47 protein-coding genes and 3 pseudogenes (1 of these 50 cut by a window edge) are annotated in these 57,469 nt (G+C 73.3%); 16 read left to right on the top strand and 34 right to left on the bottom strand.

The window, feature by feature from the left end; translation table 11 throughout:
* The 14 genes and pseudogenes from B0E53_RS03280 to pcaF all read right to left on the bottom strand — a co-directional run.
* A protein-coding gene (locus tag B0E53_RS03280; RefSeq protein WP_107074593.1) for a SpoIIE family protein phosphatase crosses the window boundary here: on the bottom strand, window positions 1–3,617 show its 5' portion. 40 nt of this gene lie to the left of the window's left edge; the window shows 3,617 of its 3,657 coding nt (coding positions 1–3,617); it begins with the start codon at window positions 3,615–3,617; the stop codon falls past the left edge of the window.
* Window positions 3,618–3,740: 123 nt separating this feature from the next.
* On the bottom strand, window positions 3,741–4,490 hold the full coding sequence (locus tag B0E53_RS03275) for a gamma-glutamyl-gamma-aminobutyrate hydrolase family protein (protein ID WP_107074585.1): 750 nt from the start codon (window positions 4,488–4,490) through the stop codon (window positions 3,741–3,743).
* Window positions 4,487–5,254 carry a 3-oxoacyl-ACP reductase gene (locus B0E53_RS03270; protein ID WP_091268577.1) on the bottom strand — a complete coding sequence of 256 codons (768 nt, stop codon included), beginning with the start codon at window positions 5,252–5,254 and terminating at the stop codon, window positions 4,487–4,489. The genes B0E53_RS03275 and B0E53_RS03270 overlap by 4 nt, the downstream gene beginning before the upstream one ends.
* A gap of 1 nt (window position 5,255) precedes the next feature.
* Window positions 5,256–6,611: an aldehyde dehydrogenase family protein gene (locus B0E53_RS03265; protein ID WP_107074584.1), complete on the bottom strand. Its 1,356-nt coding sequence runs from the start codon at window positions 6,609–6,611 to the stop codon at window positions 5,256–5,258.
* Between the two features lie 38 nt (window positions 6,612–6,649).
* The gene (locus tag B0E53_RS03260; protein ID WP_107074583.1) at window positions 6,650–8,014 is read right to left on the bottom strand and encodes a glutamine synthetase family protein; all 1,365 of its coding nucleotides are present in this window, start codon (window positions 8,012–8,014) and stop codon (window positions 6,650–6,652) included.
* Between the two features lie 203 nt (window positions 8,015–8,217).
* Window positions 8,218–8,801: pseudogene (locus B0E53_RS03255) on the bottom strand (inositol monophosphatase family protein).
* A 70-nt stretch (window positions 8,802–8,871) separates the two neighbouring features.
* Window positions 8,872–9,321 (bottom strand): hypothetical protein, encoded by a 450-nt coding sequence (locus tag B0E53_RS03250; RefSeq protein ID WP_107074582.1) that lies wholly within the window; start codon window positions 9,319–9,321, stop codon window positions 8,872–8,874.
* Between the two features lie 58 nt (window positions 9,322–9,379).
* Complete coding sequence (locus B0E53_RS03245) at window positions 9,380–10,057, bottom strand: GNAT family protein (RefSeq protein ID WP_107074581.1); 678 nt, start codon at window positions 10,055–10,057, stop codon at window positions 9,380–9,382.
* Window positions 10,058–10,150: 93 nt separating this feature from the next.
* A complete protein-coding gene (locus tag B0E53_RS03240; RefSeq protein WP_107074580.1) occupies window positions 10,151–10,387 on the bottom strand; it encodes a hypothetical protein in 237 nt (78 codons plus the stop codon).
* A gap of 145 nt (window positions 10,388–10,532) precedes the next feature.
* Entirely contained in the window at window positions 10,533–12,122 is a 1,590-nt protein-coding gene (locus B0E53_RS03235; protein ID WP_107074579.1) for an amino acid permease, read from the bottom strand.
* A 304-nt stretch (window positions 12,123–12,426) separates the two neighbouring features.
* On the bottom strand, window positions 12,427–12,927 hold the full coding sequence (locus B0E53_RS03230) for a DUF456 domain-containing protein (RefSeq protein WP_107074578.1): 501 nt from the start codon (window positions 12,925–12,927) through the stop codon (window positions 12,427–12,429).
* A gap of 113 nt (window positions 12,928–13,040) precedes the next feature.
* Window positions 13,041–15,182 (bottom strand): annotated as a pseudogene (locus B0E53_RS03225) (EAL domain-containing protein); the annotation flags it as partial.
* A 6-nt stretch (window positions 15,183–15,188) separates the two neighbouring features.
* Window positions 15,189–16,007, bottom strand: a complete 819-nt coding sequence (locus B0E53_RS03220; RefSeq protein WP_107074577.1) for an SAM-dependent methyltransferase — start codon at window positions 16,005–16,007, stop codon at window positions 15,189–15,191.
* A 138-nt stretch (window positions 16,008–16,145) separates the two neighbouring features.
* On the bottom strand, window positions 16,146–17,351 hold the full coding sequence (pcaF, locus tag B0E53_RS03215) for a 3-oxoadipyl-CoA thiolase (protein ID WP_107074576.1): 1,206 nt from the start codon (window positions 17,349–17,351) through the stop codon (window positions 16,146–16,148).
* 109 nt (window positions 17,352–17,460) lie between these two features.
* Here pcaF and B0E53_RS03210 point away from each other — a divergent pair, with 109 nt between their 5' ends.
* On the top strand, window positions 17,461–18,426 hold the full coding sequence (locus tag B0E53_RS03210) for a glutathione S-transferase C-terminal domain-containing protein (protein WP_107074575.1): 966 nt from the start codon (window positions 17,461–17,463) through the stop codon (window positions 18,424–18,426).
* The gene (locus B0E53_RS03205; RefSeq protein WP_107074574.1) at window positions 18,419–19,078 is read left to right on the top strand and encodes a DUF998 domain-containing protein; all 660 of its coding nucleotides are present in this window, start codon (window positions 18,419–18,421) and stop codon (window positions 19,076–19,078) included. Before B0E53_RS03210 ends, B0E53_RS03205 begins: the two co-directional genes overlap by 8 nt.
* Here B0E53_RS03205 and B0E53_RS03200 read toward each other — a convergent pair.
* From B0E53_RS03200 to B0E53_RS03185, 4 genes are read right to left on the bottom strand one after another with little or no spacing between them, the layout of a single operon-like run.
* The gene (locus tag B0E53_RS03200; protein ID WP_107074573.1) at window positions 19,068–19,457 is read right to left on the bottom strand and encodes a universal stress protein; all 390 of its coding nucleotides are present in this window, start codon (window positions 19,455–19,457) and stop codon (window positions 19,068–19,070) included. The genes B0E53_RS03205 and B0E53_RS03200 overlap by 11 nt on opposite strands.
* Window positions 19,454–20,983, bottom strand: coding sequence for a tripartite tricarboxylate transporter permease (locus B0E53_RS03195; RefSeq protein WP_107074572.1), 1,530 nt, complete (start codon window positions 20,981–20,983; stop codon window positions 19,454–19,456). The genes B0E53_RS03200 and B0E53_RS03195 overlap by 4 nt, the downstream gene beginning before the upstream one ends.
* Before the next feature lie 8 nt (window positions 20,984–20,991).
* Window positions 20,992–21,594 carry a tripartite tricarboxylate transporter TctB family protein gene (locus B0E53_RS03190; RefSeq protein ID WP_107074571.1) on the bottom strand — a complete coding sequence of 201 codons (603 nt, stop codon included), beginning with the start codon at window positions 21,592–21,594 and terminating at the stop codon, window positions 20,992–20,994.
* Window positions 21,591–22,598 carry a tripartite tricarboxylate transporter substrate binding protein gene (locus B0E53_RS03185; RefSeq protein ID WP_107074570.1) on the bottom strand — a complete coding sequence of 336 codons (1,008 nt, stop codon included), beginning with the start codon at window positions 22,596–22,598 and terminating at the stop codon, window positions 21,591–21,593. Before B0E53_RS03185 ends, B0E53_RS03190 begins: the two co-directional genes overlap by 4 nt.
* Window positions 22,599–22,737: 139 nt before the next feature.
* Between B0E53_RS03185 and B0E53_RS03180 the strand changes: the two genes are divergently transcribed.
* The 9 genes from B0E53_RS03180 to B0E53_RS03140 all read left to right on the top strand — a co-directional run bounded on the left by B0E53_RS03180 (window position 22,738) and on the right by B0E53_RS03140 (window position 33,957).
* Complete coding sequence (locus tag B0E53_RS03180; RefSeq protein WP_107074569.1) at window positions 22,738–23,628, top strand: LysR family transcriptional regulator; 891 nt, start codon at window positions 22,738–22,740, stop codon at window positions 23,626–23,628.
* A gap of 139 nt (window positions 23,629–23,767) precedes the next feature.
* The gene (gene kdgD / locus B0E53_RS03175) at window positions 23,768–24,715 is read left to right on the top strand and encodes a 5-dehydro-4-deoxyglucarate dehydratase (RefSeq protein ID WP_107074568.1); all 948 of its coding nucleotides are present in this window, start codon (window positions 23,768–23,770) and stop codon (window positions 24,713–24,715) included.
* Complete coding sequence (locus tag B0E53_RS03170) at window positions 24,712–26,043, top strand: enolase C-terminal domain-like protein (RefSeq protein ID WP_107074567.1); 1,332 nt, start codon at window positions 24,712–24,714, stop codon at window positions 26,041–26,043. The genes kdgD and B0E53_RS03170 overlap by 4 nt, the downstream gene beginning before the upstream one ends.
* A 27-nt stretch (window positions 26,044–26,070) precedes the next feature.
* The gene (locus B0E53_RS03165; RefSeq protein ID WP_107074566.1) at window positions 26,071–27,216 is read left to right on the top strand and encodes a mandelate racemase/muconate lactonizing enzyme family protein; all 1,146 of its coding nucleotides are present in this window, start codon (window positions 26,071–26,073) and stop codon (window positions 27,214–27,216) included.
* 23 nt (window positions 27,217–27,239) lie between these two features.
* Window positions 27,240–28,754, top strand: a complete 1,515-nt coding sequence (locus B0E53_RS03160) for an aldehyde dehydrogenase (NADP(+)) (protein WP_107074565.1) — start codon at window positions 27,240–27,242, stop codon at window positions 28,752–28,754.
* Between the two features lie 84 nt (window positions 28,755–28,838).
* The gene (locus B0E53_RS03155) at window positions 28,839–29,765 is read left to right on the top strand and encodes an AEC family transporter (protein ID WP_107074564.1); all 927 of its coding nucleotides are present in this window, start codon (window positions 28,839–28,841) and stop codon (window positions 29,763–29,765) included.
* Window positions 29,766–29,881: 116 nt separating this feature from the next.
* A complete protein-coding gene (locus B0E53_RS03150; protein ID WP_210405895.1) occupies window positions 29,882–31,333 on the top strand; it encodes an FAD-binding oxidoreductase in 1,452 nt (483 codons plus the stop codon).
* A gap of 203 nt (window positions 31,334–31,536) precedes the next feature.
* Window positions 31,537–32,826, top strand: a complete 1,290-nt coding sequence (locus B0E53_RS03145; protein ID WP_210405896.1) for a dicarboxylate/amino acid:cation symporter — start codon at window positions 31,537–31,539, stop codon at window positions 32,824–32,826.
* 63 nt (window positions 32,827–32,889) lie between these two features.
* The gene (locus B0E53_RS03140) at window positions 32,890–33,957 is read left to right on the top strand and encodes an NADH:flavin oxidoreductase/NADH oxidase (protein ID WP_107074562.1); all 1,068 of its coding nucleotides are present in this window, start codon (window positions 32,890–32,892) and stop codon (window positions 33,955–33,957) included.
* Between the two features lie 18 nt (window positions 33,958–33,975).
* Here B0E53_RS03140 and B0E53_RS03135 read toward each other — a convergent pair whose 3' ends face one another.
* The 6 genes from B0E53_RS03135 to B0E53_RS03110 form a co-directional block, all read right to left on the bottom strand.
* On the bottom strand, window positions 33,976–37,473 hold the full coding sequence (locus B0E53_RS03135) for an ABC transporter ATP-binding protein (RefSeq protein ID WP_107074561.1): 3,498 nt from the start codon (window positions 37,471–37,473) through the stop codon (window positions 33,976–33,978).
* Between the two features lie 89 nt (window positions 37,474–37,562).
* Window positions 37,563–38,156, bottom strand: a complete 594-nt coding sequence (locus B0E53_RS03130) for a TetR family transcriptional regulator (RefSeq protein WP_107074560.1) — start codon at window positions 38,154–38,156, stop codon at window positions 37,563–37,565.
* Window positions 38,157–38,166: 10 nt separating this feature from the next.
* Window positions 38,167–40,317: a YhgE/Pip domain-containing protein gene (locus B0E53_RS03125; protein WP_107074559.1), complete on the bottom strand. Its 2,151-nt coding sequence runs from the start codon at window positions 40,315–40,317 to the stop codon at window positions 38,167–38,169.
* A complete protein-coding gene (locus tag B0E53_RS03120) occupies window positions 40,314–41,039 on the bottom strand; it encodes an ATP-binding cassette domain-containing protein (protein WP_107074558.1) in 726 nt (241 codons plus the stop codon). The genes B0E53_RS03125 and B0E53_RS03120 overlap by 4 nt, the downstream gene beginning before the upstream one ends.
* A 135-nt stretch (window positions 41,040–41,174) precedes the next feature.
* A complete protein-coding gene (locus B0E53_RS03115) occupies window positions 41,175–42,014 on the bottom strand; it encodes a DUF4081 domain-containing GNAT family N-acetyltransferase (RefSeq protein ID WP_107074557.1) in 840 nt (279 codons plus the stop codon).
* 78 nt (window positions 42,015–42,092) lie between these two features.
* Window positions 42,093–43,319, bottom strand: a complete 1,227-nt coding sequence (locus tag B0E53_RS03110) for an MFS transporter (RefSeq protein WP_107074556.1) — start codon at window positions 43,317–43,319, stop codon at window positions 42,093–42,095.
* Window positions 43,320–43,441: 122 nt separating this feature from the next.
* Between B0E53_RS03110 and B0E53_RS03105 the strand changes: the two genes are divergently transcribed.
* The gene (locus B0E53_RS03105; RefSeq protein ID WP_107074555.1) at window positions 43,442–44,032 is read left to right on the top strand and encodes a PadR family transcriptional regulator; all 591 of its coding nucleotides are present in this window, start codon (window positions 43,442–43,444) and stop codon (window positions 44,030–44,032) included.
* Between the two features lie 63 nt (window positions 44,033–44,095).
* On the opposite strand, the gene B0E53_RS03100 is transcribed toward B0E53_RS03105, so the two are convergent.
* Complete coding sequence (locus B0E53_RS03100; protein WP_107074591.1) at window positions 44,096–44,917, bottom strand: class I SAM-dependent methyltransferase; 822 nt, start codon at window positions 44,915–44,917, stop codon at window positions 44,096–44,098.
* Window positions 44,918–45,044: 127 nt separating this feature from the next.
* On the opposite strand from B0E53_RS03100, the gene B0E53_RS03095 reads away from it, so the two are divergent.
* The gene (locus tag B0E53_RS03095; RefSeq protein ID WP_107074554.1) at window positions 45,045–45,731 is read left to right on the top strand and encodes a helix-turn-helix domain-containing protein; all 687 of its coding nucleotides are present in this window, start codon (window positions 45,045–45,047) and stop codon (window positions 45,729–45,731) included.
* Window positions 45,732–45,789: 58 nt separating this feature from the next.
* Here B0E53_RS03095 and ispG read toward each other — a convergent pair whose 3' ends face one another.
* From ispG to B0E53_RS03065, 6 genes are all read right to left on the bottom strand, one after another.
* Complete coding sequence (gene ispG, locus B0E53_RS03090) at window positions 45,790–46,962, bottom strand: flavodoxin-dependent (E)-4-hydroxy-3-methylbut-2-enyl-diphosphate synthase (protein WP_107074553.1); 1,173 nt, start codon at window positions 46,960–46,962, stop codon at window positions 45,790–45,792.
* A 9-nt stretch (window positions 46,963–46,971) separates the two neighbouring features.
* Window positions 46,972–48,219: a site-2 protease family protein gene (locus tag B0E53_RS03085; protein WP_107074552.1), complete on the bottom strand. Its 1,248-nt coding sequence runs from the start codon at window positions 48,217–48,219 to the stop codon at window positions 46,972–46,974.
* Window positions 48,219–49,430 carry a 1-deoxy-D-xylulose-5-phosphate reductoisomerase gene (gene dxr / locus B0E53_RS03080; RefSeq protein ID WP_107074551.1) on the bottom strand — a complete coding sequence of 404 codons (1,212 nt, stop codon included), beginning with the start codon at window positions 49,428–49,430 and terminating at the stop codon, window positions 48,219–48,221. Before dxr ends, B0E53_RS03085 begins: the two co-directional genes overlap by 1 nt.
* Window positions 49,427–50,140: a Uma2 family endonuclease gene (locus tag B0E53_RS03075; RefSeq protein WP_107074550.1), complete on the bottom strand. Its 714-nt coding sequence runs from the start codon at window positions 50,138–50,140 to the stop codon at window positions 49,427–49,429. The genes dxr and B0E53_RS03075 overlap by 4 nt, the downstream gene beginning before the upstream one ends.
* 184 nt (window positions 50,141–50,324) lie before the next feature.
* A complete protein-coding gene (locus B0E53_RS03070; RefSeq protein ID WP_146167572.1) occupies window positions 50,325–50,795 on the bottom strand; it encodes a YcxB family protein in 471 nt (156 codons plus the stop codon).
* Window positions 50,796–50,847: 52 nt separating this feature from the next.
* Entirely contained in the window at window positions 50,848–51,390 is a 543-nt protein-coding gene (locus B0E53_RS03065) for a GNAT family N-acetyltransferase (protein WP_107074548.1), read from the bottom strand.
* 50 nt (window positions 51,391–51,440) lie between these two features.
* Between B0E53_RS03065 and B0E53_RS03060 the strand changes: the two genes are divergently transcribed.
* Both B0E53_RS03060 and B0E53_RS03055 read left to right on the top strand, forming a co-directional pair.
* Window positions 51,441–52,283 (top strand): YhjD/YihY/BrkB family envelope integrity protein, encoded by an 843-nt coding sequence (locus B0E53_RS03060; protein WP_107074547.1) that lies wholly within the window; start codon window positions 51,441–51,443, stop codon window positions 52,281–52,283.
* 103 nt (window positions 52,284–52,386) lie between these two features.
* The gene (locus B0E53_RS03055; protein WP_107074546.1) at window positions 52,387–53,988 is read left to right on the top strand and encodes an NAD(P)/FAD-dependent oxidoreductase; all 1,602 of its coding nucleotides are present in this window, start codon (window positions 52,387–52,389) and stop codon (window positions 53,986–53,988) included.
* On the opposite strand, the gene B0E53_RS03050 is transcribed toward B0E53_RS03055, so the two are convergent.
* Both B0E53_RS03050 and B0E53_RS03045 read right to left on the bottom strand, forming a co-directional pair.
* Complete coding sequence (locus B0E53_RS03050; RefSeq protein WP_107074545.1) at window positions 53,969–54,622, bottom strand: TMEM175 family protein; 654 nt, start codon at window positions 54,620–54,622, stop codon at window positions 53,969–53,971. The genes B0E53_RS03055 and B0E53_RS03050 overlap by 20 nt on opposite strands.
* A gap of 114 nt (window positions 54,623–54,736) precedes the next feature.
* Window positions 54,737–56,317 carry a Rieske 2Fe-2S domain-containing protein gene (locus tag B0E53_RS03045; protein ID WP_107074544.1) on the bottom strand — a complete coding sequence of 527 codons (1,581 nt, stop codon included), beginning with the start codon at window positions 56,315–56,317 and terminating at the stop codon, window positions 54,737–54,739.
* A gap of 219 nt (window positions 56,318–56,536) precedes the next feature.
* Between B0E53_RS03045 and B0E53_RS03040 the strand changes: the two genes are divergently transcribed.
* The gene (locus B0E53_RS03040) at window positions 56,537–56,761 is read left to right on the top strand and encodes a DUF2631 domain-containing protein (RefSeq protein WP_107074543.1); all 225 of its coding nucleotides are present in this window, start codon (window positions 56,537–56,539) and stop codon (window positions 56,759–56,761) included.
* 75 nt (window positions 56,762–56,836) lie between these two features.
* On the opposite strand, the pseudogene B0E53_RS03035 reads toward B0E53_RS03040, so the two are convergent.
* A pseudogene (locus B0E53_RS03035) lies at window positions 56,837–57,469 on the bottom strand (cell division protein DivIVA); the annotation flags it as partial.

Genomic DNA, 57,469 nt, shown 5'->3' with positions numbered 1-57,469 from the left:
TTCTCCGTGCGGGTCACGGTCATCTCGCCGAGCGCCTGGATCAGCGCCAACCCGCGACCCCGGAAGCTCGACCCGCTGGACTCCCGCCACCGGCCGCTGTCGCGGACCGTGGCGGTGACCGTCCGGTCCTCGATGGTCACCTCGACGCCGATCATCGGCTCGGCCGGGGCGACCGGGTGCTCGATGGCGTTGGCGGCGGCCTCGGAGACGGCCACCGTGAGGTCGAACAGGTCGGTCTCGCCGACGCGGTGGGCGACCAGGAAGTCCTCCAGCCGCTTGCGCAGCACGCTGAGCCGGGTCGGGTCGGCCGGCAGCCGCAGCGCGAAGCGGTTCAGCTCGGTCGCCTCCAGCGCGAGCACCGCCACGTCGTCGTGCCGGGTCCGCCCGGCGACCCGCTCGACCACCGCGTCGACCAGGTCGGCGACGTGCTCGCCCGGGGTCGTCGCGTCCGCCCGGAGCTGGCCGAGCCCGGCGTCGATACCGGCCTGCCGGTCCTCGATCAACCCGTCGGTGTAGAGCAGCAGCCGGCCGCCGGGGGCCAGCTCACCCTCGACGGTCCGGTACGCCGTGCCGGGGATCGCCCCGACCGGCGGCCCGAGCGCCCGGTCGTGCAGGAACACCGCGTCACCCTCCCGGATCAGCAGCGGCGAGGGGTGACCCGCGCTGGCGTACCGGAGCCGGCCGGTGCGCGGGGAGAAGCGGAGGCAGACCACGGTGGCGAACGAGCCACCCTCGGTGGAGCCGACCAGCCGGTTGAGCCGGGTCAGCGCCTCGCCCGGGTCGTAACCCTCCAGCACGTACGCCCGCAGCGCGTTGCGGAGCTGGCCCATCGCGGCGGCGGCCCGCACCCCCTTGCCGACCACGTCACCGATCACCAGCACCAGCTCGTCGTCGACGGTGCCGATCACGTCGTACCAGTCGCCGCCGACCTCGATGTCGGCGCTGCCCGGCAGGTAGCGACTGGCCACCACGGCGCCGGGGAGCTGCGGCAGGGTACGCGGCAGCAGGCTGTGCTGAAGGGTGGTGGCGATTTGGTGCTCGGCCTCGTAAAGCTGGGCGTTCTCCAGCCGCACGCCGATCAGCCGGGCCAGCTCGGTGAGCGCCGCCTGCTCGGTGCCGCCGCCCTCCCGGCGCCAGACCCGCAGCTCGCCGAGCTGCTCGTCGGTGGTGCCGGTCAGCGCCAGCACCACCGAGGGCTCGGCGGAGGCGTCCCCGCCGCCGTCCGCCTCGTAGCGGGCGCCGGTGGCGGTGACCACCACCCGGGCGGCCTCGGCCAGGCCGAGCGCGTGCCGCGCGGCGACCCGCACCACCTCGGCGGTGGACCGGGCGGTGTTGATCGCCACCGCGGCGTCGGCGAGCGCCCGCAGCCGGCGGATGATCTGGCCGCGGAGCTGGCCCAGCTCGACGTTGGCCCGGACCCGGGCGATCAGCTCCTGACTGGAGAAGGGCTTGGTGAGGTAGTCGTCCGCGCCGACCGAGAGCCCGGCCACCTCCTCGGCCGCGCCGGCCCGGGCGGAGAGCAGCACGATCGGCACTCCCCGGGTGGCCGGGTTGGCGCGCAGCGCGGTGACCAGCCCGAAGCCGTCCAGCCGGGGCATCATCACGTCGGTCAGCACCAGGTCGAACGGGGAGTCGACGGCCAGCCGCAGCGCCTCCACGCCGTCCGGCACGGTGACCACCTCGTACGACGGGGAGAGCAGCCGGCTCACGTGCTCCCGCAGGTCGGCGTTGTCGTCGGCGACCAGGATCCGGCCCGCTCCGCCCGCCACGCCGACCGGCTCCGGCAGCCCGCCCGGCCGCGCCACCTCGTCGGTCCAGAGCGCGGTCTCGGCGACGTAGAGCCGGGCCTGCTCGGGCTCGCTCAGCGGCACCGGGGCGAGGGCGGCCACCCGGTCGGCGGGCAGGTGCGCGTATCCGAACGGCATCCGCACCGTGAAGGTGCTCCCCCGGTCGACGACGCTGTGCACCTCGGCCGTGCCGCCGTGCATCTCGACCAGCTCGCGGACCAGGGCGAGGCCGATGCCGGTGCCCTCGTGGGTACGGGAGCGGGCACCGGGCACCCGGTGGAACCGCTGGAACACCTGCGGCAGCTCCGGCGGCGCGATGCCGACACCGGTGTCGGCCACCTCCAGCACGGCGACGCCGCCACGGGCACGGACCCGGACCCGGATCTCGCCGTCGAAGGTGAACTTGACCGCGTTCGACACCAGGTTGAGGACGATCTTCTCCCACATGTCCCGGTCGACGTAGACGGGCGCGGGCAGCGGCGGGCAGTCCACCACCAGGCGCAGCCCGGCCCGCTCGGTGACCGAGCGGAAGGTGCTGGCCAGCCGGGCGGTGTAGTCGGCCAGATCGGTGGGCTGGTAGCGGGCGCCCAGCCGGCCGGACTCCAGCCGGGAGAAGTCGAGCACGGTGTTGACCAGCTTGAGCAGCCGCAGCGCGTTGCGGTGCATCATGGCCAGCCGATCGAGGTACGTGTCGGGCAGGGCGCGGTCGGCGAGCAGGTCCTCCAGCGGCCCGAGCACCAGGGTGAGCGGGGTGCGGAACTCGTGGCTCACGTTGGCGAAGAAGTTGGTCTTGGCGCGGTCCAGCGCGGCGAGCTCGGACGCCCGCGCCCGCTCCTGCTCGTACGCCCGCTGCTTGCCGACGGCCCGGGAGACCTGAGCGGCGACCAGGTCGGCGAAGTGCCGGTAGTCGTCGGTGAAGGGCAGCCGGCGGGCCACCCCGAGCAGCAGCACGCCGGCCGGCTCGTTGGTCGCCGTGAGCGGCAGCAGCAGCGCCCGGTCGGCGGCGTCCGGCGGCACCGCGCCGAGCAGTTCGGCGGTGGAGACCCAGCGGGGCTCCTCCGGGGAGTCGTCGGGGCGTGGGGGCCCGCCGGCGATCGTGGCGGGGTCCACCCCGGCACAGCCGGCCAGCGCCGGGACCCCGTCCTCGTCGTGCAGCCAGACGGCGCTGAACGGCACGTCGGGCCGGTGCCCGTCGAGCACCTGGGCGACGGCCCGGCCCAGCTCCACGGTGCTGCGCACGTCGGCCAACTCGGTGCCCAGCTCGGCCAGGGCGCGCAGCCGGCGCTCGCCGACCACCCGCCCGGTGGTCTCGTTGACGAAGCAGAACACGCCGTTCACGCTGCCGTCGGCGTCCCGGATCGGGTCGTACGAGATGTCGAAGTAGACGTCCTCCAGGAAACCGTGCCGGTTGAGCACGAAGGGGTGGTTCTCGCCGCGGTAGGGCACGCCGGTGCGGTGCACCCCGGCGAGCAGCGGCCCGAGCACGTCCCAGGTCTCCGCCCAGTGCCGGCGGGCGGACTGGCCGATCACCGCCGGGTGCTTGTCGCCGATGGTGGGCCGGTAGGCGTCGTTGTAGAAGGCCAGGTGGTCCGGGCCCCAGAACAGCACGATCTGGGCCCGCGAGGAGAGCATCGTGCTGACCGCGTGGCAGAGCGCGAGCGGCCAGCCGTCCGGGGTGCCGAGCGGGGTGGTGGACCAGTCGAAGCCGCGCAGCCGCTCGCCCATCTCGCCGCCCGCGGCGAACGCCGCGGTCAGCAGTGGAGAGAGTTTCGCCTCCCCGGACCCCGTCGACGAATGACCGACGTCCCCGCCCTCCTGGGCCGAGCCCATGCAGCCTCCCGCTCCGGCCATGTCCACGACGACCGGCGCGATCACGCCGGTCGTCCCCGCCTACTACCCCGACGGAGGAGCAACGTAACGCATGTCGCCGGTCGGACGCTGGTTACCTACGCCTCATCCTGACGCAACCGGCGGTTGGCGGCGAGTCGAGCGGGCCCGGGGGGCCGGGGCGGCACCGGCCGCCGCGCGGACCAGCGCGGCCACCGGCCGGGGATCGACGTCGTTCTCCGGGTGCCACTGCACGCCAAGCAGGAAGCGCCGCGCCGGATCCTCCACCGCCTCCACCACCCCGTCGTCGGCCCAGCCGGTCACGGCAAGGCCGCCCGGGTCGGCCACCCCCTGATGGTGGTACGAGTTGACCCGGTCCACCCCGGCCATCACCGCCCCGGCCAGGCTGCCGTCGGCGAAGCGGACCGGGTGCGACCCGTACGCCCCGGGGGCGGGGCGGTGGCGGTCGTGCCCGACCACGTCCGGCAGGTGCTGGTGCAGCGTGCCGCCGTAGGCCACGGCGAGTAACTGCATGCCCCGGCACACCCCGAGCACCGGCAGGTCGGCGGCGAGCGCGGCGGTCAGCAGCGCGAACTCCCCGGCGTCCCGGTCCGGGCGGCTCTCGGTGCGCGGGTCGGGCGGCCGGCCGTACCGCTCCGGGCCGACGTCGGCGCCGCCGGCCAGCAGCAGCCCGTCGAGCACCCGCAGCACGTCGGCGTCGGTGTCGTCCGGGGGCAGCACCACGGCCCGGCCGCCGGCCGCCGTCACCGCCCGGACGTACGCCTGCGGCACCAGCGCCGCTGGCACGTCCCGCCACACCGCCCAGCCGGCCGGCTCGACGTACGCGGTGACGCCGATCACCGGACGTCGGCTCATAGCGGGGTCACGTACGCGCCGGTGATCCCGCCGTCCACCACGAACTGCGCGGCGGTCATGAACGAGGCGTCGTCGCTGGCCAGGAAGGCCACCGCGGCGGCGATCTCCTCGGGGTTGCCGAACCGGCCCATCGGCACGTGGACGAGGCGGCGGGCGGCCCGCTCCGGGTCCTTGGCGAACAGCTCCAGCAGCAGTGGTGTGGCGACCGGACCGGGGCAGAGCGCGTTGACCCGGATGCCCTCCCGGGCGAACTGCACGCCCAGCTCCCGGGTCATCGCCAGCACCCCGCCCTTGCTCGCCGTGTACGCGATCTGCGACGTCGCCGCCCCCATGAGCGCCACGAACGAGGCGGTGTTGATGATCGAGCCCTTGCCCTGCCTGCGCATGTGCGGGATGGCGTACTTGCAGCAGAGGTAGACGCTCGTGGTGTTGACCCGCAGGACCCGCTCCCAGGCGTCCAGCCCGGTCTCCAGGATCGAGTCGTCGTCGGGCGGCGAGATGCCGGCGTTGTTGAAGGCGACGTCCACCCGGCCGTGCCGCTCGGCCACCCCGTCGAAGAGGTCGCGGACCGCCGCCTCGTCGGCCACGTCGGCGGCGACGAACTCGCCGGCCACCTCGTCGGCGGCCCGCTTGCCCGCCTCGGCGTCGATGTCCACGCAGACCACCCGGGCCCCCTCGGCGGCGAACCGCCGCACCGTGGCCAGGCCGATGCCGCTGCCCGCCCCGGTCACCACGGCGACCCGGTCCTGAAGCCGTCCCTGCATCTCACTCCTCCGTGCTGATGAACACGTTCTTGACGTCGGTGAAGGCGTGCAGCGCGTCCGGGCCCAGCTCCCGGCCGAGACCGGAACGCTTCATCCCACCGAACGGGGTCCAGTAGCGCACCGAGGAGTGCGAATTGACGCTGAGGTTGCCGGACTCGACCGCCCGGGCCACCCGGACCGCGCGGCCCACGTCCCGGGTCCAGATCGAGCCGGAGAGGCCGTACTCGGTGTCGTTGGCCAGGCGGATCGCGTCCGCCTCGTCGTCGAACGGGAGCACCGAGACGACCGGGCCGAAGATCTCCTCCCGCCAGTGCCGGTCGGCCGGGGAGTCGGCGAGCAGCACGGTCGGGGCGTACCAGAAACCGGCGCCGTCGGGGCGGGCGCCGGTGAAGGCCACCTTCGCCCCGTCGACGTACCCGGCGACCCGGTCCCGGTGCCCGGCGGAGATCAGCGGGCCCATCTCGGCGCTCTCGGCGGCCGGGTCCTCGACCCGGAACGCCCGGACGGCCGGTTCGAGCAGTTCCAGGAAGCGGTCGTACACCGATCGCTGGACCAGGATCCGGGAGCGGGCGCAGCAGTCCTGGCCGGCGTTGTCGAAGACCGCGGCCGGCGCACTGGCCGCCGCCTTCGCCAGGTCGGCGTCGGCGAAGACCAGGTTGGCGGACTTGCCGCCCAGCTCCAGCGTCACCCGCTTCACCTGGGCGGCGCACCCGGCCATGATCCGGGTGCCGACCTCGGTGGAGCCGGTGAAGCAGACCTTGCGGACCGCCGGGTGGGTGACGAACCGCTCGCCCACCACGCCGCCCTGGCCGGGCAGCACGGTGAACACGCCCTCCGGCAGGCCGGCGTCGAGGGCCAGCTCGGCCAGGCGCAGCGCGGTCAGCGGGGTCAGCTCGGCCGGCTTGAGCACCACCGTGTTGCCGGCGGCGAGCGCCGGGGCGAAGCCCCAGCCGGCAATGGGCATCGGGAAGTTCCACGGCACGATCACACCGACCACGCCGAGCGGTTCGTGGAAGGTGACGTCGAGCCCGCCGGGCACCGGGATCTGCTGTCCGGTCAGCCGCTCCGGCGCGCCCGCGTAGTAGTCGAGCACGTCCCGGACGTTGCCGGCCTCCCAGCGGGCGTTGCCGATGGTGTGCCCGGCGTTGCGCACCTCCAGCAGCGCCAGTTCCTCCCGGTGCGCGTCGACCACGGCGGCGAAGCGCCGCAACAACCGCGCCCGGTCCCCCGGCGCCACCGCGCGCCACGTCTCGAAGGCGGCCGCCGCCCGTTCGATCGCCGCGTCCGTCTCCGCGGGCGAGGTGGCCGGCACCTCGCGGAGCGGCTCACCGGTCGCCGGGTTGATCACCTGGGTCACGCGCCCCACCCTTCTCCTGGCCGACCGGGAGCGCAAGGTCAGAGGCGTTCGAAGCCACGGACCAGCTCCCAGTCGGTGACGGCGGCGTCGAAGGCCGCCAGCTCCACCCGCGCGTTGTTGGCGTAGTGGGCGACGACCTCGTCCCCGAAGGCGTCCTTCGCCGTCTCCGAGCACTCCCAGAGGGTGAGGGCGTCCCGGAGCGTCCCGGGCACCCGCTCGGCGTCCCCGTCGTCGTAGGCGTTGCCGGCGCACTCCTCGCCCAGCTCCAACTCCCGCTCGATGCCGTGCACCGCGCCGGCCACCAGGGCGGCGATCGCCAGGTACGGGTTGACGTCGGCGCCCGGCACCCGGTTCTCCACCCGCATCCCCTGGCCGTGCCCGACCAGCCGCAGCGCGCAGGTGCGGTTGTCGGTGCCCCAGCGCAGCGCGGTCGGCGCGAACGAGCCGGGCTGGTAGCGCTTGTAGGAGTTGACGTTGGGGGCGAAGAGGAGGCTGAACTCGCGCATGGTGGCGAGCAGCCCGGCCAGCACCCGCTGCCCGGTCGTCGACAGGTGCGCCGGCCCGTCGCCGAGCATGGCCGAGCGGCCGTCGGCGTCGCGCAGCGAGAAGTGGATGTGGCAGGAGTTGCCCTCGCGCGCGTTCGGCTTGGCCATGAAGGTGATCGACATGCCCTCCTGGGCGGCGATCTCCTTCGCCCCGTTCTTGTAGATGACGTGGTGGTCGGCGCAGGCCACCGCCTCGTCGTAGCGGAAGGCGATCTCGTGCTGGCCGAGGTTGCACTCGCCCTTGGCGCTCTCCGGGATCAGCCCCGCGCCGGCCATCTGGTTGCGGATCCGGCGCAGCAGCGGCTCGACCCGGGCGGTGCCGAGCAGCGAGTAGTCCACGTTGTACTGGTTTGCCGGGGTCAGCTCGCGGTAGCCGCGCCGCCACGCCTCCTCGTACGAGTCGCGGAACAGCACGAACTCCAGCTCGGTGCCGGCGTACGCGGTCAGCCCGTGGGCGGCCAGCCGGTCGAGCTGGCGGCGCAGGATCTGCCGGGGCGAGGCGACCACCGGGCCGGAGCCGTCCAGCCACTCCAGGTCGGCCAGCAGCATCGCGGTGCCGGGCTGCCAGGGCACCCGGCGCAGGGTGTCCAGGTCGGCCCGCATGGCGAAGTCGCCGTAGCCGCGTTCCCAGCTCGACATGGCGTACCCGTCGACGGTGTTCATGTCGACGTCCACGGCCAGCAGGTAGTTGCAGCCCTCACTGCCGTGCGCGACCACCTGGTCCAGGAAGAAGGGGGCGTGGAACCGCTTGCCCTGGAGGCGGCCCTGCATGTCGGTCAGCGCGAGCACCACCGTGTCGATCTCGCCATCGGCGACCGCGACGCGCAACTGTTCCAGCGTGAGCGGAGCTTTCCTCATCAGCGCGCCTCCATCACCAAGGTCTACTGGCAGAACCGGATCACCGTCAATGCCCGTTCCGGACACCGTGGCAAACGCGTTCGGCCGACGGCGGGAGCCGGGTCAGTCGCGGCCCGCGCCCAGGCGAGAGAGCGGTGGTGCAGATCCGGGTTCCGCGCCGCAGCTCCGGCACCGCGAGAGCGGACGCAACGGGACGTGCGGGATCACCCGGCGGCCCTTTCGACAAGGGCCAACAGGGCGGCGTGGGTCTGCTCGTCGGCGGCCACGACGAGACCGCCCGCCCCGGTGTGCAGGGGCTGACCGTCGATGCCGGTCACCACACAACCGGCCGCCTGGCAGAGGGCGATGCCGGCCGCGAAGTGGACGCTGTCGCGCAGGTGGCCATCGGTCACGTAGGCGGCGCGTCGGCCGGCGGCGACCCAGGCCACCGCCAGGGTGGTGGAGACGACACGTGGGCGGAACCGCTCGATGAACCCTTGATCGGCAAGTAACCGGGCGGCCCGGAAAACTCGCTCATTGGGGAAGGGTGGGTCGAGATTGACGTCCACCAGCCTCGACTCGGCCGACGGAGTGAGTCGCTCGTCCACGCCCTCTGCCACCACGAGGTCGTCCGGCCGGGCAGCCGCAGGACGTCGAGGATGGCCTTCTCCGCTTCGATGTCGGCCGTCGTGGCGAAGTCTCCCGCGGACTTCTCGAAGCGGGTCAGCGATGCCCCGTACTGGGAGCGCACCACCGCGGCCCCGGCTGCCGCCGCTTCGATGACCAGATCCCGGTCGTTGATCGACATGCACGCACCATAGATGCCGGGCGGGCTCGCGGGTGTCCGGATGATCGAGCCACCCGCACTCCGCGGCGGATCAGGAGACCGCGGCCTTCACCAGCGCGGCGACCTTCTTCTCCACCGCGGGGCTCCACTTCTGGAGCGCGTACGACACCGGCCACAGGTCCCCGTCGTCGAGGTTGGCCTCGTCCTGGAAGCCCAGGGTCGAGTACCGGTAGTTGAACTTGCCCGAGTCCTGGAAGAAGACGACGATCTTGCCATCCGCGTTCGCGTAGGCGGGCATCCCGTACCAGGTCTTCGGCGACAGCTGCGGGGCGGCTGCGGTCACCGTCGCGTGCACGCGCTCGGCGAGCGCACGGTCATCCGGCGCCATCTGCGCGATCCGGTCGAGGACCGCCTGCAGGTCGTCGGCCTTCTTGGCGCCCTTCTTGCCCTCGGCACGCAGCTCGGCGGCGCGCTCCTTCATCGCGGCGCGCTCCTCAGGGCTGAAGCCATCGGACACGGTCGTGGAGTTCTTCGCGGACATTCTTGGGCTCCCTTTTCGCTGTTCAGGCTCGGCGTCCTGCCGGCTGCCTGGGAAAAGGCTAGGCCCGCCGGCATCCTCCCGCTTCTCGATTCCTGATCGGTTCGTCGGCCCGACGAAGCGTCCGGGTAGCGCGGTGCCACTCGCGTGCCAGGAGGCCGTAGACCACGAGATCGCGTCGTCCGTCGGGGAAGGCGGCCGCCTCACGCAGGACGCCCTCCTGGGTGAACCCCAGGCGCTCGGCCACGCTGCGGCTACGGGTGTTGTCGACGGTGGTCGGCAGCGCGACCCGTTCCAGGCCGAGCGGCCCGAACGCGTGGTCGAGCACGGCCGTGACCGCCCGGGCGACCAGTCCCCGCCCCACGTGGCCGGCGTCGAGCCAGTAGCCCACCTCACCCGACCGCGCGGGACCGTCGATCACCAGTTGGACCCAGCCGACCAGGCGCCAGCCGCCCTCCGCCGGCACCGCGATGGACAGCGACAGCAGTGACCCTTCCAGCCACGCCTGGCCGGCCCGTTCCAGGTTCGCGCGAACTCCGTCCAGCGTCGGCGGCTCCTGGAAGGCGTCCGGGAACCACCGGGCGAGACGCTGGTAGTTGGCCTCCACCAGGGCCAGGTGGGCCTCGGCGATAGCAGCCGTGCGCGGGATCAGGACGGCATCGTCCCCCAGCGGCCAGGTGAACAACGCGGTGGTGACGGTGGGAACGCCTGCTCCCGACTCGGCGACGGTGATCCGCAACTGTCCCGGATCAGAGGCTCATCAGCGGGCCTTCATCACCCAGGCCTACCGGCAAAAGGGATCACCGTCAATCACCTCGACCTCCAGATGTAGCTAGGCCTTCCACCCGGGATCGCGGCCGGTGAGCCCGAGGACCCGGTCGAGCAGGGGAGCATCGGCGGGCAGAGTCATCGATGGCCCGAACAGGCCGGGCGTGCCGGCACTGCTCGCCTGTTGGGAGACCAGGCGGTGGACCGCTTCGGCGGTCTGATGATCGACCGCGTATGGCTGTCCGGTCGCGCTGGCGAGATCCCACCCGTGGACGACCAGCTCGTTCAGCGGCTGCGCCACTCCGGGTCGAGCTCCGGGCGATCGCCCGGGCCATCCGGCGCGGCGTCGGGTCCCTTCTCAGCAGCTGTCCGGAACGCGACGGTACGCGCCTGGACCGACAGGACGGGCCCCACGCCGGGGGCCCGGCGCCGGCGGGAAGAGCGGATCAGACCGGGTCGTCCGCCGGTGTGGCGTCCGCGGCGGGGCGCTGCGCCGGAACGTCCACGGTACGGCGGGGTCCGGTGAACCACTTCCGGGCCGAGGCGTACCACCAGATGGCCACGCCGAGCAGCACCCCGCCGATGGCGAGCGGCGCGTAGTTCACCGCCGTCCAGGTGAACTCCGCGTTGCCCGGCACGCCGGCCGGCACGATCGGCAGCACGAAGTAGACGGAGATGACCGCGATCTCGATCACCGCGATCCAGCCGAGCAGCTTGTACCTCCGGCCCAGCGTCCACGGGCCCGGGACGAACCGGTTCCCCATCCGCACCCGCAGGAAGATCGGGATGAGGAACGACAGGTACAGCCCGATCACCGCGACCGAGACCACCGCGTAGAAGGCGACCGGCACGCCGGCCTTCTGGTAGAGCGCGGGCAGGGTGAGCACCAGCCCGGCCAGGGTGGCCGCGATGATCGCGTTGACCGGGGTGCCGTTGCGGTCCACCCGGGACCAGAGCCGCCAGCCCGGGACCGCGCGGTCCCGGCTGAACGCGTACGCCATCCGGGACATCGAGGTCACGCAGCTCATCCCGCAGAAGAACTGGCCGATGGTGGAGATGATGATGACGGCCTTGAAGAAGAACGGGGTCAACGCGGACTCGAAGATCGCCCCGGAGAAGCCGCCCGCGGAGTTGATCGCGTCCACGTCGGTGGCCGCGAAGAGGAAGGCGAGCAGCAGGATCCAGCCGCCCACCGCCGAATAGAAGATCGACCGCCAGAGACCCTGGGCGGCGGCCTTCGAGGCGCCCCGGGTCTCCTCGGAGACGTGCGCGCAGGCGTCGAACCCGGTGATCGTGTACTGGGTGAGCAGGAAGCCCAGCGGCAGCACGTAGAACCAGAAGGTGAGCCCGCCGGTGTCGCCGTCGCCGAAGCCGGAGTTGTTGAACCGCTCGGTGAAGACGAACTTGAAGCTCTGGTGGTCGTCCGGGACCAGGACCAGGATGAGCACCACCGCGGCCGCGCCGGCCACGTGCCACCAGACCGAGACGTTCTGGAGTACGTCGATGACGCGGTGCCCGTAGATGTTGATCAGCCCGTGCAGGGCGAGGATCACCACGAAGAGCCCGAAGGTCTGGTGCGCGGTGCCGGCCCAGCCGTCGAAGAGCGCGGAGAGGGTGAGGTTGAGGAAGGTGGCGCAGCCGTAGTCGACCGAGGCGGTCACCGCCACCAGGCCGATCAGGTTGAGCCAGCCGGTGAACCAGCCGTGCACCGGCCGTCCCATGGTCGCGGCCCACCAGTAGATCCCGCCGGCGGTCGGGTAGGCCGAGACCAGCTCGGCCATGCAGAAGCCGATGATCAGGATGAACAGCGAGATCAGCGGCCAGCCCCAGGAGATGGCTACCGGACCGCCGTTGTTCCACGCCTGGCCGAAGGTGGTGAAGCAGCCGGCCAGGATCGAGATGATCGAGAACGAGATGGCGAAGTTGGAGAAGCCGCTCCACTTGCGGTGGAGTTCCTGCTTGTAGCCGAGTTCGGCGAGTCGTCGGGCGTCGTCGTCCATCGGTTGCTCGGCGGTCGGCGCGGGCGTCGTGGCCACTGCACACCTCCTCGAGGTGGATTCCCCGGTGCGAGTGGGCAAAGTGTGATCCCGTCGATCAAGCCGGTCAATACGACAGCCGTGGGAATCTCACGGCCGGCACGGCTAATTGCGTTGCCGCGCGAGACCGTTCCGGGGCATCCTTGAGCCCGTGACCAGGCCCGATCGCGACGGGCCACCGCCGGGCGCTCGGCAACGCCCGGTGCGCGGCGGCGCGCGGCGTCCACCTCTCTCTCACTGAAGTACGGCGGTTCGCCGTACCCCCGGACGCCCGCGCCGTCGCTCCTTCCGGAGCCGGCTCAGCTCAGGCGAACAGCAGCCCGGCCACCCAGAGCACGGCGATGACCAGGCCGGCCAGGAACTCGACAAGCATGGACAGCCCGGCCGCCTTGAGCGCCTGCACGGTGGCCGGCCAGGCGAGCTGGTTGCTGCCCAGCCGCAGCCGTTCGGCGCCCCAGATCCCGCCGATGAAGCCGATCGGCAGGCCGACCACCGGGATGACGAAGAAGCCGACCAGGCCGAGCAGCCCGCCGGCCAGCAGCGACGAGGCGGGCACGCCGGTCCGCTTCAGGTTCCGCCCCGGCCAGAGGTACTTGACCACGCCGCCGCCGACGGCGACCACGGTGGCGGCGGCCAGCACCGCCCAGCGGCCCGGCCCGGCGTCGCCGAAGAGCGCCCACACCAGCACGCCGCCCCAGCAGAGCGGCAGCGCCGGCAGCCCGGGCACCACCACCCCGGCCAGCCCGGCCAGGATGGCCAGCGCGGCCACCACCGACACCACCGCCTGCGAGTCGCTCAGGCTCACCGCGTCTCCTCCCCGGCGGCGCGGGTCTGCGCCCGCCCGGCGCGCTGTTCCGGCAGGTGGGCAGGGAACCCTTCGCCACCGGAGGCGTCCCGACGGGGCCCTGCCGCGGCGGCCAGCCGGGTGCGGATGTCGGCGGCGGGCATCGGGGCGCCGAACCAGCGGCCCTGCCCGGTGTCGCAGCGCAGCGACCGCAGCCGCTCGGCCTGCACCTCGGTCTCCACCGCCTCGGCGGTCACCCACAGCTCCAGCGCGTGGGCCAGCCGGACCAGCGCGTCCACGATCCGCTCGTCACGGTGGTCGGCGGCCGCGTCCGCCCCGTCGGCCCGGATCCCCTCGACGAACGGGCCGGCCAGCTTCAGGCACTGGATCGGCAGCCGCCGCAGGTACGCCAGGTTCGAGTAGCCGGTGCCGAAGTCGTCGACGGCCAGCCGGATCCCGAGGTCGGCGAGCTGGTGCAGGGCGCGCAGCGGCTCTCCTGCGGTGCCCATCACCGCGCTCTCGGTCAGCTCCAGTTGCAGCAGCTCGGCGGGGAGCCCGGTGCGCTGCAACGCCTCGGCGACGGTCTCCACGATGGCCGGGTCGTCGGCCTGCCGGGCGGCCAGGTTCACGCTGACCACCAGCCGCGCGTCCGGGTACGCCCGCCGCCAGCTCTCCGCGTCCCGGCACGCCTGCCGGAGCACCCAGGCGCCGAGCCGGACGATCAGGCCGGTCTCCTCGGCCAGCCCGATGAACCGGTCCGGGCCGATCAGCCCCAGCTCCGGGTGCTGCCAGCGGACCAGCGCCTCCACCGCCACCATCGAGCCATCGAGCAGCGAGACGATCGGCTGGTAGTGCAGCACGAACTCGCCCCGGTCCAGCGCGACGGGCAGGTTGGCGGCCAGCGCGGAGCGGGCGATGTCGGCGGCGCTGCGCTCCGGGTCGTAGACCGCCCAGCGGCCCCGCCCCTCGGCCTTGGCCCAGTAGAGGGTGGTGTCGGCGGCCTTCATCAGGTCGGAGACGCTGGTTTCGGCGGCCGGGCACTCCACGATGCCGATGCTCGCCGACACGGCGAGCTGCTGGTCGCCGACGTGCACCGGGGCGGAGACCGCGGCCAGGGCCAGCTCGGCCACCTCCACCGCGTCGTCGAGGCCGCCGTCGGAGTCGACCAGGATGACGAACTCGTCGCCGCCCATCCGGGCCACCAGGTGGCCGCGGCCGGACACGCAGTCGGCCAGCCGCCGGGCGATCACCTTGAGCAGCCGGTCGCCGAGGTCATGGCCGAGGCTGTCGTTGATCGCCTTGAAGCCGTCCAGGTCGATGAAGCAGAGCCCGACCCGCTGCTCCGGCTCGGCGGTGTCGAAGACCTGGCCGAGCGTCTCGAAGAAGAGCGTCCGGTTGGGCAGGCCGGTCAGGGGGTCGTGCAGCGCCTGGAAGCGCAGCCGCTGCTGGAGCTGGTACCGCTCGGTGATGTCCTCGATCATCGCCACGGTGAACCGGGGGCGGCCGTCGTCGTGGCGGATCAGCGAGACGGCGAGGTCGGTCCAGACCACACTGCCGTCCTTGCGGTAGTAGCGCTTCTCCACCCGGGCGCTGTCCCGCTTGCCCTCGATCAGCTCCTGGTACAGCTCCCACATCCCGCCGGCGTCGTCGGGATGGAACAGCTCGGCCACGGTGAGTTCGCGCAGCTCGGTCGCCGTGTAGCCGAGCATGTCCGCGAACGACTGGTTGACCTCGATGATCCGCCCGTCCACCCCGGCGATGCCGATGCCGATGGCCGCCCCGGTGAACACCGCGCGGAACCGGGCCTCGCTGTCCCGCAGCGCCTGCTCCACCGCGTCCCGGGCCTGCCAGGCCGAACGGGCGATCCGCTCCTGCTGGCTGAACACCCGGTCGCGCAGCGCCCGGCTGAAGCCGGCGGCGAACGCGCCCTGCACGGCGGCGATCCGCTCCCGCAGCTCGGGCACCTCCACCCGGGTGGGCAGCACCCAGGACAGGAAGCGGTCGCCGAGCGCCTGCACCGACCAGTCGAGCACCCCGGGCTCGGTGAGGTGCGCCTCGACGAGGGCCCGCCCGACGTCCTCCGCCGGCTGGGCGGAGAACGCCGGGGCGAGCAGGGCCCGGCCGAGGCGGACGGTGTGCACCAGCAGCAGCCGTTCGGTCTCGGCCGCGCTCAACGGCACGAACGCGATGCGCCGCACCGCCCGGGCCCACTCGGCGGCGTACGCCGCGGCGCCCGGCCGGCTGACGTCGCTCCCGTCGGGGTCCGGGGCGCGCATGTCGGCTCAGCCGGCGGTGTGGTCGTACCGGGCGACGCCGCCGAACGCCCCGAACCGCTCGGGGTGCTCGTCCACGTCGGACGGCGAGTCGGGTCGCCAGAGCGGCATGTGCACGACCCCCGGTTCGAGGACCGTCCAGTCGCCGAAGTAGCCGGTGATCTCGGCCCGCGAGCGCAGCGTGATCTCGGTGGCAGTGCGCGCCGACAGCCGCTGCGCGTCGAGCATCTCCTGCGGCTGGTCCTCGAAGGTCGAGTGCGAGATGACCAGGAAGCTGCCGGGCGCCGCGGCGGCACGCAGGGTGGCGAGGATGTCGCCCGGCCGGTCCTCGTCGGGGACGAAGTGCACCACCCCGGCGAGCAGGATGCCGACCGGGCGGTCGAAGTCGATCAGGCCGCTGGCCCGGGCCTGGTCCAGGATCAGTTTCGGCTCCCGCAGGTCGGCCAGGATCGCGGTGGCCCGGTCGTTGCCGGCGAGCAGTTCCCGGCTGTGCGCCACGGCGACCGGGTCGATGTCGACGTACACGATCCGGGCCTCCGGGTTGGCCGCCTGGGCGACCTCGTGCACGTTGCCGACGGTGGGAATCCCCGAGCCGATGTCGAGGAACTGGTCGATGCCGGCGTCGAGCAGCACCCGGACGGCCCGGCGCAGGAACTCCCGCCCGGAGCGCATGGTGGCCGCCAGGTTCGGCGTCATGGCGGCGATCTGCTCGGCGAGCTGCCGGTCGATCTCGAAGTTGTGCGCGCCGCCGAGGAAGTAGTCGTAGACCCGGGCCGCGCTCGGCCGGCTCAGGTCGATCTCGGCGGGAAGTCCGTCCGGCGTCTGCATCGCTCGGTCCCCCCGGGTCGTCGCCGCGGGTGGCCCGGCAACCGGGCCGACCCCGCGGCATGGTGTGGTCCACACCACTCTATGCGCGCGCACCCAGGAACGGGATATCCACTGTCGACGGTTCCGGCCCGCCCGCCGTCAGGCGGGCGACTCCAGCAGCAGCGAGATGCCCTGTCCCACGCCGATGCACATGGTCGCCAGGGCCCGCCGCCCGCCCCGCCGGCGTAGCTCCAGCGCGGCGGTGAGGGCCAGCCGGGCGCCACTGGCGCCGAGCGGGTGGCCCAGCGCGATCGCCCCGCCGTTCGGGTTGACGTGCTCGGCGTCCTCGGGCAGGCCCAGCTCGCGCAGCACCGCCACCGACTGGGCGGCGAACGCCTCGTTCAGCTCGATCACATCGAGGTCGGCCAGGCCCAGGCCCTGCCGGTCGAGCAGCTTGCGGGTGGCCGGGATCGGCCCGATGCCCATGATCCGCGGCGGTACGCCGGCCGCCGCCGCCCCGGTCACCCGGGCGAGCGGCGTGAGGCCGTACCGCTCGACGGCCGCCGCGGAGGCGACCAGCAGGGCCACCGCGCCGTCGTTGACGCCGGAGGAGTTGCCGGCGGTCACCGTGCCGCCCTCGCGGAACGGGGTGGGCAGCGCGGCGAGCTTCGCAAGCGTGGTCTCCCGGGGGTGCTCGTCGACCTCGACCAGCTTCGTCTCCCGCCGGCCGGCCGGCACGGTCACCGGCATGATCTCCTCGGCCAGCCGGCCGTCGGCCTGCGCCTTGGCGGCGCGCTGCTGCGAGCGGAACGCGAACTCGTCCTGCGCGGCGCGGTCGACGCCGAAGTCCGCGGCGACGTTCTCCGCCGTCTCCGGCATCGAGTCGATGCCCCACCCCTTCTTCATCAGCGGGTTCACCAGCCGCCAGCCGATGGTGGTGTCGTACACCTCGGCGGCGCGCGCGAACGCGGCCGTGGCCTTCGGCATCACGAAGGGCGCCCGGCTCATGCTCTCCACCCCGCCGGCGACCAGCAGGTCGGCCTCCCCGGCCACGATCGCGCGGGCGGCCGTCGCGAGGGCGTCCAGGCCGGAGCCGCAGAGCCGGTTGACCGTGCTGCCCGGCACCTCCTCGGGCAGCCCGCCGAGCAGCGCGGCCATCCGGGCCACGTTGCGGTTGTCCTCACCGGCCTGGTTGGCGCAGCCCAGGATCACGTCGTCGGTGCGGGCCCAGTCCACCGAGGGGTGGCGGGCGACCAGCTCGCGGATCACGTGCGCGGCCAGGTCGTCGGGGCGGACCCCGGCGAGGGCGCCGGCGTACCGGCCGATCGGCGTGCGGACACCGGCCACGAGGTATGCGACGGTCATCGGCGCTCAGTCCTCCGGGGGGTGGGCGGGGGTGGCGGCGGGTCGCCCGCCGGGTCACGGGGACGCCCGGCGCCAGGATATCCGCGCCCGGAACGGATAGGTTGGCCGCATGGCCCGGGCCCAGTTCAGCGCAGAGACCGCCGGCGGCGGCGCGTTCGTCCGCCAGCCCAACCGGTTCACCGGTCGGGTCACCCCGCACTCCACCTCGCCCGAGGGCGGCGGCCCCGACGACCAGGGGCGCTGGCCGCTGGAGGCGGGCCGCTACCGGCTGATCTGGTGCCGGGCCTGCCCGTGGGCGCACCGGGCCCGGATCGTGCGCGGCCTGCTCGGCCTCGACGAGGTGATCTCGCTGGGCACGGTCGACCCCATCCGGGACGAGCGGGGCTGGCGGTTCAGCCTCGACCAGGACGGCTTCGACCCGGTGCTGGGCATCGGGTTCCTCAGCGAGGCGTACCTGGCCACCGACGCCGACTTCACCGGCCGGGTGACCGTGCCGGCGCTGGTCGACACGCTGACCGGCCGGGTGGTCACCAACGACTACCCGCAGCTCACCCTCGACTTCTCCACCGAGTGGCGGCGGTTCCACAAGCCGGGGGCGCCGGACCTCTACCCGGTCGAGCTGCGGCCGGAGATGGACGCGCTGATGGCGGAGATCCACCGGGACGTCAACAACGGCGTCTACCGGTGCGGCTTCGCCACCTCGCAGGAGGCGTACGACGAGGCGTACACGGCGCTCTTCGCCCGGCTGGACGCGCTGTCGGAGCGGCTCTCCGGGCAGCGCTACCTGATGGGCGAGCGGATCACCGAGGCCGACGTGCGGCTCTTCACCACGCTGGTCCGCTTCGATGTGGCGTACCACGGGCACTTCAAGTGCAACCGGCAGAAGCTCACCGAGATGCCGGTGCTCTGGGCGTACGCCCGGGACCTGTTCCAGACGCCGGGCTTCGGCGAGACGGTGGACTTCGACCACATCAAGCGGCACTACTACGCCACCCACGAGATGATCAACCCGACCCGGATCGTGCCGCTCGGTCCGGACCTGTCCGGCTGGACCACGCCGCACGGGCGTGGCTGACCCCGACGTCCTCCGGGCCGCCGCCGCGTCCGGCGCCGCCGGCTGCGTCGTGGCCGGGGCGGTCGCCGTGACGGTCGCCGTGGCCGCCGGTCCCGGTCCGGGCCTGACCGGGTACGTCAGCGAGGCCGGCGTCACCGACAGCGGGTACGCCGGGGCGTACCGGATCGGGGTCTTCGCCCTGGCGGCGGCGCTGCTGCTGCTCGCCGCGGCGCTCCCCCCGGCGCTGCGGACCGCGGCCGCGCTGCTGGTGGCCGGCGCCGCCGGCACGGCCCTCTCCGGGGCGGTGGCCTGCTCCACCGGCTGCCCGCTGCCGCCGTTCGAGGCCGCCACGGTGGCCGACCTGGTACACGGCGGCGCGAGCATCACGGCCACCGCCGCCGTGGTCTTCGCGATGCTGGCGCTGCTGCTCTCCCCCGCGACCGGCCGGTTGCTTCGCCGGGTGGCCGGGATCGGCGCGGCCCTGGCACTGCCGCTGTCCGCGGCGATCGGGCTGGCCATGCTGGCCGTCGGGCGTGGCGGCCTGGTCGGCGTGCTGGAGCGGTTCCTGCTGACCGTGGCCGCCGCCTGGGGCCTGGCCACCGCCGCCGTGCTCGGGCTAGGCCGGCGACAGCCACCGTCCGCCGCCAGGCCGGCCCCGACGGTCAGGGCTTGACGGCGAGCACGGGCCGGTCGGCGTCGAGCAGGATGCGCTGCGCGGCACTGCCCATGATCAGCTTGCCCACCGGCGAGCGGCGGCGCAGGCCGATCACGATCACCGAGGCATCGACCGCCTCGGCGACGCGCACGACCTCGTCGGCGAGGTCCCCGGCGTGCGCGTCCTGGCGGACCTCGACCGCGACGCCGGCCGCCGCGCCCCGCTCGACCATGGCGGCGACCGCGTCCGCGGCGGCCATCTCCGCGCTGACCGGCGCACCCTCCCGCGGCGTGTTGAGAAGCACCAGCCGCTCCCGGCGGCGTGCGGCCTCCGCGAGGCCCGCAGTGAAGGCGGCGTCCCCTTCGGGCGTGGGGACGTACGCGACGAGAACGGTCACACGAGCTCCTTGGTGTCGTGGGGTGCGGAGTCGGGGCGGGACGTGGGCCCCCGGCGGGCGAGGGCGGCCCGGACCGGCGGGAGCAGGGCGACGAGCAGGAACAGGGCGAGCAGGGTGCCCGAGATCGGCCGAGTGAGGAAGCCGGTCGCGTCCCCGTCGAAGATCAGCAGTGAGCGGCGCAGCGAGTCCTCCAGCAGCGAGCCCAGCACGAAGGCCAGCACCAGGGGGCCCGGGTCGAAGCCGAACTTCTTCATCAGGTACCCGAGGGCGCCGAAGACGATCACCAGCCCGATGTCGAAGACGTCGTTGTTGACCGTGTAGACGCCGACCAGCGTGATCAGGACCGTGATGGGCGCGAGGATTGTGGCCCGTACCCGCAGGATCTTCACGAACAGGCCGACCAGCGGGATGCTCATGATCAGCAACAGGATGTTGCCGATGTACATCGAGTTGACCACGCCCCAGAACAGCTCGGGCTCCTGGCTGACCAGCTGGGGGCCGGGGCTGACCCCCTGGATCAGCAGCGCCCCGAAGATGACCGCCATGGTCGCGTTGGCGGGGATGCCGAGGGTGAGCAGCGGGATAAAGGAGGACGTCGCGGCCGCGTTGTTCGCCGTCTCCGGGGCGGCAACCCCCTCGACGGCACCCTTGCCGAACCGCTCCGGGTTTCTGGAGCGCCGCTTCTCGAGCGCGTAGGCGGCCAGCGAGGCCAGGGTCGCACCGCCGCCGGGCAGGATACCCAGGATGAAGCCCAGGACGGAACCGCGTCCGATGGCCCCCGACGACTCGCGGAGGTCCGCGCGCGACGGCCACACGTTGGCTACCTTCGTCGGCGCGTGCACCGCCCGGTGGCGCTCCTCCAGGTTGTAGAGGATCTCGCCGAGGCCGAAGAGACCCATCGCGATCGGCACGAAGTCCAGGCCGTCGGCCAGCGACAGGTTCTCGAAGGTGAACCGCTCCGCGCCGGTGAAGCTGTCCCGGCCGACCGTGGCGAGCAGCAGGCCGACGCAGGCGGCGATCACGGCCTTGAGCCGTCCGCCGCTGCTCACGGTGGCCACCAGCAGGATGCCGAGCAGGGCCAGGGCCGTGTACTCGGGTGGACCGAAGTCCAGCGCGAAGCCGGCCACCACGGGCGCGACCAGCGTCAAGGCGATGATCGAGACGGTGCCGCCGATGAAGGAACCGACGGCCGCGACGCCGAGGGCAGTACCGGCCCGACCCTGCCGGGCCAGCGTGTGGCCGTCGAAGACGGTCACCACCGAGGACGCCTCGCCGGGCAGCCGGAGGAGCACCGAGGTGATGGTGCCGCCGTACTGGGCGCCGTAGAAGATGCCAGCGAGCATGATGATCGCGGTCACCGGCTCGATGCCGAAGGTGACCGGCAGCAGGATCGCGATGGTGGCCGCGGGACCGAGGCCGGGCAGGACGCCGACCAGCATGCCGATGACGACGCCGATCAGGCAGTACAGCAGGTTCGTCGGTTCGAGTACGACGCCGAAGCCGTCGAGCACGGGCGCGAAGTCCACGGGCCCTCCTAGAAGAGGTGCGGGATGGGAACGGAGAGGGCCGCGACAAAGGCGAGGTAGAACCCGACCACCACGCCGAGGCTCGCCAGGACGGAGGTCCGCCAGCCCTCCCGGCCGAGGAACCGCAGCCAGACAAAGGCGAGCAGGGCGGCGGGGATCTCGAAACCGATGGTCCCGATGACCGCGACGAAAACGACCATGGTGGCCAGGCCGCCGAGGACCAGCCAGCTCGCCCTGGAGAAGCGTTCCGCGTCCGTCGTCCGCCGGCCGGCGGCGAGCAGGCCGAGGCCGAGCACGACGAGCGCGGCGCTCACCAGTAGCGGCCAGGTGCCGGAGTCGGGGCTACGCACCGTCCCGAGTCCGAGGCGGGCGGAGCCGACCAACGCGGCGACACCGAGTGCGACGACGGCGGCAGCGGCGAGGACGTTGCTCAACGGCCCGGCCGCGGGCGGCCGGCCCTCGTGCTCGGCCTCCTCGACCCGGTGGATCGCCTCGTCGAGGCTGAGCTCTTCGAGGGGACGTTCCTCGTCCGTCTCCGCCCGGGTGGCCCCGGCGGCCGGGTGGCCGCCGGGGCTTCCCTGGGTCGGCACGCCGCCGTGGGCAGCGGTCACTTCGCTCCGCCGAGGTTGATGGAGTACTTCTCGACCACGCCGCGGTACTTGTCCAGGTTTCCGGCCCACTGCCTGCGCAGTTCCTCGCCGTCGGCCTCGTTCGGGGTGAGCTGGTTGTCCTCGTTGAACTTCTTGTACGCGTCGGCCTGGAACGCCTTCTGGAAGGCCTGACGGAGTCGGTCGACGACCTCCTTCGGCGTGCCCTTCGGAGCGAAGATCGCCCGCGACTGCTGCACCGGCACGTCGTGGCCCGCCTCCACGGCGGTCGGGGTGTCGGGCAGGTACGACGGCCGCTTCTCGGCGAAGGTGACGATCGGGGTCAGCTTGCCGGCCTGGATCTGCTCGATCGCCTCGCCCAGCTGGATCGAGCCGACGTCCACCTGGCCACCGAGGACCGCGGTCAGCGTGGGCGACCCGCCGTCGAACGGAACGGCCTTGGCGTTGATGTTGGCCTGCCTGAACAACAGCTCCTGGGAGAGCTGGCTGCCCGTGCCGACACCCGTGGTGCCGAAGGTGATCTGCCGCCCGGCCTTGGCCAGGTCGTCGACGGTCTTGAAGCCGGACTTCGGCGCCGTCACGAGTACGTAGTCGTCCTGGCTGATGCCGGTGACGATCTCGTACTCCGCGATGTCCGGCGCCTGGCCCTTGGCGACGGCCAGCGGCGTGATGTACGCGAGGCTGCCGTTGTACACCATCAGGGTGTGCCCGTCGGCCTTCTTGCCGGCCAACTCCTTGGCGGCGAGGGCGCCGTTCGCGCCGGGCTTGTTCTCCACCGTGACGGGCACACCGAGGTCGGCCTTGACCTGGTCGGCCAGTGCCCGGGCGATGAGGTCGGTGCTGCCGCCCGGGTCCTGCCCGACGAGAATCGTGATCGGGGAGTCCCCCGGGAACTTCGCCTCGTCACTGGATCCGCCGCCGACGTTGCCGCCGCAGGCGGCGAGCGAGAGGGCCAGGGCCATCCCGGCACCCGCCGTCGCCCACTGGCGCACGCGGTTGATGCTCATGTCGTTCTCCTCTTAGCAGAGCCATGTTTCAGCCGTGGGCGCTGTGAGTGGAGTCACGGACGCCTGGATGACGGCAGCGTAAGAACCTCGGCTCATGCCTGTCCAAATCCAATGGAGCATCAATTGATACCTTCTTGACATGGCGTTCACGCTGGAGCAACTTCGCGGTTTCGTGGCCGTCGCCGACGAGCTGCACTTCGGCCGTGCGGCCGCCCGGCTGCAGATGACGCAGCCTCCCCTGAGCCGCCAGATCCAGAAGCTGGAACGGGTGGTGGGTGCCCAGCTCCTGGAGCGGGACAACCGCCGGGTCACCCTCACGGCAGCGGGCGCGGCGTTCCTGGTCGAGGCCCGCCGCCTGCTCATTCTCGCCGACTCGGCACCTGAGCTGGCGCGGCGGGTGTCGTCCGGGGCCAGCGGTGTGGTCCGGATCGGGTTCACGGCCGCGTCGGCGTACGGGGTCCTCGGAGAGCTGCTGAACGGCCTGAGCCGGGAGCTGCCCGACGTCGCCGTCGACCTGACCGAGATGGTGACCCGCGAGCAGGTGACCGGCCTGCTCAAGGAGGAGGTCGACCTCGGGCTGGCCCGACCACCCTTCGACGAGGAGGCCTTCGGCTCTCGGCTGCTGCACCGGGAGGCGCTGCTCGTCGCCGCGCCCGCGGGTCACCGGCTGCTCGAGCTGGGCCGGCCGGCGGTGGCTGCGGACCTGGCGGGCGAGCCCGTCGTCATGCACTCGCCGACCAAGGCCAAGTACTTCTACGACCTGGTCGCGGGCGTCGTACCGATCGCCGCCGAGAACACCGTGCACACCGTGAGCCAGGTGCTCACCATGCTCTGGCTCGTGGCAGCAGGTCGTGGTGTCGCGTTCGTCCCCGCGTCCGCCGCACGCCTGCCCATCGAGGGAGTGGGGTTCGTCCGACTGGAGACACCCACACCCGAGCCTGTCGAGCTTCACCTGTTGTGGGCCAGAAGTTCGAAGAACCCGGCCCTGTGGCGGGCGCTGGCCGCGCTGGAGCCGCGGACCGCGTCCTGATACCTGGTGAGCATCGTTCGATGCGGAACGGCTCTTGGACATGCATCATGGCCGGTTCTTACCGTGATCGTGACCACCGTCCGCACCGCCGGCTGACGCCGGCGCGGACCCGGACCCGGACCCCAAGGACACGATCACCGTGACGCTGCTGCCCCCGGACGTTCTCGCTGACCGGCTGAAGTCGGGCCTGCTCTCGTTCCCGGTCACCCACTTCGACGCCGACCTGCAGTTCGACGAGGCCCGATACCGGGAGCACCTCGCGTGGCAGGCGAGCTTCGACGTGGCCGGCCTGTTCGCCGCGGGCGGCACGGGCGAGGGGTTCTCGCTGACCTCGGCCGAGATCGACCGCGTCGTGCGGGCCGCCGTTGACGAGGTGGCCGGAAAGGTTCCCGTCATCGCGCCGGCCACCGGCGGCACCGCCGTCGCCGTCGCCCAGGCCCAGGCCGCCCAGACCGCCGGCGCCGACGGTCTGCTGCTGTTCCCGCCGTACCTCACCGAGGCCAGCCAGCAGGGCCTGGTCGAGCACATCAGCGCCGTGTGCCGCGCGACCGACCTCGGCGTCATCGTCTACAGCCGCGCGAACGCGGTGCTCACCGACGCCACCGTGGCCGAGATCGCCGACCGCAACCCCAACCTGATCGGGCTCAAGGACGGAATCGGCGACATCGAGCAGATGACCCGGACCTACGCCCGGGTCGGCGACCGGCTGATCTACGTGGGTGGGCTGCCGACGGCCGAGACGTTCGCGCTGCCGCTGCTCCAGCTCGGGGTGAGCACGTACTCCTCCGCTCTGTACAACTTCCTGCCCGAGTTCGCGCTCCGGTTCTACGCCACCGTACGCGCTCAGGACCGCCCGGCGGTCTACCAGATGCTCACCGACTTCGTGATCCCGTACCTGGACATCCGGGACCGGGCCAAGGGATACGCGGTCTCCATCGTCAAGGCCGGCCTGACCGCGGTCGGCCGCGACGGCGGGCGCGTCCGGCCCCCGCTGGTGGACCTGACCGAGACCGAGCTCGCCGAGCTGACCACCCTGGTCGAGAAGATCTCCCTCACCCAGCTCCCGGCTCCGAGAGGACGGCGATGACCGGCCGCACCCCGACCGTTGCCCGCGTCGAGGCGGTGCCCGTCGCCGGGTACGACAGCATGCTGCTCAACCTCAGCGGCGCGCACGGGCCCTTCTTCACCCGCAACATCGCCGTCGTCACCGACAGCGAGGGGCGGGTCGGCGTCGGCGAGGTGCCGGGCGGCGAGGCGATCCGCCGGACCATCTCCGACGCCGGCGAGCTGCTCGTCGGGCAGCCGGTCGCCCGGTTCGGCCGGCTGCTGCGCGCGGTAGCCGAGCGGTTCGCCGACCGCGACGCCGGCGGGCGCGGGCTGCAGACCTTCGACCTGCGCACGACGGTCCACGCGGTGACCGCGCTGGAGTCGGCGCTGCTGGACCTGCTGGGTCAGCACCTGGGCGTCCCGGTGGCGGAGCTCCTCGGCGACGGGCAGCAGCGCGACACCGTGCCGATGCTCGGTTACCTCTTCTACATCGGTGACCGCCGCCGCACCGACCTGCCCTACCTGGCGGAGGCGGCACCGGCCGACGACTGGGAACGGCTGCGCCGCGAACCGGCACTGACTCCCGACGCGATCGTGGCGCTCGCCGAGGCGGCACAGGCGCGCTACGGGTTCACCGACTTCAAGCTCAAGGGCGGCGTGCTGGCCGGCGAGCAGGAGATCACCGCGGTCCGCGCTCTCGCCCGGCGGTTCCCGGACGCCCGCATCACGCTCGATCCGAACGGCGGCTGGCTGCTGGCCGAGGCCGTCGAACTCTGCCGAGACCTGGCCGGGGTGCTCACGTACGCCGAGGACCCGGTCGGCGCCGAGGGCGGGTTCTCCGGGCGCGAGGTCATGGCGGAGTTCCGGCGGGCCACGGGGTTGCCGACGGCCACCAACATGATCGCGACGGACTGGCGGCAGATGGCCCACGCGGTCCGGTCGAACGCGGTCGACATCCCCCTCGCCGATCCGCACTTCTGGACGATGCGCGGCTCGGTCCGGGTCGCCCAGCTGTGCCACGACTTCGGCCTCACCTGGGGTTCGCACTCCAACAACCACTTCGACATCTCGCTGGCGATGTTCACCCACGTGGGCGCGGCCGCGCCCGGCGAGATCACCGCCCTGGACACGCACTGGATCTGGCAGGACGGGCAGGCGCTCACCCGTGCGCCGCTGTCGATCCGGGACGGGCGGATCGCCGTCCCGACCGCGCCCGGACTGGGCGTCGAGCTGGACCGCGACGCCCTGGCCGCGGCGCACGAGCTGTACCTGGAGCACGGCCTCGGCGCCCGGGACGACGCCGTGGCGATGCGGTACCTCGTGCCCGACTGGGCGTTCGACCCCAAGCGACCCTGCCTGGTCCGCTGACCCGCTGTTCCCTGACGAAGGAGAGACATGACCACCGCCCCCGCAGTCCTCGACCGGATCGAGTCGGTGACCCTGTCGTCCGTCACCCTCCCGCTGCCCACCGGGATCAGCGACGCGAAGGTGCTCACCGGCCGGCAGCGGCCGATGACGGAGGTCGCGTTCCTCTTCGCCGAGATCCGCACCGAGGCCGGTCTCGAGGGCGTCGGCTTCAGCTACTCCAAGCGCGCCGGCGGCCCGGCGCAGTTCGCGCACGCCCGGGAGGTCGCCCCGGACCTGATCGGCGAGGACCCGAGCGACATCGGCCGGCTGTGGACGAAGCTGGTCTGGTCCGGCGCGTCGGTGGGGCGCAGCGGCGCGTCCACCCAGGCGCTCGCCGCGATCGACGTCGCGCTCTGGGACCTCAAGGCCAAGCGCGCCGGGCTGCCGCTGGCGAAGCTGCTGGGCGCGCACCGCGACTCGGTCCGTTGCTACAACACCTCGGGCGGCTTCCTGCACGACTCGATCGGGCAGGTGCTGGAGAACGCCACCCGCACCCTCGAATCGGGCGTCGGAGGCATCAAGATCAAGGTCGGTCAGCCGGACTCGGCGGAGGACCTGCGCCGGGTACGCAAGGTGCGGGAGCACCTCGGTGACGCCGTCCCGTTCATGGTGGACGCCAACCAGCAGTGGGACCGGCCGACCGCCATGCGGGTGGGCCGGGCGCTGGAGGAGTTCGGCCTGGTCTGGATCGAGGAGCCGCTGGACGCGTACGACGCGGAGGGGCACGCCCAGCTCGCCCGGTCGCTGGACACCGCGGTCGCGACGGGAGAGATGCTGACCAGCGTCGCGGAGCACTACGAGCTGATCCGGGCCGGCGCGGTGGACATCCTGCAGCCGGACGCCCCCCGGATCGGCGGCATCACCCAGTTCCTCAAGCTCGCCACCCTGGCCGACCACAGCAACCTGCAACTGGCGCCGCACTTCGCGATGGAGATCCACGTGCACCTGGCGGCCGCCTACCCGCACGAGCCGTGGGTGGAGCACTTCGACTGGCTGTACCCGCTGTTCAACGAGCGCCTGGAGACCCGCGGCGGGCGCATGTTCATCTCGGACCGCCCCGGTCTCGGCATCACCCTGAGCGATCAGGCCCGCGCCTGGACCGTCGACCGCGTCCACGTCGACGCGACCCGCTGAGCCACAAAATGGAGGTACCCCGCATGTCCGACGTCGTGAGCATCGCCCCCCGGACCGGCCAGGCGGTCGAGGTCGTCGCCCGGGAGACGACCACCGAGGAGGTGGACCGGCTCTGCTCGGCGGCGCAAGCCGCCGCCGGCGGGCTGGAGGCGCTGGGCCGTGACGGGCGGGCGGCACTGCTGCGCGCCCTGGCCGACGCGCTGGAGGACCGGCGGGAGGACGTCGTCGCCGTCGCCGACCGGGAGACGGCGCTCGGACCGGTGAGGCTGAACGGTGAGCTGACCCGCACCTCCTACCAGCTCCGCCTGTTCGCCGAGGTCCTGGACGAGGGCAGCTACGTCGAGGCGGCGATCGACCACGCCGGGGACACCCCGATGGGTCCCCGCCCCGACCTGCGCCGGATGCTCGTCCCGATCGGCCCGGTCGCGGTCTTCGGCGCCAGCAACTTCCCGCTGGCCTTCTCCGTGCCCGGCGGCGACACCGCCTCGGCGCTCGCGGCCGGCTGCCCGGTCGTCGTCAAGGCGCACGGGTCCCACCCCGCGACGTCGCAGGTCGTGTTCGACATCCTGGCGGCGGCGGCGGAGAAGGCCGGTGCCCCGGCCGGCACGTTGGGCGTCGTCCACGGCGTCCAGGCCGGCGCCGACCTCGTCGCCCACCCGGCGATCCGCGCCGTCGGTTTCACCGGCTCGGTCACCGGCGGGCGGGCGCTGCTGCAGATCATCGAACAGCGTCCGGACCCCGTGCCGTTCTTCGGTGAGCTCAGCAGCCTCAATCCGGTCGTCGTGACGCCGCAGGCCGCCGCCGAGCGCGGCGCGACGATCGGGACCGAACTCGTCGGCTCCTTCACCCTCGGCGGCGGCCAGTTCTGCACCAAGCCCGGGCTGGTGTTCGTGCCGACCGGTGCCGACGGCGACGGGGTGGTCGAGGCGATGGCCGCGGCGGTCCGGGAGGCCGGAGCACCGGTGCTGCTCAACGAGGGCATCGCCACCGCGTACGGGCGCACCGCCGGTCGGCTCGCCGACGCCGACGGCGTCGAGGTGCTGGCCAGCGGCGCGCAGCCGACGGGAGCCGGCTTCCAGGCCGCGCCGCTCCTCCTCACCACGGCGGCTGCCGACCTGCCCCACGAAGTCACCGAGGAGTGCTTCGGGCCGCTGTCGGTCGTGGCCCGCTACGACGGCACGGCAGACCTGTTCGGGGCGCTGGCGGAGATGCCCTCGTCGCTGACCGCCACCGTGCTGCGCGGGCAGGGCGAGACGGAGCTGCCGCTGGCGGTCTCCGCGAAGCTGCGTCCGCGGGCCGGCCGGATGATCTACGACGCCTACCCCACGGGCGTGGCCGTCTCCTGGGCCCAGCACCACGGCGGACCGTGGCCGTCGACCAACTCCCAGCACACCTCGGTGGGCACCACCGCGATCCGGCGCTTCCTGCGTCCGGTCACCTGGCAGGGGGCACCCGCCGACCTGCTCCCGCCCGAGCTGACCGACGACTACCGCGGCATCCCGCGGCGTGTCGACGGTGTCCTGGAGCTGCCGCGATGACCATGCGGTGCACGCCACCGGGGCGGCCCGCGGACACCGCGCCCGCCGCCGTGGCGTGAACCGCGCGGCGGCGGGTTCGGCCCGGTGAACGGGGTCATCGGCGGCTTCGCCGCCCTGGTCGCGGTGATCGCCGTCGGCTGGATCGTCGGCAGGACGGGCGCGCTGGGCGCCGACGCCGGTGGCGTGCTGTCGCGGCTGTCCTACTTCGTGGCGACGCCGGCCCTGCTGCTGCTCACGCTCGCGAGGGCGGATCCGGCGGCGCTCCTGTCGGCGGCCCTCGTGGCGACCGCCGGTAGCGCGGTACTCAGCGCGCTGCTATACGTGGCGCTGGCCCGGTGGCGCTGGCGCCTGTCGCCGGCCGAGCTGACGGTCGGCGCCCTCACCTCGTCGTACGTCAACGCGGGCAACCTGGGCGTCCCCATCTCGGTGTACGCCCTCGGCGACGCGTCCTTCGTGGCCCCGGTGCTGCTGTTCCAGGTGCTGGTGATGGCACCGGTCGGGCTGGCCGTGCTGGCCGGCTCGCGCACCGCGGGCGACGCCCCGCCCCGCTGGCGGCTGCTCACCCAGCCGCTCCGCACACCGGTCGTGGTGGGCTGCGGTCTGGGCGTGCTCGTCGCGGCCACCGGCGTGGACCTGCCGCCGCTGGTACGGGAGCCGGTCGAGCTCACCGCCGCGCTCGCGGTACCCGCGGCGTTGCTGGCGTACGGCATGAGCCTGCACGGCGCACCACGCCCGGCGTCCGGCGACGGCGCCCGCCGGGTGTGGCTGGCCGTGGCGCTCAAGACCCTCGCCCAGCCGGCACTGGCCTACGCACTCGGTCGCTGGGTCGCCGGGCTCTCGGGGGTGGCGCTGCTCGCGGTCACCGTCACCTCGGCCCTGCCGACCGCGCAGAACGTGTTCGTCTACGCCGTGTCCTACGACCGGAGCACCCTGCTGGCGCGGGACGTCATCCTGCTCACCACCGTCCTGTCCGCTCCCGTGCTCGTCGGCATCGCCGTGCTGCTCGGCTGACGCGATGTCGCGGCGGTATCCAGCCATGCCCGGCCGGACTTGGACAGGCATCGTCGTGGCTCCTAGCGTGGCACCGTGATCATGTCGAGGAACGCCGGAGCGAGGACCGGGTCACCGTGTCGACGAGGCCCGACGGCAGTGACGGCGCGGTGACCGCGGACCTCGTCGGCCGGCTGGGGCAGATCGTCGGCCCCGCCGGCCTGATCAGCGACCCGGGCGGCATGGCCGGCCACCTCACCGACTGGCGCAACGCGTACTCCGGAACCGCCGCGGCCGTCGTGCGGCCGGGCGACACCGGGGAGGTGGCCGCGGTCGTCGCCCTGTGCCGCGAGGCGGGCGTCGCGGTGGTCCCGCAGGGCGGCAACACGGGGCTCTGTGGCGGCGCCGTCCCGGACTCCTCGGGCCGTCAGGTGGTGCTCTCCCTCATCCGCATGCGGCGCATCCGGGACCTCGACGTCGCCAACCAGACGATCACCGTGGAGGCCGGCGCGGTCCTGCAGTCGGTCCAGGAGGCCGCGGCGGCCGCCGGCCGGCTCTTCCCGCTCTCCCTCGGCGCGGAGGGAAGCTGCACGATCGGTGGCAACCTCGCGACCAATGCCGGCGGCACCGCGGTGCTCCGCTACGGGACGATGCGCGACCTGACCCTCGGCCTGGAGGTCGTGCTCCCCGACGGGCGGATCTGGAACGGGCTCCGCGGCCTGCGGAAGGACAACACCGGCTACGACCTCAAGCAGCTGTTCATCGGCGCGGAGGGCACCCTCGGAGTCATCACCGCCGCCGTTCTGAAGCTCTTTCCCGCCGTCCGCAGCCGCGCGACGGCGTGGGCGGCCCTGCCGGGTCCGCAGGGCGCGGTGGACCTGATCGGGGTCCTCCGGGAGATCGCGGGCGACCGGCTGACCGGCTTCGAGATCATGTCCCGGCAGAGCGTGGAGTTCGTGCTGCGCCACTCGTCGGGCGCGCGGGACCCGTTCGGCGACCAGCACCCCTGGTACGCGCTCGTGGAGCTGAGCGACACGCTCCCCCACGCCGGCCTCGACGAGGTGATCGAGGCGGCGCTGGGCGAGGCGTTCGACCGCGGTGCGGTGCGGGACGCCGTGATCGCCTCCGGCTCGGCGCAGGCCACCGCCCTGTGGGCGCTGCGCGAAGGGATTTCCGAGGCGCAGAACCACGAGGGCCCCAGCCTCAAGCACGACGTCACGGTGCCGGTGAGTCGCATCCCGGCGTTCGTGGAACGCACCGACCGGGCCCTGCGGGAGGCCGTCCCGGGCATCCGGATCGTGACGTACGGACATGTCGGCGACGGCAACCTCCACTACAACCTCAGCAAGCCGGTGGGCAGCGATGACGAGGAGTTCCTGGTGCGGGCCGAAGCCCTCGCTCGCCTCGTCTACGACTCGACACACGCGTTCCACGGCAGCATCAGCGCCGAGCACGGACTCGGGCAGTCGAAGCGAGAGATCATCGCCTACTACGCGGACAGTCACGGGCTGGACCTGATGCGGGGGCTCAAGCAGCTGTTCGATCCGCGGGGGCTGATGAATCCCGGCAAGGTGCTGCCGGGCTTGTAAGGAGCGTCACCTCGGTCGATCCTTCCACCTGGGAGCTGGCCGGGAGTAGCCTCGGCAGGCGATGACCAACGTCTGGCACCTCACCGTGCGCCTGTATGTCGACCTCCGACTGCAGGCCAGCGGCGTCTGTCCGGCGCAGCCGCTCTCCTGACGCTGCCCCGTTCACCCCACCAGACCTTGGACAGATCCCCATGGCTTCCGCCCTGCGCAAGTTCCCCTTCTCCGTGCAGATCCTGCTCGGCCTCGTCCTCGGCGTGGCGCTCGGCTTCCTCGCCCGCGCCAACGACCTCGCCTGGCTGACCAGCACCCTCGACACCGTCGGCGGCCTCTTCGTCCAGCTGCTCAAGCTGGCCGTGCCGCCGCTGGTCTTCACCGCCATCGTGGTCAGCGTGGTCAGCCTGCGCGGCGTGGCCAACGCCGCCCGGCTGGCGCTCAAGACGCTGCTCTGGTTCGGCATCACCGCGCTGATCGCGGTAAGCATCGGCATCGGCCTCGGCCTGCTCACCAATCCGGGCAAGGGCGTCACCCTCGACCTGTCCGGCGCCACCGCGCCGAAGAGGACCGGCTCCTGGACCGACTTCCTCACCGGCATCGTGCCGACCAACCCGGTCGGCGCGTTCGTCGAGGGCAACGTCCTCCAGATCGTCTTCCTCGCCCTGGTGGTCGGCGCCGCCGCGCTGCTCATCGGCGAGGCCGCCGAGCCGTTCGTGACCCTCAACCGCTCGGTGCTGGCCATCGTGCAGAAGGCGCTCTGGTGGGTCATCCGGCTCGCCCCCATCGGCACCCTCGGCCTGATCGGCAACGCCGTCGCCTCGTACGGCTGGGACCTGCTGGCCCCGCTTGCCAAGTTCACCACCGCCGTCTACGTCGGCTGCGCCATCGTGCTGTTCGTGGTCTACCCGCTGGTGCTGGTGGCCGCCGGCCGGCTCAACCCGCTGCGCTTCTTCGCCGGCGCCTGGCCCGCCATCGAGCTGGCCTTCGTGTCCCGCTCCTCGGTGGGCACCATGCCGGTGACCCAGCGCTCGGTCGAGCGCCTCGGCGTCCCCCGCGAGTACGCCTCCTTCGCCGTGCCGTTCGGCGCCACCACGAAGATGGACGGCTGCGCCGCCATCTACCCGGCCCTCGCCGCGATCTTCGTGGCGCAGGTCTTCGGGGTGCACCTGGGCGTCACCGACTACCTGCTGATCGCCTTCGTCTCGGTGGTCGGCTCGGCCGCCACTGCGGGCCTGACCGGCGCCATCGTCATGCTCACCCTGACCCTGAGCACGCTGGGCCTGCCGCTGGCCGGCGCCGGCCTGCTGCTGGCCATCGACCCGATCCTGGACATGATCCGCACCGCCACCAACGTGGCCGGCCAGGCCCTGGTGCCGACCGTCGTGGCCGCCCGCGAGGGCACCCTCGACCGGACCGCGTACGACTCGGCCGGCAAGCGCGACCTGGTCGACGCTGTCGACGCTCCGGAGAGCGAGCGGCTCACCCCGGTAGCCGCCTGAGCACATCGTTTCCCGAGGGGGGAGGGTTTCGGCCCTCCCCCCGCCGCGTCGAAGGATGACCACATGAGCGCCCTGTTCACCCCGCTGACCCTGCGCGGCGTCACCCTGCCCAACCGGGTGGCGCTCGCCCCGATGTGCCAGTACAGCGCCGGCCCGGACGGCCTGCCCACCGACTGGCACCGCGTCCACCTCGGCTCCCGCGCGGTCGGGGGCGCCGGGCTGATCATCACCGAGGCGACCGCCGTGGTGCCCGAGGGCCGGATCAGCCCGCAGGACACCGGGCTGTGGTCCGACGCGCACGTCGGGGCGTGGCGACCCATCACCGCGTTCATCGCCGCCCAGGGTTCGGTGCCGGCCGTGCAGCTCGCGCACGCCGGGTTCAAGGCATCGACGTACCGGCCGTGGGCCGGGCACCGGGGCGGCGAGCCGGACGCCGAGGGCGGTTGGACCCCGGTCGGCCCCGGCGCCGAGCCGTTCCTGCCGGACTACCGCACGCCGGCCGCGCTGGACGAGGCCGGCATCGCGGGGGTGGTCGAGGCGTTCGCCGCCGCCGCCCGCCGGGCCCTCGACGCCGGCTTCGCCGCCGTGGAGATCCACGCCGCGCACGGCTACCTGCTGCACGAGTTCCTCTCCCCGCTCACCAACCACCGGACCGACGGCTACGGCGGCGACCGGGCCGGCCGGATGCGGCTGACCCTGGAGGTGGCCCGCGCGGTCCGCGCCACGGTCGGCGAGGGCGTGCCGGTGCTCACCCGGATCTCCGCCACCGACTGGGTGGACGGCGGCTGGACCGTCGAGGACAGCGTGGTCCTCGCCGGCGAGCTGGCCGCCGCCGGCGTGGACCTGGTGGACGCCTCCTCCGGTGGCGCCTCCGCCGCGGCGAGCATCCCGATCGGTCCCGGCTACCAGGTGCCCCTGGCCGCCCGGATCCGCCGAGACGCGGGCGTGCTGACCGGCGCCGTCGGCCTGATCGTCGAGCCCGAGCAGGCCGAGCAGATCGTCGCCGGCGGCGAGGCCGACCTGGTCCTCCTGGGCCGCGAACTCCTCCGGGACCCCTACTGGCCCCACCGCGCCGCCGCCAAACTGACCCCCGCCCCCGCCTGGCCCAACCAGTACACCCGCGCCTTCTAAGCCCACTCGCGGAGAACCTCAGCCCGCCAGGTGGCCCCAGCGGGATTCCAGGTCGTGCCACGGTCCCTGGGCGGCCACCGTGCCGTCGACCAGGACCACCACGTGGTCCGCGCGGACCAGCGCGGCCCGCTTCGCGGTCGAGCCGACCACCGTCACCCCGTGCTCGCGCAGTGCGGCCCAGAGCGCCAGCTCCGTCGTCACGTCCAGCGCGGACGAGACGTCGTCGGCGACCAGCAGCTCGGTACGCGGCGCGAGCGCCCGGGCCAGCGCCAGCCGCTGGAGCTGCCCACCGGACAGCCGGGTGCCCTTGTGTCCGATGAGCAACCCCAGCCCGCCCCCGGCCGCCGCCAGGTCGTGGTCCAGCTGGGCGGTCGACACCGCGTCGGCGGCGTCCACCTGGTGCCCGAGCGCGATGTTGTCGGCCACCGTGCCGGAGAGCACCCGGGGCAGCTGCCCCACGTACCCGACCTGGTTGGGGCGGAGGAACAGCTCCGGCTCCGTGACCGGCTCGCCGTTCCAGCGCAGCGTGCCGACGTGGTGCACGATCCCGGCGAGGGCCCGCAGCAGCGACGACTTCCCCGCGCCGACCGGCCCGACCACCAGCACCAACTGCCCGCGTTCGACCGTCAGGTCGACGTCCCGGACGGCCAGGGTGCCGTCGGAGTGCAGCGCGCCGAAGCCGGTCAGCTCCAGCCGGCGCAGCGGGTGCCGGGGCGGCGGTTCCGGCGCCGGGGCGGTGCCGGCGGCCAGGTCCAGCCCGGGCACCGCGGCCGAATAGGTGGCCTCCCTGGTCATCGCCACGGTCCGCCTGGTCCACACCCGGGCCGACGGGTAGTGCGAGACCAGCGACGCGGTGGTCCAGGCGAACCAGCGGGCCGCCCCGAGGGTGGAGACCGCGACCAGGGTGGCCCCGGCGGAGAGCCCGCCGGCCAGGTAGAGCGCCCAGGCGCCGATCGGCAGCAGGCCGCTGGCCAGCGACGGGGTGGACCGGGCCCACACCTGCATGGCGATCTCCCGGCGCTGCCGGTCGCTGCGCACGGTGTCCAGCTTCGCGAGGTGGTCCAGCACCGGGCGGGTGGCGCCGGCGAGCTTCACCGTCCGGGCCGCGGAGAGCGAGGAAACCAGGGCGGTGGCGAAGGCGGCGCGGGCCTTGACGGTGCCGCCGGCGGTGCGTTCCAGCCGGGGCCCGAACAGGGTGGCCGCCAGCCCGGAGACCACCATCGTCCCGACGAAGAACAGCGCGGGTACGAAGCTGCCGGTCACCAGGGTCATGGTGATCACGATGGCCAGCGAGATGAACTGGTCCATCAGGTTGTCGGCGAGCTGCACCACCCGGTCGGTGTCGCCGCCCTGGGCCACCACCTCGGCCGGGGTGTGCCCGCTGACCCGGCGCGCCCCGGTCTGCCCGTGCACCAGCCGCGCGCTGATCCGCAGCATCTGCCGGATCCACCACTGCGGGAACCACAGGTTCGTCAGGTACGGCAGCGGCAGCACCACCAGCAGCGCGGCGACGATGCCCAGCGCCGGCAGCCACGGGTCTCCCCCGCCGACCACCTCGGCCCAGAGCCAGGGCAGCACCGAACCGTCCAGCCCGAGCAGGGTCATCACGATGAACAGGCAGACGGAGACCAGCCCGTACCGCGGGTCGTTGGTGCCCAGCCGGAGGATCTCCCGCAGGGTCCGCGCGGGCGGTGGGGCCGGCAGCGGCGGCGGGTCGGTACGCGGCACCGCGACCTGGCGCGGCAGGGTGGCCGGCTCGGCCGGTCCGGCCGGCTCGTCGGGCCAGCCGTCGGGGCCGTCCAGCAGTTCCACCCCGCCGCGGCGGGCGGCGCCGGCACCCGCATAGGCGCTGGCATTGCTGGTGGCGAGCAGTTCGGCGAAGCGGGCCGACTCGCGCAGCGGGCCGGCCTCCAGCACCGCGCCGTCGGCCATCACGACGACCTCGTCGCAGCGGCGCACCGAGGAGAGCCGGTGCGCGATGACGATGCCGATCCGGTCGGTGAGCAGCCGTTCGGTGGCCTGGCGTACCCGGTTCTCGGTGACCGGGTCGAGCCGGGCGGTGGCCTCGTCGAGGATCACCACGTGCGGGTCGCGGACCAGGATCCGGGCGAACGCGACGAGCTGCTCCTGCCCGGCGGAGAGCACGTGCCCGCCCTCGCCGAGCCGGGTGTGCACCCCGTCGGGGAGTTCGGCGATCCAGCCGGCCAGCCCCAGCTCCTCCAGCGCCCGGGTGGCGTCGTCGAGCAGGTCGGGGTCGAAGAGCGCGACGTTCTCGGCGAGGGTGCCGGCCAGGATCTCGGTGCGCTGGGGCACCACGGCGATCCACCGGCGCAGCGCCTCGACGTCGAGTTCGGCCAGGTCGGTGTCGCCCAGGAAGACGGTGCGGGATGGCACGTCCACGGCCCGGGTGAGCACCTTGGCCAGCGTGGACTTGCCGGATCCGGTCCGGCCGACCAGGGCGTAGGACCGGCCGCGGGCGAAGGTGAGCGTGACGTCGCGCAGCGCCGGCCCGCGCTCGTCTCCGGTGGCCGGGTAGCGGAAGGTGAGCCCGCGGACGGTCAGGTCCCCGTCGACCGGGGCGGCGCCGCCGGTCGGCTCCTGCCGGGAGTCGGCGAGCAACTGCACCCGCGCCCACGCGCCGAGCGCCTGTTGCAGGTGCGGCACCCAGCGGGCGATGTGCTCGACGGTCGCGCCGAAGGCCAGGGCGAGCAGCCAGATCGCGGTGAGCCGGGCGGCGTCCACCCGGCCGGTGGCGAGCGCCCACGCACCGGCCAGGACCACGGCGGCGATGCCGACCCGGACGCCGCCGGCGGCCAGCGCGGTGACCCGGGCGGACAGCCGGAAGACCCGCCCGCCCCGGGCGATCACCTCGGCGGCCCGCCGGGCGTAGAGGCGCAGCACGTACGGGCGGGCCAGGCTCGTGCGCACGTCGTCCTGGCCGTGCACCGCCTCCTCCATCACGGCGGCCAGGTCGGACCAGGCCTCCTCCTCGACCATCCGGGCCGGGGCGATCCGGGCGGTGGGGCGGCGAAGGGCCACCCCGAGCAGCGCGGTGAGCAGGATCATCCCGACGCCGGCCGGCCACCAGACGACCAGCGCGCCGACCGTGGCGAGCATGCAGACGGCGACCCCCTGGACGAGCCGTACGCCGGTGTTCCGCATCTCGGCGGCGACCTGGTAGACGTCGTTGTCGATCCGGTCGAGCAGTTCGCCGACCGGGGTGGTCTCCAGGGTGGGCAGGTCCTGCCCGAGCGCGACCCGGCAGAGCCGGCGGCGGACGTCGGCGGACCAGTCGGCGGTGAGGCCGGCCATCAGCAGGCCGATGAGCAGGTCGGTGACCACGGCGGCGACCAGCGCCACGGCCAGCGCCGTGAACCAGCCGGGCGACCGGTGCACCAGCACCGGTCCGGCCAGCGCCGAGGCGGCCGCCTGGCCGCCGGCGCCGAGCACGATCAGCAGCAGGACGACCGCCATCCGGCGCGGTGCGGTGGCCCGGAGATCGCGGAGCAGGCGCATGGAAGGTCCTCCGGACTCGGGTCGGTGGGGGCGGTGCCCCCAGCCTCACCCGGCCGGCCCTGCCACTCAAACGATTTACCGCCGCGGCGTCACGTCTGGGCGACCCGGCGGACGATGCCGAGCAGCGCCTCCTGCACGTCCTCGATGGGCCGGTCGGGCTGGAAGACCAGCCAGTCCACGGCCACCACCAGCCCGACGCCGAACAGCGCCGAACTGGCCGTGCGCACGTCCAGGTCGGCGGGGAGGTCGCCGCTGGCCACCCCGGCGCGTACGGTCTCCGCGATCACCTCGATCGCCTCGCCGCGCAGCAGCCGCAGGGTCTGCTGCCACTCCCGGTTGGTCCGCCACATCTCCGAGAGCAGGAGCTGGGCGAAGGCCCGGTAGCGGCGGATGTACTCCAGCTCGGCGCGGACCAGCGCGGCGAGCGCCTCGCGCGGCGGCAGCCCGGCGACGGCGGCCCGGAAGTCGGCGGTCAGCAGGCCGATCCCGTGCCGCAGCAGCTCCTCGAAGAGGACCGTCTTGGACTCGAAGTTGTAGTAGACGGTCCCCTTCGCCACCCCGGCCCGGGCCGCGATGTCGTCCACCGTGGTGGCCGAGAAGCCCTGCTCGGCGATGAGCTCGACCGCCGCCACGAAGAGACGCTGGCGGGTGTCCTCCCGCCGGCGGGTCCGTCCGTCCGTCACCCGCCCATCCTCACATGGTCAGTTCGGGGTGCAGCTTGGCCGGGGTGAGCCGGCGGGAGCGGCGCGCCGCGCCGACGGTGAGCGCCATGGCGCCCACCCCGAAGGCGAGCAGCACCAGCGCCCCGGTGACCACCGGCCCGGCCGGCCCGCCGTTGATGGTGTGCCGCAGGCCGCCCACCACGTACGTCATCGGCAGCCAGGGGTGGATGGCCTGGAAGAAGCCGGGTGAGGTCTGCACCGGGTAGGTGCCGCCGGAGGAGGTGAGCTGGAGCATCAGCAGGGCCAGCGCGGCGAGCCGGCCGGCGGGGCCGAGCGCCACGCCGAGCAGTTGCATGATCGCGGTGAACGCCAGTGAGGTGAGCGCGAGCAGCCCGAAGGTGGCCGGCCCGTGCCGCGGGTCGAGGCCGAGGGCCAGGGTGACCACGGTGTAGAGCACCGCGACCTGGGCCAGCCCGATCGCCGCGGCGGGCAGCCAGCCGGCGAGCACGACCCGCCAGCCGGGCGCGCCGGACATCACGTGCCGGCGGTTCACCGGCCGCAGCAGCATGTACGTGATCATCGCGCCGACCCAGAGCGCCAGCGCCAGGAAGTACGGGGCGAAACCGACCCCGTACGAGCCGGCCGGGTGGTCGGAGTGGCGGATCAGCCCCACCGGGTCGCCGAGGATGTCGGAGCGGCTGTCCGCGTCGTCGTACCCGGGCAGCTTCTTCTCTCCGGCGGCGAGGCCGTCGGCGAGGTCGCCGGCGCCGCCCTCCAGCTTGGTCAGCCCGTCGGCGAGCCGGTTGCTGCCGCTGCTGAGCTGGGCCAGACCGCCGTCGAGCTGCCGGGCGCCGGTGGCGAGCCGGTAGAGGCCGCCGCGGAGCTGGTCGGCGCCGTCCGCGGCGTCGCCAAGCCCGTCGCGGAGCTTGGCGCTGCCCTGGGCCAGGGTGGTCAGGCCGCCGGCCAGCTGGTCGACCTTGGCCCGCGCCGAGGCGACGTCGTCAGCCAGGTGCGGCGCGGCGGCGGCCACCTCCCGGGCGGTCCGCGCGACCTCGGTCATCTGCTTCTTCAGCGCGGCGAGGTCGGTCTTGTCCAGCGCGGCGACCATGGCCCGGGCCGCGGTGACCGCCTGGTCGGCGGCCCTGCGGGCGGCGACCAGGTTCGGGTCGTCGGCGAGTTCCGGGTGCTCCTCGACCAGCGCGTCGAGCCGGTCGCGCACCTTCTCCGCCTGGCCGACCACCTCGTCCGCCCTGGCCGGCAGCGCGTCGAGGCCGCCGGCGAGCGCCTGCGCGCCCTCGGCGACCAGGGTGGCGGCCCGCTGGATGTCGGCGGCGTTCTTGCGGAGCAGCGGCTCGTACCTGTCCGCCGCGGCATCGACCTGCTTCGCGGCGGCGCGGGTCTCGGTGGCCGCCCGGTTGGCGCCGTCGGCGATCTGCGCCGCACCGGTGTAGAGCTGGTCCAGGCCGGTGGCGAGTTTGGTCGCGCCCTGCACCGAGGTGTTCAGCCCGCCGGCGAGCTGCCCGGCGCCGTCCTCGGCGGTGCCCAGCCCGTCGGCGAGCTGGCCGGCGCCCTGCTGGGAGGTGCCGAGCCCGTCGTGGATCTTCCCGGCGCCGTCCGCGGCCCGGCCGGTCTCGGCCTTGGCGTCGGTGAAGCCGATGAGCATCTTGTCGAAGTACGACGCGGCGGTGCTCTCCGCGGCGGCGGCCCGGATCTCGCTGAAGGCGGAGCGGGCCAGCAGCCCGGACAGGTAGTTGGTGGCGTCGTCGTTGACCACCTTCAGCTCGCCCCGGCGGGCCGGCCGGTCGGGCTCGGGACTGGCCGCCAGGGTGGCCGAGAAGTCCGCCGGGATGGAGAAGACCAGGTGGTAGCGGCCGTTCCGGAGCCCCTCGGTGGCGTCGGCCTGGTCGGTCACCGTCCAGCCGAACACCTTCCGGTCGAGCAGTTCGTCGGTGAGGTCGCGGCCGGCGTGCACCTCGCTGCCGTCGGTCGCCTTGGCGGGCCGGTCGGCGTTGACCAGGGCGACCGGGATCCGGTCGAGGTTCCCGTACGGGTCCCAGAAGGCGTAGAGGTAGAGGGCGCCGTAGAGCAGCGGGATGACGGTGAGGACGGCGAGCGCGGCGCGCGGCAGCCGGCCCCGGGTCATCCGGCGCAGCTCGAACAGCGCGAGTCGAACGACACTCATGCGGTCACCTCGGGGGTCAGGTCCGCCTCCACGGCGGCGCGGGGGGCGACGAGGGCGGGGCCGGGCAGGGCCGGGTCGCCGATCCGGTGGGTGATCGCGGCCGCGCCCGGCTCGACGGCGCGGGCGCTGGCGACCACGGCGTACCCCTGGTCGGCGAGGCGGGACAGGGCGGCCCAGATCCAGGCCCGCTCGGGCGGGTCGGCGCCGGTGTCCACGTCGTCGGCCACGATCAGGTTCGGGCCGCTGAGGCTGGCCAGCACGAGCCCGAGCACCTGCCGCTCGACGGGGGTGAGGTCGCGGCCGTACCGGTCGGGGTCGAGCGGGGCGTCGGTGAGGCCGGCCCCGGCGATCGCGGTGGCGAAGGCGTCGCGGCGGTAGGCCCGCCGGGCCCGCACGGCGGCGACCGGGACGAGCTGCCGGCGGCGGCGCGGCACCGGCCCGAGCAGCAGCAGCCGTTCCTGGATGTGCTCGGCGACGGTCAGCGTGGGGTCGGGCTCGTGCACCCCGGCGACCTGCCCGAGCGCGGCCGGGCCCCGGCGGCGCAGCTCCCCGTGGCTGTGCGGGAAACGCCCGGCCAGGGCGAGCAGCAGCGAGGTACGCCCGCTGCCCGGCGGGCCGGTGACGGCGTGCAGCTCGCCCGCCTCGGCGGTGAGGTCGACGTCCCGGTACACCCAGCCGCGGCGGGTCCGCAGCCCGAGTCCGTTGGCCTCGACGATCTTCATCGCATCCGTTCCCGACTTTAAACTGACTGGTCAGTACAAAAACATGCCCAGCATAGCGTCGGGTGTCCGGTTCGGCGCAACGTGAGGCGACGTGATCCCGGCCATGCGGCCGGGTCGCGGGCTTGGGAGAGCGGCTTAGAACAGCACGGTGGCGAGCGTGCCGACCGGGCGGAAGCCGCAGCGCTCGTAGACCCGGCGGGCGGGCAGGTTGAAGTCGTTGACGTAGAGGCTGACCGAGGGCGCCACGCGCTCCAGCGCGTCCCGCACCACCGCAGCCATCGCCGCGGTCGCGATGCCCCGGCCCCGCCACTCCGGCGCGACCCAGACCCCCTGCACCTGGGCGGTGCGCCGGGTCACCACGGCCAGCTCGGCCTTGAAGATCACCTTGCCGTCCGCGAACCGGGCGTAGGCCCGGCCCGCGCGGACCAGGTCGCCCACCCGCCGCCGGTAGCCGCGCCCGCCGTCCTCGGCCAGCGGCGACACCCCGACCTCCTCGGTGTACATCGCCACCGCCGCCGGGAAGAGCCGGTCGACCTCACCGCCGCGCACCCGGCGCACCTCGGGGTCGGGCGCCACGGCGGGCAGCGCGTCCGTGGCCAGCAGCGGCTGGTTCGGGCGTACGTCCCGGGCCGGTCCCCAGTAGGCGGAGAGGCGGTCCCAGAGCCCGAGCACCGCGTCGGCGCGGCCGATGATCGAGGAGCAGAGCCGCTCCTCGGCGCTCAACTGGTCGGCGAAGGCGGCCACCGCCGACTCCGAGGCGAGCACCGGGGTCAGGTTGCCGCCGAGCCAGCAGATCGACTCCAGGTTGCGGCGCGGACCGTAGCCGAGAATCCGCCCCTCGGCCCGCCACCAGGCCAGCCCGCGCGCCGCCACCCGCTCGGCGACCTGCGCGCCGGCGTAGGGGTCGAGGTCGAGCAGCCGTTCGACCGCGCGGCGCTCCGACTCCCCGAGTTGGCGTACCGGCACCGTGAGCACGGATACCAGCCTGCCAGATGCACCCGGGCCCGCGCGGGCCGACCTGAGGACGCCGGACGATCGGTGGTGAGTGGCGGCTCAGCCGACCGGAAGCGGTGCCGGATCCGGCACGGCGGGCCGGGTCCGGGCGGCCCAGCGCACCACCGGCGGCACCAGCGCCCCGTGCACCAGGAACAGCCCACCGAGCAGCAGCCACCCCGGCACGCCCCAGCCGATCGCCAGGGTGGTCACCACCACCGGGGCGACCATCGAGCCGAGCTGCATGCCCATCCCGTACGCGCCCTGGTACTGGCCCTGCGCGTGGGCCGGGGCGAGCCCGAACGAGATGCCCCAGCCGGCCGCCGCGTGCCACAACTCCCCCACGACGTGCACCAGCGCGCCGGCGAGCAGCAGCGGCACCGCCACCGCCACGGGCACGCCCCCGCCGGCCGCGAAGAGCGCGCAGGCGACGGCGATCACCGCGCCGGCCCGGCGGGCCGCCCGACCGGCCCCGGTCAGGTCCTCGGTGCCCCGTGAGGCGCGGACCTGGAAGAGCACCACCACCACGGTGTTGACCAGCAGGCAGGCGGAGATCAGCCAGCGCGGGGCGGTGGTGTGCCCGGCGATCCACAGCGGCAGGGCGATGTTGATGAGGCTGAAGTGCATCGACATCAGCCCGTCGAGCACGGTGAAGGCGAGGAACGGCCGGTCCCGCAGGGCGACGAGCCGCGGCCCGTGGGTGGGCGCCGGCACCGGCGGCACGGGTGGCAGCCGGAGCAGCACCGCCGCGGCCAACAGGTAGGTGGCGCAGTCGAGCAGGATCAGCGACACGTACGCGGTCCGGGTGTCGGCGGCCAGGCCGACGCCGGCCAGCACCGTGCCCACCGAGATCCCGACGTTGGTGACCGCCCGCAGGTAGGCCCGGGTACGCACCCGCTGGTCCGGGGGCACCGCGCCGGCGATCAGCGCGCCCCGGGCGCCCCTGGTCGCCGAGTCGGCGACCGCCATCAGCACCCCGACCGCCAGGAACCCGGCGAAGGAACGGACCGCCACCAGGGCGGCGGTGAACCCGGCGGAGGCCAGCAGCGCGGTGATCTGGAGGCCGCGGGGCCCGAGCCGGTCGGCCAGGTAGCCCATGGGCGTGCTGGTCACCAGGCTCACCAGCGCCGTGATGGTGAGCGCGAGGCCGACCTGGGTCACGGTGAGCCCGACCGAGCGGGTGAGGAAGAGCGCGCTGGCGGTGAGCCAGGTGCCCCGGCCGACGGTGTTGATCAGGGTGGAGAGGGCGAGGGTCCGCGAGGGGCCCGGTTCGGGAAGCAGGCGCACGCCGACACCCTAGCAAGACGTACGTACGGTTTGCGGACCCGTCCCACATCTTGACTTGTCGACGATGCATTGCCGATATATCGTTGATGCATCAGGGATAGCCCGACAGAAGGAGTTACCCGATGGGTTTCCACCGCCGGATGCACGCCGCGCACGACGAGATGCGGATGCGGGGCTTCGGCTTCCCGCCCGTACCCCCGGGCCCGCCGCCGTTCCCGCCCGGACCGTTCGGTCACGGGCACGGCCGGGGCGGGCGGGGCCGCGGACGCGGCCGCCGGCCGAACGTGCGCGGCGCCGTGCTGGCCCTGCTCACCGAGCGGCCGATGCACGGCTACGAGATGATCCAGGAGATCGACTCCCGGACCGGCGGGGCCTGGCGGCCCAGCCCCGGCTCGATCTACCCGACCCTGCAACTGCTGGAGGACGAGGGCGTCATCGCCGCCGCCGCGGACTCCGACGGCGGGCGCAAGCGGTTCGCCCTCACCGAGCAGGGGCGGACCGAGGCCACCGAGGCGGCGCAGACCCCGCCCTGGGGCGAGTTCGCCGAGCAGACCGTGAACAGCTGGCACGACATCCGCGACGCCGGCGCCCAGGCCATGAACGCGCTGCGGCAGGTGATGATGACCGGCACCGACGACCAGCGGGCGCGCGCCGCCCAGGTGCTCGACGAGACCCGGCGCAAGCTGTACGCCATCCTCGCCGAATCCGAGTGAGTCGCCGCGTGGCGTCCGCCGGCCGGGGTGGTCACGGGACCGCCACCCCGGCCGGCGCCGCCGTCAGCCGCTCCGACGTGCGGTGACCAGCAGGTACTCCCAGCGCATCACCCCGGCCTCGGTGTGCCGCCGGGCCAGGTCGGCGAGGTCCGCGTCGAGGGCGGCGACCCGCTCGGGGTCCCCGGCGTTCGCCCGGTACACCGCGATCGTCGGCCCGTAGTGGGCCTTGAAGTAGTCGCGGAACTCCTCCGGGGCGGCGAACCGGTCCACGGTGACCACCTCGCGGCGCAGCACGAGACCGGTGACCCGGTCACCGAGCAGGGCGCCGACGTGCTCCTCGTCCCCCCAGAGCGGCGGCGGCTGCGCGCCCGGCGGCGGTGCGGGCGCGTACGGCTTCATGGTGGCGAACAACTGCCCGATGAAGCCCTCCGGAGTCCAGTTGACCAGGCCGATCGTGCCGCCCGGCCGGCAGACCCGGACCAGTTCGTCGGCGGCAGCCCGGTGCCGGGGCGCGAACATCACCCCCACGCAGGACAGCACCCGGTCGAACTCGCCGTCGGCGTACGGCAGCGCCTCGGCGTCGGCCTGCTGCCAGTCCAGCGTCACCCCGCGCCGCGCCGCGAGACCCCGCCCGATCTCCAGCAGTTCCGGGGTCAGGTCGCTGGCCACCACGTCGGCCCCGGCCAGCGCCGCCGGAACGGCCGCGTTACCGGTGCCCGCGGCCACGTCCAGCACCCGGTCGCCCGGCCCCACGCCGGCCGCCCGGACCAGGGTGGCCCCCAACTCCGGGATGACCTCCGCGGCGACCGTGGCGTAGCTGCCGAGCGCCCACATCCGCCGGTGCCCGGCCTTCACGGCCCGGTCCTGCTCCACGTCGTCGATCATCATGAGCTCCTCCGTCTCGTCCTGAAAGGGACGGTAGGCAGCGGAGGAGCGGCCACCCAGTACGAGATGTGTACCGGTCCCGACAGGTTCCTGGCCCCGCCGTCGGCTCCGGCGTAGCGTCCCCGCCATGGGGGCCTCCTACCACCAGTTCTGCCCCGTCGCGAAGGCCATGGAGCTGCTCGACGAGCGCTGGACGCTGCTCGTGATCCGGGAACTGGTGAGCGGGTCCGAGCGCTTCAACGAGCTGCGCCGGGGCCTGCCGCGGATGTCGCCCACCCTGCTGTCCCGGCGGCTGCACCAGCTCGTCCGCGCCGGCGTGGTGGAGCGGCACGTCGACGGCGCCGACGTGCGGTACGTCCCGACGCAGGCCGGACGCGAGCTGCGGCCGGTGCTCGAGGCGCTCGGCGCCTGGGGGGTGCGCTGGATCGGCGAGCTGGGCGACGCCGACCTGGACCCGAAGCTCCTGCTCTGGGACATGCACCGGCACGTCGACCACGGCGCCGTACCGGCGGGGCGTACCGTCGTCCGCTTCCGCTTCCGGGACGTGCCGGCGGAGCTGCGCGACTGGTGGCTGGTCATCGCCACCGGGGAGGCCGACGTCTGCGACGTGGACCCCGGGCACGAGGTGTCCGTGACGGTGACCGCGAGCCTGCGCGCCCTGGTGCAGGTGTGGCTGGGCGACCTGGACTGGCCGGCGGCGCTGCGCAGCGGCGCGGTGGAGGTGGCCGGGCCGGAGGCGCTGCGGCGGGCGCTGCCCCGGTGGTTCACCCTCTCCGAGTTCGCCGCCGTGCCCCGGCCGGTGGCGCGGGCCTGAGACGACACGTGCGGCCGCCCCCACAGGGACGGCCGCACGTCGTCGGCGGACCGGTGCGTCAGTGCACGGTCACCGTGGCGCCCGGCACCAGGCCGCGCAGCTCCTCGGGGATCTCGGCGCCCATCTCGTCGGCGATCCGCAGCGCCTCCTCGATCAGCGTCTCCACGATCTGGCCCTCGGGCACGGTCTTGACGACCTGGCCCTTGACGAAGATCTGGCCCTTGCCGTTGCCGGAGGCGACGCCGAGGTCGGCCTCGCGGGCCTCGCCCGGGCCGTTCACCACGCAGCCCATGACGGCCACGCGCAGCGGCACCGGCAGCCCTTCCAGGCCGGCGGTGACCTCCTCGGCCAGCTTGTAGACGTCGACCTGGGCCCGGCCGCACGACGGGCAGGAGACGATCTCCAGGCCCCGCTCGCGCAGGCCCAGCGACTCCAGGATCGCGGCGCCGACCTTGATCTCCTCGACCGGCGGGGCGGAGAGCGAGACCCGGATGGTGTCGCCGATCCCCTCGGCCAGCAGCGCGCCGAACGCCACCGCGGACTTGATGGTGCCCTGGAAGGCCGGGCCGGCCTCGGTCACGCCCAGGTGCAGCGGGTAGTCGCACTTCTCGGCGAGCTGCCGGTAGGCCCGGATCATCACCACCGGGTCGTTGTGCTTGACCGAGATCTTGATGTCCCGGAAGCCGTGCTCCTCGAAGAGCGAGCACTCCCAGAGCGCCGACTCGACCAGCGCCTCGGCGGTGGCCTTGCCGTACTTGGCCAGCAGGCGCTTGTCCAGCGAGCCGGCGTTCACGCCGATCCGGATCGGCACGCCCGCGTCGCCGGCCGCCCTGGCGATCTCCTTGACCTTGTCGTCGAACTGCCGGATGTTGCCCGGGTTCACCCGGACCGCGGCGCAGCCGGCGTCGATCGCCGCGAAGACGTACTTCGGCTGGAAATGGATGTCGGCGATCACCGGGATCTGCGACTTCTTGGCGATCGCGGGCAGCGCCTCGACGTCGTCCTGGGAGGGCACGGCCACCCGGACGATCTGGCAGCCGGACGCGGTCAGCTCGGCGATCTGCTGGAGAGTGGCGTTCACGTCGGCGGTCAGGGTGGTGGTCATGGACTGCACCGAGACCGGCGCGCCCCCACCGACCGGCACCGAACCGACCATGATCTGGCGGCTGGCCCGGCGCGGGGCGAGCGGCGGCGGCGGTACGGGGGGCATACCGAGACTGACAGCGGTCACTTCAGGCACTCACCTTGAGAAGAGCGTGATCGGGTTGACGACGTCCGCGGTGACGGTCAGCAGCGTGAACGCGCCACCGATGAGGATCACCGCGTACGTGAGGGGCATGAGCTTGAGGTAGTCGACGCGGCCGGGGTCGGCCCGGCCGATCCGGGCGTAGAGCCAGGAGCGGACCCGCTCGAACCAGGCGATGGCGATGTGGCCGCCGTCCAGCGGGAGCAGCGGCAGCAGGTTGAACACGCCGATGAAGAAGTTCAGCGAGACGAAGAGCATGAAGAACACCAGCCAGGCGTTGTTCTCCACGGCCTCGCCGCCGAGCCGGCTGGCGCCGACCACGCTGATCGGGGTGTCCACGTCCCGCTCGCCGCCGGTGACGGCGGTCCACAGGGCGGGGACCTTCTGCGGGATCCGCTGCATGGCGTGCACGGTCTGCACCGCCATGTTGCCGGTGAAGTCGGCGGTGGCGCCGAACGCGGCGACCGGACCGTACTGGACCCGGGTGGGGGTGGTCGGCCGGAGCGCGACGCCGAGGGCGGAGACCGCCGAGGTGGCGCCCTTGGGGTCACCCAGCGGCGGGCGCTGCACGGCGGCCAGGTCGACGGTGGCGGTGCCCGGCTTGTCGTCGCGGACGTAGTCGACGGTGGCCGTGCCGGGCGGGGTGGCCCGGACCACGTCCAGCATGTCGCCCCACGTGGAGACCGGCCTGCCGTTCACCGAGGTGATCCGGTCGCCGTCCTGGAGCTGGGCCTTCGCGGCCGGGCTGGCCGGGTCGCCGGTCTGGCAGGCCCGGGCGGCGTTCTCCACGACCACGCACGGGGCCAGGGCGATCACGGCCGGCTCGGCCTTGAAGCCGTCCTCCGTGTTCGGGAACTTCGGGTTGGGCAGGCCGGCGGAGACCGCGAGGATCCAGAGGGTCACCAGGGCCAGGGCGAAGTGGGTGATCGAGCCCGCGGACATCACGATCGTCCGCTTCCAGACCGGGTAGCGCCACATGACGCGCTTCTCGTCGCCCGGTTCGACGTCGTCGTCCTGCGGGGTCATCCCGACGATCTTGCAGAAGCCGCCGAGCGGGATGCCCTTGACGCCGTACTCGGTCTCGCCCCGCTTGAACGACCAGAGGGTCGGCCCGAAGCCGACGAAGTAGCGGGTGACCTTCATCCCGAACGCCTTGGCGGTGAGCATGTGCCCCGCCTCGTGCAGGCTCACCGAGATGAGGATCGCCAGGGCAAACAGCGCCACCCCGAGCAGGTAACTCATCAGGCTCCTTCCACCGACCCGACGATGATCTCCTGGGCGTGCGCCCGTGCCCACGATTCCGCGGCGAGCACGTCCTCGACGGTACCCGGTTCGTCGAAGTCGGGAGCGTCCTCCAGCACGCGCTGGAGGGTGTCGACGATGCCGAGGAAGGGCAGCCGGCCGGCCACGAAGGCCGCCACGCACTCCTCGTTCGCCGCGTTGTAGATCGCCGGCCGGCAGCGCCCGGCCTCGCCGGCCGCCTTGGCCAGCGCGACCGCCGGGAACGCGGCGTCGTCGAGCGGGAAGAACTCCCAGGTGTGGGCCGTCGTCCAGTCGACCGCGGCGGCGGCCCCGGGCACCCGGTCCGGCCAGCCGAGGCCGAGGGCGATGGGCAGCCGCATGTCCGGCGGGCTGGCCTGGGCGAGGGTGGAGCCGTCGGTGAACTCGACCATCGAGTGGATCACCGACTGCGGGTGGACCATCACCTCGATGTCGGCGTAGGGCACGTCGAACAGCTCGTGCGCCTCGATCACCTCCAGCGCCTTGTTGACCATGGTGGCGGAGTTGATCGTCACCACCGGCCCCATGTTCCACGTCGGGTGGGCCAGCGCGTGCTCCGGCGTGACCTCGGTCAACTCGTCGCGCCGCCGGCCCCGGAACGGCCCGCCGCTGGCGGTCACCACCAGCCGGCGCACCTCGCCCCGGGTGCCCCCGCGCAGGCACTGCGCCAGCGCCGAGTGCTCGCTGTCGACAGGAACGATCTGCCCCGGCCGCGTCACCGCGGCCCGGACCAGCGGGCCGCCGGCGACAAGGGACTCCTTGTTGGCCAGGGCGAGGGTACGCCCGGCGCGCAGCGCCGCGAGGGTCGGCGCGAGCCCGAGCGAACCGACCACCCCGTTGAGCACCACGTCGCACGGCCACCCGGCCAGCTCGGTCATCGCGTCCGGCCCGGCCACGATCTTGGGCAGCTTGAAGTCGCCGGTGGCCCAGCCGCGCCGGCTCGCCTCGGCGTAGAACGCGAGCTGAAGATCCTGGGCGGCGGACGCCCTGGCCACCCCCACCGCCTCCACGCCCAGCTCCAGCGCCTGCGCGGCGAGCAGCTCCACGTTGCCGCCGCCGGCCCCGAGGGCGACCACCCGGAACCGGTCCGGGTTGCGGCGGACGATGTCGATGGCCTGGGTGCCGATCGAGCCGGTCGAGCCGAGCAGGACGAGGGCGCGGGGAGACGTCACCCGCCCATTCTTCCCCAGCCCTCCTGAACGCCCGCTGGGAGCCTCACTCCCGCGCCGGGCTCCTCCTCGGGCGCCTCCTCGTCCAGCAGATCCGCCGGGTCGACGCTGAACTCGAACGGCTGCCGCATGACGAAGGTGGCGCCGGCCGCGGCCGCGGCGAGCGGGCGGTACTCCCCCTCGGCCAGCTCGTAGAGGGCCAGCGCCGGCACCCGGTTGCGCAGGTCCACGCGGAGGAAGTACGGCACCCCGGCAGCGGCGTACTCCCGCGGCCGGTCGATGACGTCCTTGCGCCGGTTGCCGGGCGAAACGATCTCCCCGAGCAGGACGGCCTGACTCACGTCGACCGCGGAACGGCCGCCGCCGGAGGACCGCAGCACGGCGATGTCCGGGATGAACAGGTCCTTGCCGCAGATCAGGTTGATCTCGGGATAGACCCACAGCCCGGACCGCCGAGCGGCACGGTGCAGCAGGTAGGGCAGTTCTCGCTCGACCGACTGATGGTCGATTCCCGCGTGTGGTGTCACGATCACGCTTCCGCTCAGGACCTCGACCTTCGGGCCGTTGGTCTCGGGCAACAGATCGAGAGCGAGCTGCGCGGTCCACGGTTCGTCGTGCCACCGGAGCACGTCGAAGGACGGCTCGGCGGGCTGCGGCGCCGGCTCCGGCTCCGGCTCCGGCTCCGGCTCCGGCGCGAACGCTGCCTGGGCCATCCGGCTCACCCCCTCCGCGGGACATGGTGCTACCGCCCACCCTAACGGCGCCGCCCCGTCACAGCCGGATCGCACAGCCTGTCCGGCACCGACGGGTTCGGCGGCCGGCGCCGTGAATCTTGGACATTTACCGTCCGCTGCCAACGGTAAGTGTCCAAGATTCAGAGAGCGGGCCAGGGAAACGTCAAGCAAGCAGGCCGCGGGCTCGGAGGAAGGCGAGCAGCTCCTGCTGCTTTTCGGCGGGAAGGGCGACAATCGGGAGGAACATCGCCGTGCCCCCGTCGAGCTTCACGTACAGCTGGCCCCGGAGCTGCTCGATCCGGGTCACGGCCGACCAGCGCACCAGGCCGTATCCCCCCTCGTTCTCGCCCCGCACGCCCTCTTCCGAAAGAGTCCAGCACGTCAGCCCGCGGTTTCGGCGCCAGGCCATTTCCACCACCCGGTGCAGCAACAGGGCCGGGGAGAAGAAAAAGAAGAGTACGGCGCTGGCGGCGAGAAGCGTCGCGACCATCCGGGGCGCCGGGAGCAGGGCGACGACCGCCAGTCCAGCCAGGGAGAGTCCCGTGCCGCGATAGGGCATGAAGGCGCGGCGCAGGTGCCGGCGGTAGGCAGCGGTGAGCCTGACCCGGTCGGGTGCGGCCTCGAACTCGATCATCACGGCAGCGGACGTTACGGCCCGCCACGACCCGGCGCTCTCCCCCGGACGGCTACGCCGGGCGGGCCAGGACGAAGGTTTCGAGTTCCGTGCCGCCGTACCAGTCGGTGCGGGTGCCGACGTGGGTCATGCCGAGGCGGCGGGCCACCGCCATCGACGGCCCGTTGCCGGCCATCACCACCGCGTGGACCTGCCGGGTGCCGGTGGCGAACTCGCGCTCCAGCACGGCCCGGGCCGCCTCGGTGGCGTAGCCGTGCCCCTGGGCGTCGGGGTGCAGGTGCCAGCCGACCTCGATGTCGTCGGTGGGCGTGACCCCGTCCCGGCCGGGCAGCGGCTTGAGCAGGACGCTGCCGACCGCCCGGCCGGCCTCGCGCGGCTCGATCGCCCAGAGGCCCCAGCGGCCGGCGTACGGCGCGTAACGCTCGCGCCAGGAGTGCACCCGCTCGCGCGCCTCGGCCGGGTCGGTCATCCGCCCCGCGCCACCGCCCAGCCAGCGCATCACCTCGTCGCGGGAGTAGATGTCGTAGATCCGGGCCAGGTCGTCCGGCGACTCCGTCCAGTCCCGGACCACCAGCCGCTCGGTGGAGGCGATCACACGCCGGATCGTAATGCGTGCCGACCCGCCGTACGGGGAACCGGATGGCGATGGGTGAGCGGTGGCAGACGGCGAGACGGATCACCCGTGCCGCGTTCCGGCCGGTACGCGGGCGGGACCTCTCGCTGCACGCCGCCGCGATCACCTTCTACGGGGCGATCGCCGTGGTGCCGGTGGCGCTGCTGGCCATCTGGCTCACCGGGCTGGTGGCCGGCGACGACCGGGTGCGCCGGCTCACCGCGTACGCGATCAACACGCTCCCCACCGACATCGGCGCCGACCGCGCGGTGGCCGCGCTGGTGGAGGCCGGACTGGGGCTGACCCCGCTGCTGGCGCTGGCCTCGCTGCTGCCGGCGTCGCTCTACGGCGAGGGGCTGCGCCGGGCGTTCGTCTCGGTCGCCATCCCGCGCGGCCAGGCTGGGACCCTGGTCGGCTGGCGGGGCCGGCTGCTGCTGCTCCCGCTGCTCGCCCCGGCCCCGGCGCTGCTGCTGTCGATCCTGCTGGCGCTGCCGCTCACCACCCACCTGGTCCGGCAGGGCGGCTGGCTGGGCGCGCTCGGTGTGGTGCTCTCCTTCCTGGCCACCTGGCTGGTGCTCACCCCGGTGCTGATGTGGCTGTTCCGGGTGGTCGGGCCGGCCGCCCCGGACTGGCTCGCCACGCTCGTCCTGGGCTCGTTCACCGCGGCGAACCTCTCCGGTTTCCTGCACGGCTTCGTGCTGTTCTGCTCGCTGCCGCTGGACCTGGGGGCGCCCTTCGGCGGGTTCGACGAGATCGGCGGTGGGGTCGCGGTGCTGCTCTGGCTCTACCTGTTCCACGTGATCGTGCTGGCCGGCTACTCGGCCACCCTGGTGCTCTCCCGCTGGCGTGCCGGCCGCGCCGCCGCCCGCGCCTGAGCACCGAAGTCCGGCTCCGAGGCACCGCTGCGGTGGACCCGGTACGGCCCGGCTCCGGCCGACCCCTCCCCGGACGGGCCCCGCGCCACTAGGCTGCCCGGGCATGAGCGAAGCGAGTGAGCTGCCGTCCCGCGCCGACGTCGTCGTGGTCGGCTCCGGGCACAACGGCCTGGTCTCGGCGGTCCTGCTGGCGCGCGCCGGCCTCGACGTGGTGGTGCTGGAGGCGGCCGAGGTGATCGGCGGGGCCACCCGCACGGAGAACCCGTTCCCGACGGTGCCCGGGCTGCGGCACTCCACCGGTTCGTACCTGCTCGGGCTGATGCCGCCGGAACTGCTCGCCGCCCTCGACGTGACGATCCCGGTGCTGCGGCGCGACCCGCACTACTTCCTGCCCACCCCGGGCGGGCTCGGCTCGCCGTACCTGCTCTTCGGCAGCGACACGGCGAGCACCCGGCGGCAGCTCGCGGAGTTCTTCTCGCCCGCGGACGTGGCCGCCGACGACGCGCTGCAGGCCGAGCTGGCCCAGCTCCGGGAGGACCTGGCGCCGGCCTGGCTGGCCGAGCCGCTGCCGGTGGTGGAGACCGCCGAGCGGTACGTCCGGCCCGCCCTCCGGCAGGTCTTCGTCGACCTGGTCCGCGGCTCGGTGGCCGACTACCTGGCCCGCTTCGACTTCCGCTCCGAACTGCTGGTCAGCATGTACGCGGTCACCGACGGCCTCTCCGGGCTGAACGCCGGCCCGGACGACCCGGGCACCGGGCACAACTTCCTGGTGCACAACATGTGCCGGCTGCCCGGCTCGGAGGGCACCTGGATGATCGCCCAGGGCGGGATGGGCACGGTCTCCCGGACCTTCGCCGAGGCGGCCCGCGCGGCCGGCGCCCGCATCCTGACCGGCACGCCGGTCACCGCGGTCACCCTCGACGGCGGCGCGGCCGCCGGGGTGGTGCTGGCCGACGGGCGGGAGGTGGCCGCCCCGGTGGTGCTCGGGGCCTGCGACCCGTACCGGTTGATGGAGCTGCTGCCCGGCGGCGCGCTCCCGGCGGAGTTGGGCGCGCGGATGGCGGCGGTCCGCCGGCCCGGCACCACCCTCAAGCTGAACCTGGCGCTCACCGGCCTGCCCCGCTTCTCCTGCCTGCCGGCGGACGCACCGAGCCCGTTCGGGTCCACCATCCACCTGCTCCCCGGCTCGGCCTCGCTGGTCGGCGCCGGCGGCGAGCCGCCGATGGCCGCGCTGCGCGCCATGTGGGCGGACGTCCAGGCCGGGCGGCTGCCGGAGGAGCCGACCATCGAGTGGTACCTGCACACCACTGTCGACCCGTCGCTCTCCGACGGCGCCGGGCACCACTCCTCGGCGCTCTTCGTCCAGTCGGTCCCCTACCAGCTGGCCGGCACCACCTGGGACGCGGCGCTGCCCGGCTACGTCGACCGCCTGATCGACATCTGCGAGCGGTACGCCCCGGGCACCCGCGACCTGATCGCCGACGCGGTGCCGCTGCCCCCGCCGGGCATCGAGGCGCACTTCGGCATCACCGGCGGGCACATCCACCACGTCGACAACACCGTCTCGTTCACCGACCGGATGCCCTACGCCACCGGGATCGACGGCGTCTACGCGGGCAGCGCCGGCTGCCACCCGGCCGGCAGCGTGATCGGCGCGGCCGGGCACAACGCCGCCCGGCGGATCCTCAGCGACCTCGGTCGCTGACCTCGCCGTCGGACTCGGCGGCGAAACGGGGCAGGTCGCCGGGGCGGCGAACCAGGGAGAGGCCGACGAGCAGCAGGTAGAGGACCAGGCTGAGGATCGGGTCGACGAAGACGAAGGCGAAGGCGGTCACATAGAGCAGTGGACGCACCAGCAGTCGCCGGGAGACCGCCCGGGCCAGCTGGGGATCCAGGTCCGGGTGGAGCAGCCGGCGCCGCCGGGCCCACCACCAGCTCAGGTTGAAGAAGAACGACTCGCCGAGCACGGTGCCGAGGTAGAGGGCGCCGGTCAGCCGCTGCTCGGTGTCACTGCCGCGCAGGTTGTCCGACAGCAGGTCGGCGGTGAACGGGATCGCGGCCACGAAGAGCAGCACGAGCAGGTTGAACACCACCAGCACCTGGTCGACCCGGACCACGTACCGCCACATGTTGTGGTGGCCGAGCCAGATCTGGCCGGCGATCCCGAAGGTGATCACGTACGCCAGGTAGGACGGCCAGGCGTGGGCGAGAGCGTCGGGAAGCTCCCTCCCGGGGTCCCTGGCCGGGCCGTTCTGCAGCAGCTCCAGGGCCATCACCGTCAGCACGACCCCGAAGACGCCGTCGCTGAACGTCTCCACCCGGGAGGCGTCCCGGCCCATCTCCCGGTCAGGCCCGTACCGGTATTCGCTTCTCTTTGCGCCGTCGGCCACGCCGCCCCCTTCCCTTCCCGACCTGATGGTCACCCGGCGGGGGCGGCGGGCGCGGGGAAACCGCTAGCTGACCGCCTCACCGGCGGGGGCCGGGGTGTCGGCGTCCGCCCGGTGCGCGCGGATCTTGTGCCCGACGCTGGTCAGGCAGCGGCCGCTGGCCATGTCGAACTTCCACCCGTGCAGCTGGCAGGTGAGCTGGTCGCCCTCCACGATGCCGAAACGGCTCAGGTCCGCCTTGAGGTGCGGGCAGCGGCGCTGCACCACCCAGCCGTCGAGGGTGATGTCCTCGGCGTCGACGGCCCGCTCGTGCTCGTCGTACCAGCCCTCGGCGTACTGCAGTCGCTCCTCGGAGAGGCACTTGAAGAACGCGTAGACGAACTCGTTGTACTGGCCGATCCGGGCCGCCGAGAACCGGCAGGAGAGGAAGAGCGAGTTGACCCAGTCCACCTCGCCGATGTGCAGCAGGTGCTCGATCAGCGCCCGCTCGGTACGGAACCGGTAGCGGACCTTCTCGTCCGCGTACGGCCGGACCTCCTTGCCCGGGAAGTCCACCACGATGGATTCGACGCTCTCCCCGTCGTAGCCCACGAGGTCGAAGCGGACCGGACCGCCGACGCCCTTGGCCAGGTAGATCGACTCGTCCAGCAGCGGCTCGATCCGGCGCTTCATCTCGCCGAGCACGTCGACCTCGGGGTGCCGCCAGGACGCCTTCTCCGCCTCGATGATCGGGCGCTTGCGCTCCCGCATCTCCTCCAGGTGGGCCCGCTTGTTCGCGAAGAACTCCTCGACCGGCACCGGGTGGGTGGTGGTCGCGCCCTCGGTGGTGACCTCGGCGACGCTGCCCGGCAGCAGCACGATGCCGTTGGTGCCGCCGACCTTGGCGTACTCCGACAGGAACACCGACTGGTCGGGGAAGATGTTCCCCTCGTCGCCGAAGATGTCGTTGAACTGGAACAGCTCGTCGTCGAGGAAGCAGGGCGGGCCGGCGATCGGGAAGACGTGGTCGGCCTTCAGGTCGTCGATGTAGCGCCAGGTGCGGTCGAACTGCCGCTCCCGCTTCTGCTTGCCGAACGCGGTCTTCGCCGCCTGCGGCAGCTCGTAGACCATCGGGTACCAGATCGCGCCGGAGAACTGGAGCAGGTGGGCGTGCACGTGGCCCAGCTCGGCGAAGACCGTGAGGTCGGTCGGGCGGGCGTCGTTCTGGTTGAGCAGCCGGACCCCGTCGTACTCGACCCAGAGCGAGGAGTCGCCGATCGGGCCGTCGGTCGGGCTGGTCAACGCCTGGATCATGATCTTCAGGCCACCGGGCAGCTCCACGACCTGCTCGTTCGGGGCCTTGAGGAACTTGGTGAACCCCAGCTCCCGCAGCTCGTCCTCCATCTCCGAGGTGGGGAACTCGGGGAGCAGGACGGTGGCGTCCTTGGAGATGTGGTCCCGCAGGTGCTTGGCGTCGAAGTGGTCCCGGTGCAGGTGCGACACGTACAGGTAGTCGCACTGGCCGAGGGTCGCCCAGTCGAGCTGGGAGTTGTCCGGGAAGGGGAACCAGGAGGCGAAGTAGGCGGGATTGACCCACGGGTCGCACAGGATGCTGCCCGCGGCCGTGTCGATCCGCATGCTGGCATGGCCCGTACCGGTCACTCGCACCGCAGTCCCCCTCAAAACGACATCAGGCGTACGTCAAGACGCTACCGGAGGCAGTGTGGTCATCGTTCCGCGACGCCGGTAGTGGCCTTCCGCCCCGCCGGGCGGGTCCGACGGCCCGGGCCGCAGATCCGGGCCCCCGATCAGGGCGGACCCCGCACCGGGGCCGTCACGGGGCGTGCCAGACTAACCGGAGATCCGATCGCGAGGGAAGGACCGACAGTGGCAGGAAGCGAGCCGGTAACCGCGCCAGATCAGCACAAGCCCGGACACCGCAGGTCCGGACGGATCGGGGCGGTGCTGTCGGCGGCGGTATTGGTGCTCATGGCGCTCTGCGGCAACCACGAGGGCAACGTGGAGAACATCTGGCTGTTCGGGCTCGCGGCGCTGCTGCTGGCCATCGTCATCGGCGACGCCGTGCTGCGCCGCAACGGCCTGCGGTCCTGACCGGCCCGCACTCGGCCGGTACGCACGAGGGCCCGTCCCCGATCGGGGACGGGCCCTTCGTCGTCGTTGGGCGGCTCAGCGGCCGAGCAGGATGTCCTGCACGTCCTTGAGCGCGGCGTCGACCTCGGCCTCGAAGTAGCCGCCGGGCACCAGCCCGAAGCGCAGGGTGTCGAGTTCCTTCGGGTTCACCGGCATCGGGTTTCGGCCCTGCATACCGCCGAGCAGGGTCTCGAAGAACCGGTCGACCTGGTCGGGGTCGTACCCGCTGCCGAACCGGCGCACCTGGAAGCTACGGCGGATCTGGTCCACCCGGTAGAGGTCGCTGCCGGGCGGGCCGGCCATCGGCGGGCCGGACATCCCGGGGGCACCGCCGTAGCCCTGGTCCGGGCCGCCATAGCCCTGGTCCGGGCCGCCATAGCCCTGGTCCGGGCCACCGTAGCCCTGGTCCGGGCCACCGTAGCCCTGGTCCGGGCCGCCATAGCCCTGGTCCGGGCCGTAGCCCTGCTGCGGCAGCGGCGGCGGGCCGGCCGGGCCACGGCCGCGCGGGTCACGCAGGTCCCGCTCGGGCATCCGGATCTCGGCGGTCATGTCGGCGCGGCCGTGCCGGCCGGCCTCGAAGCCGTCGAAGCGCTCGTCCTGGCCGTAGCCGCCCGGGGCGGGGGGCAGGCCGCGGGAGGGCGGGCCGCCGTGCCCCATCGGGGCGCCCGG

It is taken from the genome of Micromonospora sp. MH33, assembly GCF_003013775.1.
GTDB lineage: Bacteria > Actinomycetota > Actinomycetes > Mycobacteriales > Micromonosporaceae > Micromonospora > Micromonospora fulviviridis.
This window is presented reverse-complemented; position numbering and strand designations above follow the sequence as displayed.

What these genes read in the sequence shown, in the direction of transcription:
- B0E53_RS03275 (WP_107074585.1), bottom strand. Translation starts at nt 4,490, where the DNA reads ATGAGCCGACGTCCGGTGATCGGCGTCACCGCGTACGTCGAGCCGGCC.
- B0E53_RS03270 (WP_091268577.1), bottom strand. Translation starts at nt 5,254, where the DNA reads ATGCAGGGACGGCTTCAGGACCGGGTCGCCGTGGTGACCGGGGCGGGC.
- B0E53_RS03260 (WP_107074583.1), bottom strand. Translation starts at nt 8,014, where the DNA reads ATGAGGAAAGCTCCGCTCACGCTGGAACAGTTGCGCGTCGCGGTCGCC.
- B0E53_RS03250 (WP_107074582.1), bottom strand. Translation starts at nt 9,321, where the DNA reads ATGTCCGCGAAGAACTCCACGACCGTGTCCGATGGCTTCAGCCCTGAG.
- B0E53_RS03220 (WP_107074577.1), bottom strand. Translation starts at nt 16,007, where the DNA reads ATGCAGACGCCGGACGGACTTCCCGCCGAGATCGACCTGAGCCGGCCG.
- pcaF (WP_107074576.1), bottom strand. Translation starts at nt 17,351, where the DNA reads ATGACCGTCGCATACCTCGTGGCCGGTGTCCGCACGCCGATCGGCCGG.
- B0E53_RS03210 (WP_107074575.1), top strand. Translation starts at nt 17,461, where the DNA reads ATGGCCCGGGCCCAGTTCAGCGCAGAGACCGCCGGCGGCGGCGCGTTC.
- B0E53_RS03185 (WP_107074570.1), bottom strand. Translation starts at nt 22,598, where the DNA reads ATGAGCATCAACCGCGTGCGCCAGTGGGCGACGGCGGGTGCCGGGATG.
- B0E53_RS03180 (WP_107074569.1), top strand. Translation starts at nt 22,738, where the DNA reads ATGGCGTTCACGCTGGAGCAACTTCGCGGTTTCGTGGCCGTCGCCGAC.
- B0E53_RS03170 (WP_107074567.1), top strand. Translation starts at nt 24,712, where the DNA reads ATGACCGGCCGCACCCCGACCGTTGCCCGCGTCGAGGCGGTGCCCGTC.
- B0E53_RS03165 (WP_107074566.1), top strand. Translation starts at nt 26,071, where the DNA reads ATGACCACCGCCCCCGCAGTCCTCGACCGGATCGAGTCGGTGACCCTG.
- B0E53_RS03160 (WP_107074565.1), top strand. Translation starts at nt 27,240, where the DNA reads ATGTCCGACGTCGTGAGCATCGCCCCCCGGACCGGCCAGGCGGTCGAG.
- B0E53_RS03140 (WP_107074562.1), top strand. Translation starts at nt 32,890, where the DNA reads ATGAGCGCCCTGTTCACCCCGCTGACCCTGCGCGGCGTCACCCTGCCC.
- B0E53_RS03135 (WP_107074561.1), bottom strand. Translation starts at nt 37,473, where the DNA reads ATGCGCCTGCTCCGCGATCTCCGGGCCACCGCACCGCGCCGGATGGCG.
- B0E53_RS03125 (WP_107074559.1), bottom strand. Translation starts at nt 40,317, where the DNA reads ATGAGTGTCGTTCGACTCGCGCTGTTCGAGCTGCGCCGGATGACCCGG.
- B0E53_RS03120 (WP_107074558.1), bottom strand. Translation starts at nt 41,039, where the DNA reads ATGAAGATCGTCGAGGCCAACGGACTCGGGCTGCGGACCCGCCGCGGC.
- B0E53_RS03105 (WP_107074555.1), top strand. Translation starts at nt 43,442, where the DNA reads ATGGGTTTCCACCGCCGGATGCACGCCGCGCACGACGAGATGCGGATG.
- B0E53_RS03100 (WP_107074591.1), bottom strand. Translation starts at nt 44,917, where the DNA reads ATGATCGACGACGTGGAGCAGGACCGGGCCGTGAAGGCCGGGCACCGG.
- B0E53_RS03095 (WP_107074554.1), top strand. Translation starts at nt 45,045, where the DNA reads ATGGGGGCCTCCTACCACCAGTTCTGCCCCGTCGCGAAGGCCATGGAG.
- B0E53_RS03085 (WP_107074552.1), bottom strand. Translation starts at nt 48,219, where the DNA reads ATGAGTTACCTGCTCGGGGTGGCGCTGTTTGCCCTGGCGATCCTCATC.
- B0E53_RS03075 (WP_107074550.1), bottom strand. Translation starts at nt 50,140, where the DNA reads ATGGCCCAGGCAGCGTTCGCGCCGGAGCCGGAGCCGGAGCCGGAGCCG.
- B0E53_RS03070 (WP_146167572.1), bottom strand. Translation starts at nt 50,795, where the DNA reads ATGATCGAGTTCGAGGCCGCACCCGACCGGGTCAGGCTCACCGCTGCC.
- B0E53_RS03060 (WP_107074547.1), top strand. Translation starts at nt 51,441, where the DNA reads ATGGGTGAGCGGTGGCAGACGGCGAGACGGATCACCCGTGCCGCGTTC.
- B0E53_RS03055 (WP_107074546.1), top strand. Translation starts at nt 52,387, where the DNA reads ATGAGCGAAGCGAGTGAGCTGCCGTCCCGCGCCGACGTCGTCGTGGTC.
- B0E53_RS03050 (WP_107074545.1), bottom strand. Translation starts at nt 54,622, where the DNA reads ATGGGCCGGGACGCCTCCCGGGTGGAGACGTTCAGCGACGGCGTCTTC.